Below are 57,671 nucleotides of genomic sequence, written 5' to 3'. Positions count from 1 at the left end.
TGATAAAGAGTTGCGCCAACAAAATTACCCCTTTGCTGCTTTAGGGAATGAAACGGCGAATACCTTAATTTTCCCTAATTTGTCTGCGGCGAATATCGCTTACAACTTGTTAAAGGAAGCCGCGGATATTGAATATGTGGGACCTATTTTATTAGGTTTGGCCAAACCTACCCACATCTTACAATTAGGAGCTTCCGTCAGGGAAATTGTGAATATGGTCGCCATCGCGGTCGTGGAAGCACAGTCAACGCGCTAGCACACTGAAAATCCTCGGCTTAATAGCCGGGGATTTTTTATTGCATCCAGTTTGTTCGTAAATCCAACTGTCCTTTGGATGGATTTGGTAGTGCTCGAATCGCTTGTCGACTAAGTTGTTGGATCACCGAGAAAGGTGCTTTTAGGTGGACCGTTTGAAAATTACCACTAGGTGTTTTTCGAGCAACATCCCAGGCCAACATATCTCCATTTTGTATGATTTGAAGTATTTTTTGTGCGTTTTTTGCGAAATTTTCAATGTCAGTTGGCAGCCCATTGACAGCAACTAATTCATCTTTTTCCTGCATGCCCAGTAGTTGACCTAATTCATTAATCGCCGACTTTGATTGAATGACAGCTCGTTTAGTTTCGGAATTAATTGACAGGCCTTGTACATCAAATCCCAGGGTTTTTACTTCCTCCTTTTGGTTTGAATCCCAGGTATAACCGATTTGTTGAAGCCATGTTTGAATAGGAAGGGCTTTGGTTCCTGCTACATAGGATTGAAAAAAGTTATCAAGCTCAGGTAAATGTGTGATTTGAATGATTTTATCAAAAAGCTCAGCGTCTTTAAATGACTTATTAGCGCCATATTCTTTTGATAAAGCCTGTAGTAGTAATTGATTGTTCCATTTGCCTTGGCTCAATCTACGAAGGGTTATGTCTAAACCAAAACCAATTAATGCTCCTTTTTGGTACACATTCGCATATTGATCTTTGTATTTGCCTAAGACTTGTTTACTCATTGAAGTAAAGGAGACATCCTGTTTGTATTGCATCTCATCGGTTTCTTTCTTCTCTTGAATGGTGCGGAAAAACGAATCGGCATCTATTAACTTCCCTTTCAATTGCATGTGATGTGCAGCGTATTCGGTTAGACCCTCATACAGCCAAAGATGTTCTGACATTTTCGGATCATTGAAATCGAAATTGCCGATTTCTTCCGAATGCACGGAGAGTGGGGTCACTATATGGAAAAATTCATGTGCACATACATCGCGTATGGTCTGTCCTAGGTCCTCAATATTTCCTTCAGGCAAGTAGTAAAAGGAAGAAAGCGTATGCTCAAGTGCCCCGTAACTTCCGCCTTTTAAGTTGTCCGAAAGAACAATGAGGAATGCATACCGCTTAACGGGTAATTTTCCACCTAAATAGTTTCTTTGAGCGATAAGCAAGGGACGAATGTTTTCAGCAACTTCTTCAGCGGTGATTTTTTCATTAGGCGAATAGACAGAAATCAAGATATCTGTTTCTGGAAATTGAATACTGGCTGTATCGGCAGGACTGTAAAGAATAGGGGCATCCACTAAACTTTGGTAGTTGGCACTTGTAAATACATCCCGGTTACCTTTTCCTGTGTTAACTAATGAAGTTGCTCCAAATAAATGCTTCGGTCTTTCGATCGTTAATTGAACTGAATTTTTTTCTTGTCCGGCTACATACCCTAAAAAACCGTGCACATTGAATGCAAATGTGGTATCTTTTTGAATATTGGTGCCCGCAGGTTCGAAAATATATTCCCCTTTAATCTCAGGGCTATCCCAAGTATCGTTTACTTCATATTCAATACGGTCTAATCGGCCGACCTGGTCTATTTGATACTGGTTGATGTTTTTTTGCTTGACTGGAAGCATTTGTCCATCCTTGGCAATGGCTTTAAAGCTTTGAATATAACGCCCAAAATCATAGTTGGCATACGTTCCTGGCACTTGTTTGGGGAAAGAGAAAACAATGCTATTTTCGGTTTGTTTCGGTAAAATTACCTTCACCTTAACCCGATCTTGTCGTATATTATTTAAATCGACATGATAATGGAATCCTTGCCCAAAACAAGTTGTACATACTAGGAAAAACAGGCTAATTTTTATAATTAATCGCATCTTTAGGGTCTATTTTTTGAATTAATTGTGTAGGTATATAAATCATCAGGCTTACCAAAAGCATGGTTCCCAGGTTTACTAAAAGCCATGTAAGGACATCCCATTGAATGGGTACTGAAGACATGTAATAATTTTCAGGATCTAATGGAATGATTTGATAAAAATCTTGTACCCAACAAAATCCTGCAGCAAGGAGATTGGCCAGAATTAATCCTCTCAACAAAATGAAGAATCCATTCCACCAAAATATCTGCCTAATTTGACTTTGGTTACAACCTAATGAACTTAATAAGCCGATCATCGGTACGCGTTCCATGATAAGAACCCATAAGGTGGCGATCAAGTTGAAGCATGCGACCAGCATTAATAAACTGATGAATATGATGATATTTCGGTCAAGCATTTTCATCCAGTCATAGAGTTCGGGATATAATTCTTCACTCGTTTCTAATTTCCATTCATGAGGAAGGGTTTTTAGGAGTTGGTTGGGGTCAACGGCAGATTTCAAATGGATTTCATAGGTTCCAATGGAATCAGCTGTCCACCGACTCATTTTTTGTACCCAGTTACGATCGGCTAACACCATCAGTTTATCCATTTCCTCTAAACCCGTTTCATAGATACCGCTTACTTTGACTTTCCGAGGCCGTTCAGGTTGGCTTAAAAAATACAAAATTAAGGATTGATTCAGTTTGACTTTTAGTTGTTTTGATAAGCTTTTACTAATAATGATATCTTGCGAATTTTTAAGTTGGGAAGATCCTTCACGCATGTTTTCTGCCATTTGTTTGGCTGGCATATCGTCGCCGATTCCCTTAATTACGACTCCAGACATATTTTCTTTGCCTACTACAATGGCAGGTTTCTGCACATGTGCTTGAATATGGTCAATACTGGGATGCTGGCTCATGCGTTTTTCCCAAGCAATATTTCTAGCCATGGGTGATTCTGCCAGCGAGTGATTTTCTGAAATTTGGCTGATACGTATATCCCCTGAAAAACTCAGCATTTTACTTAAAATTGCCTGTTTAAAGCCGAATAAGATGGCAAAAGAAATTAAAATAATACCGGTTCCCATAGCAATTGTACCTATCCCAACGTAGGTTACCGTCTTAGAAAAAGAGGTCTCATTCGTACTGCGTATTCGCTTGGCAATAAATAATGGGAAATTCACCGGTTTCTTATTTCTAAATTTTATCGGATATTTGGTTAGTATAAACCAACGCGCAAAGAAAATGGGATTGCTTCGAAACTACAAACTTATCCTTGGATTGTTTTTCGGCCTAAGCCAAATCGCTTATAGCCAAATCATGCCAGGTGCTTATCACACGGATCAATATCTGCGTTTATTGAAGGGAAAGCATGTTGCCTTGGTAGTTAACCACACGTCGGTAATTGGCAAAACGCATTTGGCAGATAGTTTATTAGCCTTAGGAATTCAGGTAAAGCGCATTTTTGCACCCGAACATGGCTTTAGAGGTACAGCAGATGCCGGTGCTCATATCGATAATGAAGTGGATTCTAAGACGGGTTTGCCTTTGGTGTCTTTGTATGGCAAGCATAAGAAACCTACGCCAGAGGATTTTAAGGGGATAGATGTCGTGATTTTTGATATTCAAGATGTAGGTGCGCGCTTTTACACCTTTAGTTCAACCTTGTTATATGTCCAAGAAGCTTGTGCTGAGAATAAAGTAAAATTGCTTGTTTTCGATCGTCCAAATCCGAATGGCCACTACGTTGATGGGCCCGTTTTAGATCCAAGTCGCTTTGCATCTTTTGTGGGTCTAACCGCAATTCCTGTTGTCCATGGATTAACAATGGGCGAATATGCGAAGATGTTGAATGGGGAAGGCTGGTTGGCAAATCGGGTTATTTGTGATTTGCAAGTCATACCAGTTTCGAATTATACGCACAAGAGCACATACCAAGTACCTATTGCCCCATCACCTAATTTGCCCAATGATCAATCAATCGGTTTATATCCATCCATTTGTTTACTCGAACCTACCATTGTGAGTGTAGGACGTGGAACACAAACCCAATTTCAGGTGGTAGGTACGCCTAATTCAGCTGCTGGAAGTTATACATTCACGCCTGTACCTACTCCAGGTGCCATGGATCCACCTTTAAAGGGTCAATTGTGTTATGGTCTGGACTTACGCTCGGTCGATACGCGTTCCTTGGGATTTAGTTTACGTTTCCTCATGGAGATGTTTACAAAGACGGGAGGAAAAGAGTCTTTCTTCACTTCGCCTTCATTTTTTGATAAGTTGGCCGGAACTGATGGAATTCGTTTGGGTTTATTAGCAGGTAAATCGGAGACAGAAATACGAGCATCTTGGGAGCCAGCCCTGCGTACGTATAAAGAAATGCGGAAGCGTTACTTAATTTATCAGGATTAGTTTTCGGTTTTTACTCAGAAATTGCGACCTTTGCCGTTTATTTTTAAGTAAAAACAGACATGGCGGAAAAGATTCTTATTCTTGATTTCGGTTCTCAGGTAACGCAACTCATTGCGCGCCGAATTCGTGAGGCACAGGTTTATTGTGAAATCCATCCTTTTAATCACATTCCTACCATCGACGAGTCGGTGAAAGGAATTATATTATCGGGAAGTCCTTGTTCTGTTCGTGAGGAAGATTCTCCGCGTGTTGATTTAAGCCTGTTTGGTAACTTACCTATTTTAGGTATTTGCTATGGGGCACAATTGTTGGCCCATCAGGGCGGAGGCTCTGTTCAAAATTCGGGACATCGCGAATACGGACGTGCGCACATGACAAGTGTAAAGGACAGTCCTTTATTGAAAGGTTTATCGGCGACCGGTCAAGTGTGGATGTCTCATGGAGATACCATCATGGAATTGCCGGCGGAATATGAATTAATAGGATCAACCGAGACGGTTCGTGTGGCAGCTTTTGCGCATGTATCAAAACCGATTTTTGGGATTCAATTTCATCCGGAAGTTACTCACTCAACCGAGGGGAGTATTTTGATTCAAAACTTTGTGTTGGGCATTTGTGGCTGCGCGCCTACGTGGACATCGGATTCATTTGTTGACCGTACGGTAGCTGAATTGAAGGCTAAAATTGGCTCGGATAAAGTGGTTCTGGGTTTATCCGGTGGGGTTGATAGTTCTGTGGCTGCGGTTTTATTGCATCAAGCGATTGGAAAGAATCTATACTGTATTTTCGTTGATAATGGATTGTTGCGTAAAGATGAATTTGAGCAAGTATTAGCGTCATATCATACGTTGGGGTTGAATGTAAAAGGGGTGAATTCCAAACAACGATTTTATGATGCCTTAAAAGGATTATCTGATCCGGAGTTGAAGCGTAAGGCGATAGGGAAGACATTTATTGAGGTTTTTGATGAGGAGGCGCATTTGATTGAAGGTGTTTCTTGGTTAGGCCAAGGGACCATTTATCCGGATAAGATTGAATCGGTTTCTTTGAAAGGGCCCAGTGCAACCATTAAGTCGCACCACAATGTGGGAGGATTACCCGATTTCATGAAGTTGAAGATTGTAGAACCTTTAGATGCTTTATTTAAGGATGAGGTTCGTTTGGTAGGAAAAACATTAGGTATTCCAAAAGATATTTTGGGTCGGCACCCATTCCCAGGTCCGGGATTAGGTATCCGAATTTTGGGTGATATCACGCCGGAGAAGGTAGCTATTTTGCAAAAAGTAGATGCCATTTTCATCAATGGATTGAAATCTGAGGGACTTTACGATGATGTTTGGCAAGCAGGAGCGATTTTGTTGCCAGTACAGTCGGTAGGTGTCATGGGCGACGAGCGTACGTATGAGCAAGTAGTTGCATTACGTGCAGTGACGAGTGTGGATGGTATGACGGCCGACTGGTGTCATTTGCCTTATCCATTTTTGGGGCGTATTTCGAATGAAATTATTAATCAGGTCAAAGGTGTCAACCGTGTGGTGTATGATATTTCGTCTAAACCACCTGCCACGATTGAGTGGGAATAAAACTAAACGATAGACGCCTAACGTCTAATCGCCGCATTTCATGCGTCTCAAACTTTGGCAATCCAGTAAGGTTTGCCAAAGAAAAAACACGCCAAGGTCCAACTTCTAACGTCTAACGTCTTACGTCTAAAGTCTAATCGCCGCATTTCATGCGTCTCAAACTTTGGCAATCCAGTAAGGTTTGCCAAAGAAAAAACACACCAAGGTCCAAGGTCCAACGTCTAACGTCCAACGTCTTACGTCTAAAGTCTAATCGCCGCATTTCATGCGTCTCAAACTTTGGCAATCCAGTAAGGTTTGCCAAAGAAAAAACACGCCAAGGTCCAAGGTCCAAGGTCCAACGTCTAACGTCCAACGTCTAACGTCTAACGACTATTTTACCATCAAACTTGCCAAATACACCACAGTTTCGGTTGCCTTGTGCATATCTTGAACAGAAACCCATTCTTGTTTGCTGTGGAATGCATGTTCACCTGCAAAAATGTTAGGGCAGGGAAGGCCCATAAAAGTTAATCGAGATCCATCAGTTCCTCCTCTTATCGATCGTTTTTCTGGATTAAGACCGGCTAATCGCATAGCTTCCATGGCTAAATCCATGCAGTGAGGGTAATGTTGTAGGACCTCATACATGTTTCGGTATTGCTCTTTTTGTTCGAAACGAATCGTTGATTTGGGATATTTTAATAGAACGGAATGAGCAATTTGCTTTATCATATCACCGTATTCTTTTAACTTTTGGGAATCAAAATCCCGTAAAATAAAATCAATCTGAGCTTCCTCTACATGACCAGAAATGTCGGTGGGGTGGATAAAGCCCTGTTTTTCTTCAGTTGTTTCGGGGCTGCAGGTATCTTGGGGTAAATGGGCGATAATTTCGGCTGCAATTTTAATGGCGCTTTCCATGCGCCCTTTCGCAAAACCAGGATGCTGCGATACGCCTTTAATGAAAATATGGAAACTATCGGCTGAGAAGGTTTCATTTTCTAGGTGTCCGCGTTTTTCACCGTCCAACGTATAGCCAAATTGGGCATCGATTTTCGACAAGTTAATATGATCTGTGCCACGCCCTATTTCTTCGTCGGGTGTAAATATGATGGTGATAGGTCCATGAGGAACTTCAGGATGCTTTGTCCAAAAAGTGACAGCATCCATGATTTCTGCAATGCCAGCTTTATTATCAGCACCCAATAAGGTCAATCCACTGGCACTAATGATGTCATTCCCCATTTGCTCAGATAGATCGGGATGCTCAGAAAGGCGAATTATTACCTTGGGATCGTCAGGTAATAGGAGATCTTGGCCTTGATAGTTATGATGAATGATGGGTTTTACATTTTCGCCGGAACAATCAGGCGAGGTATCCATGTGCGAGCAGAAAAATATTCCAGGAATAGCCTGCTCCACATTGCTGGGCAAGTGCGCATATACATAGCCAAATTCATCCATTTCAGCATTTTGAATTCCCAACGCTTGCAATTCATGAACCAAAATTTTAGCTAAGTTTTTCTGTTTTGATGTAGATGGACAATGTAAAGAAAGGGGGTCTGATTGTGTATCAATTTGGACGTATTGAAGAAATCGATCTTGTGAACTAAATGAGTAACTTTTGAATAATTCAGAGATAAGAGCCATAAATCCAATATTTTTTGAAATATGCGAAGAAAAAATTGTGTTAAATAAATTTATTTTAATAGGATTAATAAAGGTAAGCAACCTTTCAAAATATCGTATTATCTTAGGGGCTTGAATTTGGAGCACAGCATTAATCTGTCTCTTTATTACCTGACCTTATACAAAATATTTATTAAGCTTATGTCTCAAAATGCAGTAATCAATGTGGATGGTAAGAGTTTTGAACTACCTACTTTAGAAGGAACAGAACATGAAAAAGCCATCGATATCGCCAAGTTACGTGATTTGACAGGTTATGTTACCTACGATCCGGGTTATAAAAATACAGGAGCCACAAAAAGTGCAATTACTTTTTTAGATGGTGAAGAAGGAATTTTAAGGCATTGTGGGTATAGTATAGAGGAGTTGGCCGACAAGGCGAGTTTCTTAGAAGTTGCCTACCTTTTATTACATGGTGAATTACCTTCGCAGGCTCAATTAGATGCTTTTGAGGCGGCAGTTCAAAAATATACGGTTGCGAATCAAGCTTTGTTGAACATTGCACACGTTATTCCTACCTCAACGCACCCAATGAGTGAATTGTCTGCTTTAGTAGGTTTAATGGAGGGACAGTATTCAACGGATCAGAAAGAAGATAACATCTTACGTTTGTTGGCTGCTTTGCCCATTTTTGCCGCTTGGAATTACAAGAAAAGCATTGGGGAAGGAATTGTAGCTCCTGATCAGACGTTGGATTATTGCTCCAACTTCTTGAAAATGATGTTTGCAAAACCCGGTGAGGCGTATGAGGTAAATTCCATTGTTTCAAAAGCGTTGAATAAGTTATTAATCTTACATGCAGACCATGAGCAAAACTGCTCCACGTCTACCGTTCGTTTGATTGGGTCATCTCATGCTAACTTGTTTTCAAGTATCTCTGGTGGAATTATGGCCTTGTTTGGTCCCTTACACGGAGGTGCAAACCAAGCGGTTATCGAGATGTTGGAAGAGATTAAGCAAGCCGGTGGTGATACCGCGAAGTTTATTGCCATGGCGAAGGACAAAAATTCGGGGTTCCGCCTAATGGGTTTCGGTCACCGCGTTTATAAAAACTTTGATCCTCGCGCCCGCATCATTAAAAAAGCGGCAGATGATGTATTGACAGCATTGGGTGTCCAAGATCCAATTTTGAAAATTGCCCAAGAGTTGGAAGCAGCAGCTTTAAGTGATGAGTATTTCGTTGCACGTAAATTATATCCAAACGTAGATTTTTATTCGGGTATTATTTACCGCGCTTTGGGTATTCCTACCAACATGTTTACGATTCTTTTCGCAATTGGTCGTCTTCCTGGTTGGATTGCCCAACATCAAGAAATGATGACAAATAAAGAGCCTATTGGTCGTCCTCGTCAAATTTATGTAGGTGCTACCCCACGTGCATTTGTTGACATTAACAAGCGTTAATCGGTATTTATCTAGATTTAAAAAGGCCCTCTAAATGAGGGCCTTTTTGTTTTAAAGGTAATTGAGGTTACTTTTGCCATCGATGAAGCTTATACTATACGGATCTTTTTTTCTTTTCTTCGGAAGTACAATTCTGAAGGCACAAACACAAACGGGTAAGGCAACGTATTACCATATGCGTTTTTGGGGAAGGAAAACAACTTCAGGCGAGCCATATCATCCTTATGTTTTTTCAGCGGCACATCGTACCCTTCCGTTTGGTACCTGGGTTGAAGTTGAGTTGCCTAAAACAGGTAAGAAAACGCTTGTACGCATTAATGACAGAGGGCCATTTATACGGGGTGGACTCATCGATTTATCCCTTGTTGCTGCTGAAGCATTAGGCTTAGTTCCCATGGGTGTTTCTAGCGTAATCGTACGTCCTTTGACTAATGATGAATTGACTGATTCAGTTAAAATTGCCTTTTTCAAGCGGGATTCTTTGGCCAAAGTAGAACATCCAACACCTTATGGAGCCAAGTCTCCCCAAAAGAAAAAGCGTAAGAAACGTTAATGTAAATAAATTTCGATGCGTCGATTTTGTTTTCTTTCTGCCGGCGTAGGGTTTTTGATTTTGGGCATTGTATTGCCAAAACCCACAGTTTTTATTCGTTGGGCATCCACATTCATTCGCATCAACGCCAATTTAATGCTGAGCGCGCGTTTTTCAGATAGGATAAAATTATTTTCAATAGTTCCCACTTCATCGGTATGCCCTTGAATTTCAACAGTCATTTTAGGGTGTTGTGCGAGGTATTCTCCTAATTGCTTTAAGCTCAAAGGAATTTGTTCCAATTGCCACGCATTGGTTTCAAATTCAATATCATCAAAGTTTAACTTTTCAAACAGAACAATAGGCTTTGGGTCTTCAAAGGTCGAGTCAGGGATAAATACACGTACAATCCCCAAGTCCTGATTGGGCTTACCTAATTTTCTAGAAATGTAATAATATTCTTCTTTTTCACTGGGGCTTATACCTGCATCATGATAGTCTGAGTTTATTGAGCCAATTGCTTTCGACGTTTTCCCTTTCCATGGATAGGGAATCTGATAAAAGTCTAATCCTCCCATGCCACCTTTTTTATTACTTGAAAACACGAATCGTTGCTTATTTTGTAATAAAAAGGGGCCTTGCTCATCTTCTGGGCTATTAATTTCTGAGCCTAAATTTACAGGAAAGCCCCATTGGTTAAATTCATCTTTACTGGATATCCATAAGTCACGTTTTCCTAATCCACCTGGTCTATCAGAGGCAAAAAATAGATGTTTCCCGTCCGAAGTTAGGTGCGGTTGACCTTCCCAATCATGACTATTTACTCGGAAACCTAAGTTTTTTGGCTTAGTCCAAGAACCCTCAATCCAATGTGTTTCGTATAAATCACATCCGCCAAATGAATTTGGATATTCACAACCAGAAAAAATCATATGCAATCCATCCTTTGAAAAGGTGGGAGTGCCTTCGTTATTTTCTTGATTTAATTCTGTAATGGGGATAGGGGATTCAAATTTTCCATCTGACCAATTAGCCATGTATATTTCTTCATCTGAATTCAGTTCTTTTCGAACAGTGAAATACAACTTTTGTTGATTTGGGAGAAACTGGGGAAAATACTGCGTACGGAATTCGTTGATACCAGGGTCGATGGATTGTACAGTAATTGAATCGATAGGCTCAAATAAAGTCACGAAAGGGATGAGCCAGGCTATCATATCGCTATGGTATTTGTAAAAACTTGTGTGTTTGAACTGAGATCTGCCAAGATGGATTAGCTTTCACGAAATCGACAATTAATGGATTCATGCTAGCTTGTTTCGACCATTCAGGTTGTAGGTAGCGATATGCGTTTGGGTTGATTTTATCGACCCAATCATTAGCCCATTCTACATCAGAAGCGTGGTAAATGACAACTTTTAACTCATCAACGTGGGGTAAAATACGGGTATTAGGTTCTTTGAATTTTTTGGGTGAAAAACAAATCCAATCCCAAGAACCGGTAAATTCTTCACATACCCCTGAAGTTTCAATGTGTGTCCGGAAACCGGCTTCTTGAAAGGATTCTGTTAAGGCATGTAAATCATGCATAAGTGGTTCTCCGCCCGTAATGACGACGATTCTTCCTGGATAGGTTAATGCTTCAGCTAATAAAGTATCTACTGATTTCACAGGATGCGTATCCACTGGCCACGATTCTTTGACATCACACCAGTGACAACCCACGTCACAACCACCTAAACGAATAAAATAAGCTGCATGTCCCTGATACTTCCCTTCGCCTTGAATCGTGTAAAAAGATTCCATGACGGGATATTCAAAATCGCCTCTTTTTAAAACTGATTTTATATCTTTGGTCTTTAATTGCATGTTCGCCTAAATTCAGCGTAAAAATACGGGTTGAATTGTAATTTAACTAATTAGGATTCGTTCTTACTCATTGAGTGAATTCTTTTTTTTGTTTCATGATACAAAGATCTTTTTCTCGAACCTTTATTTCGCTTTTCTTGGGGGGATTTATTGCCCTTGGATTAAGTGGATGCTGGTCGGCACGTTGTCCGCGTGAAACATGTCGTGTCCGTGTGGAGCATCGGCATGGTGAAAAATATTTTCGACCACATGAAGCATTTTCTTGGATGTGGACACCACGTTATAAACATGTTCGTTCTGTTTCATATGCCGAGTTGGCCAATAAAACGTCGAAACCTAAACGAATTTGGAATCGAATTTTTAAACCGACACCAAAAGTTTCAGCTCAAAAGCCTCGATAAATATGCCAAAAATTCATCTGGCCGCCGGGGTTTTAAATCAAACCCCATTAGATTGGGAAGGTAATTACCAGCGGATAAAGGCTGCCATTCAAGTGGCGCAGGGTGCTGGGGCTAATCTCCTATGTTTGCCTGAAATGTGTTTGACTGGCTATGGTTGTGAAGATCAATTCTTTTCACCATTTACCCAACAAAAGGCTCAGGAATACCTAGAAAAATTACTTGTTTATTCCGCAGATATCGTATTGTTGGTCGGTTTACCCTACCGTTTTGAATCAAATCTATACAATGTTATTGGCGTACTGTATAAGGGGAAAGTACAGGCATACATTCCTAAACAATATTTAGCCAATGAGGGCTTGCATTATGAGGCACGCTGGTTTACCGCATGGCCAGCAGGTAAAAGAACATCTGTCGATGGAATTCCTTTTGGGGACTATCGCTTGGGAATAGGTGAAATAAGTTTTGGAATTGAAATTTGTCAAGACGCCTGGGAAGGGGATAATCGACCTGCACATGCCTTAGCAAAAAGAGGGGTTTCATTTATTTGTAACCCTACGGCCTCACATTTTTCCTTTGCTAAGTCGAAGGTTCGTAAAAAATTAGCTTTAGAAGGGGCAAAAATTATTCAGGGTGGCTATGTTTTTGCCAACTTACTTGGCAATGAATCTGGACGGACGATATTTGATGGAGATGCTTACTTGGTTCAAAATGGTCAAACTTTAGCACAAACTTCGCGTTTTTCATTTCAGGATTCTCAGGTCATTGCGCATACGTTTGATGTACGTGAGTTTACCAATCCTGCTGATGATTTAATTCATATGGGGCCATTTATCTGCCCAAAATCGCAAAATATTTCTTCAGAAGTGCCTTCTTGGGAAGCGGATAAGTATAGTAAGGATGAAGAATTTGCTCGTTCCATAGCTTTGGGTTTATGGGATTATTTACGTAAATCTCATTCCAATGGATTTGTTATTTCATTATCTGGTGGAGCTGATTCGTCAGCCATTGCATCATTATGCGCTACAGCCGTTCATTTAGCGGCTTTAGAATTAGGTTGGTCAGGCATTCAAAGTCGTTTGGCCTATATTCCATGGATCTCTTCGTGTTTGAATGAAAAGGAATTTATTGGAAAATTGATCACTACGCTTTATCAAGGCACGGTTAATTCTTCGGAGGAAACGAGAAAATCTGCTGCTGAATTAGCGGGTTGTATCGGAAGTGCGCACCATGAAATTGAGATTGATTCCTTGGTTCAAGGTTATCAAGCATTAATAGAAAAAACGATTCAGCGACCCTTAACTTGGGCGGAAGACGATATTACCTTGCAGAATGTTCAAGCGCGTGTTCGTGCTCCGAGTGCTTGGATGCTTGCCAACATTAAAAATGCCTTATTGTTAGCTACCAGTAATCGTTCTGAGGCCAGCGTAGGTTATGCAACGATGGATGGAGATACTTCGGGTTCGATATCGCCTATTGCCGGAATCGATAAAACCTATTTACGTTCTTGGTTGAAATGGATGGAGAAAATAGGCTTAGATGGTTCTTGGCGAATTTCTGGACTTTCTTATGTTAACCGCTTGGAGCCTAGTGCAGAGTTGCGTCCTTTAGATACTAAACAAGTAGACGAAGAAGATTTGATGCCTTATTCAATTTTAAATTCCTTGGAGCGCTGGTCATTTTATGAGCATCAAAGTCCTGCGGCTTGTTTTGAATCCTTGAAAAATGGGTATGGATCTTTGTTTTCTGAAAAGCAGCTAAATGGATTTATTCATCGGTTTTTCAGTTTATGGGCACGGAATCAATGGAAGCGGGAACGTTATGCACCAGGATTCCATGTTGATGATTACAGTTTAGACCCCAAATCGTGGTTACGATTCCCGATTTTATCTGCTGGATTAGAAAAAGATTTACCACAATAAACGTATATGCATTTAGTTGTAGACATCGGTAACACAGATATCGTCTGTGGTTTTTATACCTCAGAGGGGTGGCAAGTACATTTACGCACTCCCACGCATCAGCCTTGGACAGCGATTCGATTAGAACATTGGATTCAAAAGGAATTAACAGAAAAAGGTTTTGAAAACATTGTGGTTGAATCGGTATTAATTAGCTCTGTGGTCCCGCCTGTTTTGATTCAAATTCAAAAAGGTTTGGAACATTGGGTTGGCTTTCCAGTAAAAATCATGGGCCCTGATTTATACAAGTCATTGCCTATACAAGTACTTAGTCCTGATGAGATTGGGGCTGATTTGGTCGCTAATTCAGTATATGCTCATCACCATTATTCCTCCGATGTGTTAATTGTTGATTTTGGTACTGCATTAACGTTTACTTTGGTAGACCAAAGTGGAAAAATGCAAGGTGTTTCTATTGCTCCGGGCTTAAAAACAGCGGTTAAATCTTTGTTTTCGCAGACCGCCCAATTACCCGAAGTACCTCTTGAAATGCCCGAATCCGCTTTGGGATTTGATACCGTTTCAGCCATTCAATCTGGGATATTATGGGGTTATGTGGGAATGGTTAAGGAAATGATCGCCCGTGTTAATGCAGAACGGAACGCGCAGGTTAAAGTTATCGCAACGGGTGGCTTGTCGTCAATTTTAACGCCATTGGAGCAATATTTTGACGAGGTAAATAAATTGATAACGCTGGAAGGCTTACGGATAATTGCTCAATTATAGAATGAATACCCCGAAAGATCTTGGTTTTTATTTCCCAGCTGAATGGGAAAAACATGAATCCACTTGGATTACTTTTCCCCACAATGATCACTCATGGCAAGGAGATAAGTTGGCCGACATGTACCCTGAATATTTTGCTTTAATTAAAGCTATCTCAACGGGCGAGCTTGTGAATATTCAAGTACATAATGATTCATTAGCCGAATTTATAAGAACTCAATTACCAATTTATGAAATAGATGCCAATCAAATACGTCTACATATTCAACCTACGAATGATGCTTGGTGTCGTGATCATGGACCAGCTATTTTGGTGAATGCGAAAAGTAAGGATCGGATGATTGTGGATTGGGGATATAATGCTTGGGGAGGGAAATATCCGCCATTTGATTCGGATAATGAATCTCCATCTCGCCTTGCGGAAATACTGGGTTTACCCAAAATGACACCAGGGATTATAATGGAAGGGGGGTCCGTGGACTTCAATGGGGCAGGAACCGTATTAACAAGTCGCTCTTGTTTATTAAATCCGAATCGGAATCCTCATTTATCTCAGAAGGAAATCGAACAATATTTATGTGATTTTTATGGTGTAGAGCAGGTTTTGTGGGTTTCAGATGGGATTGTGGGGGATGATACGGATGGCCATATTGACGATACCGTTCGATTTGTAAATGAGGATACCGTTATCGCGATGATAGAGCCTGATCAAAATGATGATAATCATGCCGTTTTGGCTCGGAATTTAGACGAATTAAGAGCAATGCGTTTACTTAATGGAAATGCATTGAACATAATTGAGATTCCTATGCCTGCTGCCGTTGTAATTGATGATTTCCGAGCGCCGGGTTCTTATGCCAATTTTTACATTTGCAATGCGGGTGTTCTGGTACCTATTTTTGATTGTCTACAAGATGCATATGCATTGAAAACGCTAGCGCAATTTTTTCCAGATAGGCCCGTTATAGGACTTTCTGCAAAGAAAATTATTTGGGGACAGGGAAGTTTTCACTGTTTAACCCAACAAGAACCAGCCGCTAGAAATGTATAAACTCACTTATTTTTTTATCCTCGTGTCCATGTTAGCTTGTCGGCGAACAGTGGTGCCCCAAGTGGATGTTCAAAAAAATGCGTTAGTAAAAACTGAAAAACCCAGGGATATATCCGTGCAGTTAAAAGCAATTAAGGCTACGGACATACAAGAAAATATAAGTTTTCAGGATGAACTTTGGATTGAATATAATGTGGTCGCTATTCAATCTGGCAAAATTATTCGACTTGAGACGGCATCACGTTTTTTGGGTGGCATTAAACAAGGGGCAAAAATTAATTTGGATTCGATTCCTCCTTTGAAAATTTCGTTGAATCCCGGCGAGCAGGTAGGCATTCAGGTTTCTCTTTGGGAATTAGATGACTATACGAAAGACCAACATTTATTGCATCAAGTAAATCGTTGGGGCGGAATGCTTCAAGTTCCCTTGATGATTCTTGATTGGAGTGCTTTAACAAATCCTGTTTCTTGGTTTATGTGGGGAACTCGAATTGGGAGCGTAGGTTTAGCTTATTGGGCTAAACAAGATGGCCGGGATTTATTAGGCGTTTCAGAATTGCAGTGGGATTGGTCAGTTTTACCCAAAGGACAAGTTACCCGATTTAAACGCGGAAATTGGAAAGGAGGGAAGCAAGGTTTGAATGCTTTCCAGTATTCCTATTCCTATGAGATTCATGTAAATGAATAAATAATTTGGCCGGTAAATTGCAGGTTTTTGTGTAATTTTGTCGACTTATGTGTATGAGAATTAGAAAATGTATAGGCATGATTCCATTTAAGTGTACGCTTTGGTTTTTATGTTTGATTTCCTTTACCATGTGGGGGCAACAGGCAGCGCCTATACAATTGGGAAACAAGAAAATACCCTTAACTGTTTTTGAAAAGGATTATCGTCGATTGCTGGAAAGTGATAGTATTAAGTCTGGCAACAAACAGAAATTCTTATCAGATTACATTGATTATCAATTAAAAATTTTAGCTGCAGAAGATGCTAAAATTCCGGAATCACCAGCTTTTATTGAAGAATATCAAAGTTTTCGCAAGGAATTAGCCAGTCCCTACTTGGTTGATGCCGAGAAATCTGAAGCTTTAGTCAAGCAAGCTTATGAACGGCAGAAAATCGAAAAGCAACTAGCGCATATCTTGGTAAAATTACCGGTCACGCCCACAGTAGGAGATACGCTTATTGCTTATCAAAAAATTGATAATATTCGTAAGAAGATTTTAGCAGGAGAGCCATTTGAAGATTTGGCAAAGAAATATTCTGAAGATGAAATTTCGGCCCCCAAAGGTGGAAATATTGGTTACTATACAAGCTTACAGTCACAATATTCTTTTGAAAATGCTTTTTATGGTATTGATAAAGGCCAAATTTCAGGAATTGTACGTACATCAACGGGCTATCATCTAATTAAAATTTTGGATGTTCGTCCTAATCAAGGTAAAATTCGCCTGGCTCATATATTGGTCTCTGTACCTGTGAATGCACCTGCGAATTTACAGGTTGATGCAAAAAACCGGATTGATCAAGTTCAAAAATATTTAGAGAAGGGGGAGGAATCTTTTGATTTGATTTGTAAAAATTATTCTGAAGATCCTTATTCTAAAGCCCGAGGAGGTGAATTACGTCGTTGGTATTTTTCGTCTGATCTATCTGAAGAATTACAAAATAAACTTTTTTCTATTCAACGATTGGGGGATTATACGGAACCTATTCGGACCAATTTAGGTTGGCAAATTTTCAAACTATTAGATAAAAAACCATTACTGAGTTACGATGAAATGGCTGAGTTTTTACGTCAAAAAGTAGTAACAGATCCAGAGCGTAGTGCTATTATTCGTAATTCATTTATGAGACGAGTGAAGGAAGAGAATAAGGTGTCTATTGATTCAGCGGCTGAGAAAATCGCCATAGAAAGATTTTCACTCGATCGTACAGGCGATGAATTTTATTTAAAAATGCCATTATTAAAGGTCTTAGAGAAGACATGGACGATTCAGGAGTTCTATCAGTTTGTTATTGACCAACAAAAGAAGAAATTAAAGTCTTTGGGATATTTACCATCTATTTCTATGAGTTCATGGCTTGAGCAGTTTGCTGATTTGCATTCACTCGAGCAGGAAGAGAAGAATTTGGAGAATAAATACCCTGCATTTAGGGATCAAATGCAAGAATTTTTTGAAGGTAATTTATATAGTAAGATTGTAGATCAAGAGATTTTTGAAAAGTCCTTGGATAGTTTGAGTCAACAAGCATATTATAAATCACATCAAGCTCAATTTACAATGCCATTGCGCGTAAAAGCTAAAATTATTGATGCTGATACGCCTAAGACCTTATCTGAGGCCTCAGAACTATTGTCGAAAGCTCCCTATCCGATGAATAAAAGATTGCCTGATGTGTCTTTTGCACTAGGTAAATCAGAATTGAATGATGCGGCGGTTAAGATTTCACAGGAGTTGTTCATGTTGATGGCCAAAAACCGGGACTATATTATTGAACTTGCTGGTTATCATGATGCCAGTGAGGCAGATTCAATGTCTGATTCTCGTGTAAATAAGCTAGTAAATTATTTGGTGAAAAAAGGCATTAGCTCTACCCGCATCAATGAAAAAGTGGAAGGTACCCTGAAACCTGTTTCTACCTCTGATAAGTCTAAGAACGCGCGTGTAGCCATTAAGTTTTATTCACAATCTATGGAAGATGTAATCAAGCGCTTTAATGCGATTAAACCGAAAAGTTTAATCGCCGAGGAAGGATATTATGTCAAAGGTCAAAATGCCTTATTAGATGGAATCGCTTGGGAGGTAGGGAAGCAAACGAAAGAGGTAAATGGCCGTCAAGTTTATATAGAAATCAGTCAATTGGAGCCTGAGCGTTTAAAGCGATTTGATGAGTCACGTAGTTCGGTTATTCGTGATTTACAGGTGCAATTGGAAAAAGATTGGTTATCTAATTTGAAACAGCGTTTTCCGGTAGTCTTACCAATGGAGGAGTTGAATCGTATTATGCAATAGAAAAATGAAATATATGAAATTGAAAGGGTATTTGTTGGGAATCGGGGTGTTTTTGGTTGGTTTGAATGCTCGTGCACAAGAGGCAGATAAACCTATTTTGATTGATAAAATTATTGCCAAAGTAGATAATAATTTTATTCTTAAATCTGAGGTGGAGCAACAATACAGTCAATATTTAACAAGCGGACAAGCCAATACCCCAAATCGATGTCAGATATTAGAAGGTTTGGTGGTTAATAAATTAATGCTGGCCAAAGCTGAAATAGATTCTGTTATCGTAGATGAAAAGCGAATTGATTTAGAATTGAGTTCGCGCATGGATCAAATGGAGGCGCAATATGGTTCTGCCAAGAATATTGTGGAAGCTTACGGTAAGTCGATCGTTAATTTGAAGGAGGATTTGCGCTTGTCTTTGAAGGAACAATTGACAGGCCGAAAAATGCAAGAGAAAATCACCAGTGATGTGAAAATTACCCCGAAAGAGGTTAAAGCGTTTTTTTCTCGTATACCAACGGACTCCTTACCTTATTTACCTTCTGAGGTCGAGGTAGGTCATATCGTTCGATTAGCAAAGCCTAATAAAACACAAAAATCGGAGTTGGTAAGTCGTTTGTTGGATTATCGCCGCAGGATTGAAAAAGGCGAGTCGTTTGAAGAATTAGCAAAATTGTATTCAGAGGATTTGGGAAGTGGAAAGCGCGGAGGAGATTTGGGATTTTCGAAACGTGGACAGATGGTTGCCCCTTTTGAGGCGGCTGCTTTGAAGTTAAAGCCCAATCAAATGTCTGATGTAGTTGAATCAGAGTTTGGATACCACTTAATTCAATTATTGGCTATTCGTGGTCAGGAATATCATGCACGCCATATTTTAATTCGACCTGATTATCAAAAATTGGATTTGACAGAGCCAACTAATTTTTTGGATAGCTTACGGATTATTGTCCAACGAGATTCTTTGTCGTTTGATAAGGCTGCCCGCGAGTATTCTGAAGATAAAATGACACAGGATGCCGGTGGATTATTGTTGGATATGGATTCACGTTCTACGCGCATGCCATTTGATGGAACCATGGAACCTGGTTTGTATTTCTCATTGGATTCGATGAGTGTTGGCACCATTTCTAGGCCAATTCCATACCGTACTGAAGATGGTCGTTCAGCAGTTCGTATTTTATATTTCAAGGCGAAACATCCTCCGCATTTTGCCAATTTGAAGGATGATTACCAAAAGATTGCCAACATTGCATTAACGCGAAAGAAGAATGATGCGATTGAATCATGGTTTATGAAAGCGAAGGAAGACGTTTTTATATTTATAGACGATGAATATAAGGGGTGTAATGTACTGAGTGGGAGCGTGATAGATAATTGATTGGACGTTAGACGTTGGACGTTGGACTCTTTTGTTAGTTGAATATTTCTGTAGAGACGCGATACTTCGCGTCTTTTTTTTGATTTTCATATTCAGAAAACAGCTTAATTCATTATACCGTTGAATGAAAAAAGACGCGATGTATCGCGTCTCTAATGTCTAAAGTCCAACGTCTAATGTCCAACGTCTAATGTCCAACGTCTAATGTCCAACGTCTAATGTCCAACGTCTAATGTCCAAAGTCCAACGTCTAATGTCCAACGTCTAACGTCCAACGTCTAATGCCCAACGTCCAACGTCTAACGTCTAATGTCCAATGTCTAACATCCAATGTCTAAACTGCCACTGGCGCCTTAATTCCTGGGTAAGGATCATATCCTTCCAAAGTAAAGTCTTCATACTTAAACTCGAATATATCTTTAACCTCAGGATTGATTTTCATGATAGGTAAGGCTCTGGGCGTTCTAGTCAATTGTAAATCAACTTGTTCCATATGGTTGCTGTATAAATGGGTGTCTCCCCCGGTCCATACAAAATCACCTACTCCTAATTCACAGACCTGAGCAATCATCATCGTTAATAGGGCATAAGAAGCAATATTGAATGGAACACCTAAGAATACATCTGCTGAGCGCTGGTATAACTGACAAGATAGCTTTCCATTTGCTACATAAAATTGAAAAAATGCGTGGCATGGCATCAAGGCCATTTTAGGTAAGTCGGCAACATTCCATGCACTCACAATAATTCTACGTGAATCTGGGTTTGTTTTCAAGGTGTGAACAGCATCCTTAATTTGGTCGATCACTACACCGTTGGGGCCTTCCCAACTACGCCATTGTTTACCGTATACAGGGCCTAGGTCACCATTCTCATCTGCCCACTCATCCCAAATGCGAACGCTATTTTCAGTTAAGTACCCAATGTTGGTTTCTCCTTTTAAGAACCACAAAAGCTCATGAATGATCGATTTTACGTGTACTTTCTTGGTGGTAACCAAAGGAAAACCTTCTTCTAAATTGAAGCGCATTTGGTAGCCAAAAACACTTGTTGTTCCCGTTCCTGTACGATCTGATTTGAATGTGCCGTTATCTTTAATATGCGTGAGTAAATCTAAATATGCTTGCATGTTAGGCTTTGAAGGTTTCCCCGTTTAATAGTAATGAATGTGTAATGTTTGAAGAGGGCTCTAATTGAGCTGTTGCTGAACAGTATTTGTCCATCGAAAGTTGGATGGCTTTAAGCGCCTTACTACCATCTATTTGACCCTTTAGTTCAAATTGTATATTGATGTTCCGGAAAGGAGTTTTTTCAGTACCTTCAATCTTCTCGCGATCACCTTGAACTCGAATTTGAAAGTCCTCGATTAGTTGTCTTTGTTTTTTAAGAATTAAAATCACGTCAATTGCCGTACATCCTCCCAAACCCATTAGTAAAAGTTCCATGGGCCGTGCACCTGCATTATGCCCTCCTATTCCTTCTGCCGCATCAATTTGCACGGGAATGGGAGAGGAGCCTAAAGCTTCAAAGTGAAAATCTTGATCTTTTCGATGTAATATAACTTCCATTTTATTTTAATTGAGACGATTTAATTTCTTTGGTCCATAAGGCTTCGCCTTTCACGTTAAAAATAGTGATTGTTATGGTACGGTCTTTTAAAGGTCCAGCTACTTCAATTTTCGAAAAAGCTCTTTCCTGTACCAGTGTGCCTTCTACCAAGGTTGCATTATAATCTTGTTTCACGGCATCCGCTTTACCTGCTGTCATCGGAGAAACTGTCAAATCATATAATGGGTAGGTACCTTCTCGTTCTAATTTATTTAAGTTGGTAATGTGTCGATCACCACTTAAAAATAGTACGCCAGGAATCTTACGATTCTTTATTTCTTTCAATAAGTAATTTCGCTCCCCCTCATAATTGGCCATATTTTCGAATATTTTAGCAGGACTAATTACTTGGCCACCATTAACGATGATTTTGAAACTAGCTTTGGATGATATTAACGCGTCCAATAACCAAGTCATTTGTTTTTGTCCCCAGTAGTCCTTATTGGGGTCATTTAATTCGTTGGGCGCTTTATTCCAACGGTCATCCATTAAAAAGAATTCCACATCAGCCCATTGAAATTTCCCAGTAATCCCTTCGTTTGGAAAAACATAGTTGGGATTTCCCCAATACATTTTAAACATTTCCAAAGAGGTATGTTTTAATGGAAAGGAACGATCGGCATCATTCGGGCCATAATCATGATCATCCCAAATTGCATAGTGATGAACGTTCGCTAAAAGAGGTTGTATCGATTTTACACTACGCGCATGGTCATTGCGGTAAATCATACCTGTTCTTGTGTAATCGGGCTCACGGTAGTAAAAATTATCACCTCCCCACAACATAAAATCGGGTTTTTTCGAATACATCGCTGCATAAGCCTCATCTGCCCCTCCGTAAGGTCTACCTGGTCGGTCCGATGTTTCATCATTAACATAATTACATGTTCCGAAAATAAAAGAAAATGCAGGAGGGTCTTTGCGATATTGCCAAAGTTCCTGAGTTTGGAATTCCAAAGGATAATCAAAAGCTATTTTTTTACCATTCACGACGACTTCGTATTCATACTTTTTACCCATGGTCACCTCATCTGCAATGATTCGAGCGATGTAAGCATGTGCTTTGGCGGTATGAACAGGATCTGTTTTGTGAATTATTTTGTCACCTTTTTCCCAGTATTGGATGCTTACGTCAGCTGGTTTTTCGGTTTGCACCCAAATCAATACCTCCTTCATGTCGGAATAGCCCAACATCGGTCCGCTTTTGATTTGTGCTTTGACCCAAAGTGGTGCTAGCAGTATAAAGGCAATAATTATGCTTTTCATGTTCGTTAGATTAGTATCTTTGTGGCTTATAATTTTTCCTATGGCATATTATTCAATTCAGAACATTCCTTTAACAGATTTGGCTAAAGAATTTGGTACACCTTTGTACGTATACGATGCTAACAAAATTAGGGAAAAAATCTCGGTTTTAAGAGCTGCATTTGAGGGAATTGATTTGACCATTAAATATGCTGTAAAGGCCAATACAAATCTATCCATATTGCGACTCATGCGGGCAAATGGAGTCGATATGGATGTAGTCTCTCCGCAGGAATTAGAAATGGGTTTAATTGCCGGCTACAAGGGTTCAAATATTACGTTTACACCTTCTGGAGTTCATTTTTCGGAAATAGAATATGCCGTTTCAAAAGGAACAATAGTTAACCTTGATAATTTGTCAGTCTTAGAGCAGTTTGGTTCAAGGTATGGTTCGTCTCAGCCTTGTTTGATTCGAATAAAGCCACATGTTTTTGGGGGTGGTAATGAGAAGATTATGACGGCGCATCCTGAATCAAAATTTGGTATTTCAATTCATCAAAAAGCGGAGATATTAGCAATTGTTGAGCGATATAATATGCAGGTAATCGGATTGCATCAACATACGGGTTCCGATATAAAAGATGGAAAAACCTTTGAACAAGCGGCTTCTGCTCTTTTTGATTTTGCCTATGACTTCAAAGATTTACAAATTATAGACTTAGGTGGTGGATTTAAGGTGCCATATTCACCAGAAGATCCGGGAGTGGATATGAAGGATGTTGGTCAAATTATGAGTAATGCCTTTCGTAACTTCTGCCAAAAATACGGTCGAGAATTGCGACTTTGGGTAGAGCCAGGTAAGTTTTTGGTAAGTGAGTCAGGTACTTTTTTGGCTGAAACAAATGTCGTAAAGCGCGATCCTGTAAAAACGTTTGTTGGCATAAACTCTGGTTTAAATCACTTGATTCGTCCGATGATGTATGGTTCTTATCACTATATTTTCAATGCCTCCAATCAAGATACCTCAAAAAAAGAAGCTTATCGCGTAACTGGATATATTTGCGAAACGGATACATTCTCGTTTGATTTGGATGGTAAGCAAAATGAACGTTTGTTAAATGAGGTTAAAGAGGGCGATATCATAGCTTTGGCAAATGCGGGAGCATATGGATTTACCATGGCTTCACATTATAATGCGCGTTTTCTGCCAGCTGAGGTGCTTGTTGATGGAGGCATCGCCCGAATAATTCGTAAGCGTGAGACGATGGAGGATTTGTTGAGAAATCAAGAAATATAAACAAGTAAAGACGCGAGGTATCGCGTCTCTACAATCCAATGTCTAACGTCCAACGTCTAACGTCCAAGGTCTAACGTCCAAGGTCTAACGTCCAACGTCTAACGTCCAAGGTCTAACGTCCAACGTCCAAGGTCTAACGTCCAACGTCTAACGTCCAACGTCTAACGTCCAAGGTCTAACGTCCAACGTCTAACGACTAACGTCTAACGTCTAATACAATACCCACGTATCCTTCGAACCGCCTCCCTGTGAGGAATTTACGACAAGTGAATCTTTACGGAGCGCCACCCGCGTTAATCCTCCTGGCATGACTTTTACTCCATCCCCATAAAGGATATAAGGACGTAAATCTACATGTCTTCCTTCCGCATGGTCACCGATCAAACAAGGAACACGGGATAATGAAATAGTCGGTTGAGCTATGTAATTTCGTGGATTCTTTACAATGTATGCTTTAAATTTTTCTTGTTCTTCTTTTGTAGATTTTGGGCCAATTAACATCCCATATCCACCAGCCTCATTCGCTTCTTTAACTACCAGTTTTTCAATGTTTTCCAACACATAGTTACGATCCTCCTCTTCCGAACAAATGTAGGTTTTTACATTTTGAATAATTGGATCTTCATTCAAATAGTACTTGATAATACGTGGCACGTAGGCGTAAATTACTTTATCATCCGCGACCCCAGTTCCCGGTGCATTCGCAATAGCGACCTTCCCATTTTTATATACCTCAAAAATACCAGGGATACCAATCATTGAATCCGGGTTAAAAACGGTCGGATCTAAAAAGGTGTCATCTATCCTACGGTAAATCACATCAACTATTTTGAATCCTTTTGTCGTTCGCATTTTGACATATCCCTCGTGTACAACCAAATCGCGCGCATCCACTAATTCAACGCCCATTTGCTGAGCCAAATAAGAATGCTCAAAATAGGCTGAATTGTAAATTCCAGGGGTTAAAACGACGACGGTAGGCTCCGGACGATCACTGATAAAGCGAAGCATTTCCAACAATTTATGCGGATAATCGGAAACAGATCTTATTTGGGTTTTAGCAACGACTTCTGGAAAAGTTTGTTTTAACAACTCCCGGTTTTCCATCATATAGGATACACCCGATGGGCAACGCAAATTATCTTCTAAAATCATGTACTCGCCATCCGAACCACGGATTAAATCAGTTCCCGTGATATGGATATATATGTTTTTAGCCGGTTTAATACCGATACATGGCCTTAGGAAGTCTTTGGATGACTCGATTACCTCCCTAGGAATAATCCCGTCTTTAATGATTTTTTGATCGGAATAAATATCATTTAGGAATAAATTCAAAGCTGTAATTCGCTGAATAAGTCCTTTTTCGATTTTTTCCCATTCTTTCGCCTCTACGATTCGAGGGATAATATCAACGGGCATGATACGTTCCGTCCCTTCATTTTCTGCATAAACATTGAATGTAATTCCCATGGCCATTAATGCCCGTTCAGCAGATTGTTGGCGCCTGGTAAATTCGACTTTTTTTAACTGCTCTACACGTTCTTTAAAATGCGTATAGCCTGGACGAACTTCACCTTTTTCGGTAAACATTTCGTCATAAAATCCGTCGGTTTCGTACTGGTCAAATGAGAAATTCATACGCTTAATTTAATTTGAAATGCTTGATATTGAAATAATTTAGCATATAAATGTGGTAATTGTTTATCTACTTTCCCCTAATTTTAAATCTTAGTCGGAAATTTCAGTTAATTACCAAAATTTTACAATTTTAACCGCATTTTTGGCTGTATTTTTGTTTTATGGTTTTACTGAATTTTCTATTTTTTCAAAGTCCTATTGGGCCTATTCGTGTTGAATATACGCTTCAAGGTCTTTCAAGCCTTCGGTTTGTCGAGATTTTGGGTGAAAGCCATACAGAAATTCCAGAAATTGAAAAGTTAATCCTGTCCGATTTAACAGGGTATTTTACGCAAAAGAATTATGTATGGAAATGTCCCATTGCCCCGTATTTAGGAACTGAATTCCAAGAAAAAGTATGGAATACTTTACTCGAAATCCCCTCAGGCGAAGCTTGGACATACCGAGAAATTGCTCAGCGAATAGGTCAACCCAAAGCTTCGCAAGCAGTAGGAAGTGCGAATAGTCAAAATCCCGTATTGCTTCGTATTCCATGCCATCGGGTGATTGGTTCTACCGGTGCAATGGTTGGATATGCAGGGGAATTATGGCGTAAAGAATGGTTGTTGACGTATGAAGGTTTTTCCGGCACAAACCAACAAATGAATTTATTTTAAGTATGGAGAATGAACAAATTGTTGATGCCCTAGAGCTCTTAGTCAAATTATGGGATGTGCATGGCATCAATGAATTTAAAAGTAAAAACCTCAGTTTTGCCGCACGGGGTCTAGATAAATACCCAGGAAGAATTGCAAATCTTGATTTAGATGCCTTGTATGCAATTCCAGGAGTGGGGAAGGTAGTCGTTCAAATCGTTCAGGATATTGCTCATACGGGGACTTGCGCCGATTTGGAAGCTATGATTGAACAAACGCCTCCCGGAATTCTGGATATTTTGAAAATCAAAGGATTAGGTCCCAAAAAAGTAGGTGTCATCTGGCGTGAATTGGGCATTAGCGAATTAGATCATTTGCTTGCCGCTTGTCATGCAAACCAACTCGAACAGCTAAAGGGTTTTGGAAAAGCGATTCAAGAGAATGTCTCAGCTTATATTTTATTTCTTAAAGAGAATCGGCGTAAATTGAGGTTGGATAAGGCGGAAAAGTTAAGTATGCATGTACTTGATTTGTTACGACCTGTATTCCCAGAACTTTATGTTGCGGGTGAGTTAAGTCGAAATTGTGAAGTAATTACCAGTCTAGTCTTTATCGCCCAAACTGCTGATATGTTCGGTGCACATGGATTGATCGAAGGTGTAGAAGGTATGCAAACGGACTACCAACAATCTTCTCCTTTTACGTGGAGAGGTCATTTGGAAGGTCATTTAATACCTATTGAAATTCATTTAGCTGAGCAAAGTCAGGCGACAGCGCTGCAATTCCAATTGGGTTCTAATCCTGAACATTTAGCACTTGTTAATTACTTTCAGCAAAAAAACATCGTCCAAATTGAAGAGGTGTATCGTTCTCAAAATCTTCCATTTATTGTGCCTGAAATGCGTGAAGGTTTCAAAGAATTTGAATGGTCGATCAAGCACCAACCAGCAGATCTAGTTCAATTAGCTGATTTAACGGGATGTTTACATAACCATTCAACTTACTCGGACGGCAAGAATAGTTTATTGGAAATGGCGGAAGCTTGTCGTGCCCTTGGTTTGACCTATTTTGGTATAGCCGACCACTCGCAATATGCTGCTTATGCGGGGGGATTGAAAGAAGAAGATGTTATTCGCCAGCATGCCGAAATAGATGCCTTGAATCAAACCTGGGATGATTTCCAAATCTTAAAAGGGATAGAAGCCGATATTTTACCCGATGGTAGTTTGGATTATAATGACCGAATTTTAGCATCTTTTGATTACATAGTTGCATCTGTGCATGCGCAGTTAGTGATGGATCAAGATCGTGCGATGGGCCGACTGATTAAAGCGATTGAAAATCCGTATACCAATATTTTAGGTCACCCAACGGGACGATTGTTGCTGACTCGTTCAGGATATCCGATCGATACAAATAAAATTTTAGATGCTTGTAAAGCGAATGGTGTTAGCATCGAGTTAAATGCAAGTCCTTACCGATTGGACTTGGATTGGCGACATATTTATGAGGCTATGGAAAAAGGAGTTTATGTATCCATAAATCCTGATGCCCACAAAATTGAAGGATTAAAGGATATGGAATATGGCGTTCGTGTAGGCAGAAAGGGGGGATTGTTGAAATCTTTGACCCTTAATGCACTACCACTGAACGAACTGAAAGCTTTCTTTTCGAAAACTTAGAAGTTGGGTTTTAAAAGGTATTTTGAATAGAATTCATCAATAATTCGTACCGCATCTGTGGGTGTATCGACGACTGAAAAATAGGCTAAATCTTCTTCATGAATATTACCATGCTGGACCATGGTTGTTTTCATCCAATCAAACAAACCTGACCAATATTCTGATCCTACCAAAACAACGGGGAATCGACCTATTTTATGGGTTTGAATTAGGGTTAAAGATTCGAACATCTCATCCAAAGTGCCGAAACCGCCGGGCATGATGATAAAGCCTTGTGAATATTTTACAAACATCACTTTTCGTACAAAGAAGAAATCAAAATTAATATTCTTATCGTGATCAATGTATGGATTCGGTGTTTGTTCAAATGGCAATTCGATATTTAATCCCACAGAACGTCCTTGTTCACTTTTTGCTCCTTTATTTCCAGCTTCCATAATGCCAGGTCCACCTCCTGTGATAACCCCATACCCATGACGTACAAGCTTTGCTGCAATTTCTTCTGCAATCTGGTAATATTTGTCGTCAGGTTTGGTTCTTGCAGAACCAAAAATGCTAACGCAAGGGCCTATTTTAGATAGTTTATCAATTCCCTCCACAAATTCACTCATGATTTTAAAAATCCGCCAAGATTCTTCGGATTTTATTTGTGACCAAGTCTTATCTCCAAATACTTTCTTAATTCGGTCCTCATCTTCTCTCCATTGATCTGTCATAATATATCTGTTTGAACATTGGCAAATGTAGTTGATAACAGCGTACCTTTGTAAAAAATAACACAGCATTTTTTATGACATTAGCAAAATCTTTCGCCGTAGGGGGCGATCACGCAGGATTTGATTACAAAAATCAATTAATTGATTATTTAAAAATACAAGGTTTTGCCGTGAAGGATTGTGGTACTTTTTCTGCAGATTCGGTAGATTACCCTGATTTTGCGCATCCGGTTGCCGAGTCTGTTGAAAATGGTGAGTCTGGTTTTGGTTTATTACTTTGTGGTAGCGCGAATGGGGTTGCGATTACTGCTAATAAACATCAAGGTATCCGTGCTGGATTAGCATGGAACGTGGATGTAGCTAAATTAGTTCGCCAACACAATGATGCTAATGTTTTATGCTTGCCTGTTCGATTTATCTCATTAGAAGAAGCCAAAATTTGTTTACAAGCATTTATTGATACTCCTTTTGAAGGAGGTCGTCACGCTGGCAGAGTAGGTAAAATAGCCTGCTGCTAGTCTACGCGCTTGTATAGTTTATTTTCCGCTGGGGTATACCGCTGTTTGAGATAGGGTAGATAGTATTGAACTAATTTAAATTTACCGGTTGGGTCATAAATATATGTTGGCGGATCCTGCGTCATATATTGATCCAATAATACAATGGTTTTGTATTGGTCTAATTCATCAAACAACGATTTTGACATCTCCCAATTAACAAAGGGGCCTGCCATGGTATTGTATCGATAGGCCTCAATTTGTGGGCCAAGAATCATAAGTTTTTCATTGCGAATAGCTACTTCACTTTTCTTTAGTCGTTTATGAATTTGTGATTTCCAATCAAATTGTACTGAGAAATAGGTCATTCCAAGTAGTAACCACAACATCACTTCCCGAATCCAATATTTATTTAATAGGAAAAAGCTATTTAAGCTAAAATAGGCAAGTGCAGGTAAGAAAAAAAGCAAATTATTACTTGCCGTAGCTGGTAGGGTAAACGTGGCAAAAATACCAGTAAAAATCCAAATCAAGTTGGTTTGCTGTGCTTTTTGACCGGTAGATTTAATTTTAGGATTCTCAATCACTTTCCAAAATCCAACGATGGCAAACCCCATGGCTGGAATATAGGCCCATGCAATTTCCTGTAATTCTTCCCAAACTGGCGCATGAAATTCTATAGCAGAATTTTGAAAAACTTGAATAAGGTAAGGAAAATTTCCATGGTAGGTATACACCAACCCCGTTATGATGTTTACTATTAAGAAGCCAACCATAACCAATAGCAATTGGCGAATGTTGATACCTGAATAAAAGACCAAACTTAAAATTCCCCAAAAAATGAATAGGAAATAACTTGGATAGCATAACCCTGCAGCACCAATGAAAAGTCCGATTAAAAAAACGCGGTCATCCACATTTAGTGTACTTTGCTGCTTAACAACTTCTCGCCATGCCAGTAACAAAAAAGTCACACCCAACAAAGCCGCAGATGGAATAGCAAACTCCAATGAAAAATGGAAAAACAAGGAGTATATGAAAAATGGAAGATTGCCTAATGGGGGCATTAATTCATACCGCTGTATGGTTTGCTGGAATATAAATGCTTGGAAAATAATTAAGCCACTCGCCCAGTAGGCATTCATATATACCGGAAAGCTAAAAAAATCCAATAATTGAAAAAAGCCAGCAGCAAATGGGCCGGCATTATCACGAACATCTTGATACATTCGAAAGCCTTCGTTCAGCTTTTGCCCGATTAATTGATTTTTCAATTCCCAATAAAATGGCTCAATATCTGCTTGGATAAACAAGAATGTAGAAATTCCCCATATCACCAACATGAATATTAGTGGAATAGATGCGTTTGAACGGAGAAATTGAAACATAATTGAATTTTGAATTCGCTAAATTACGGTGATTCCAATTATTATTGTGAAATTTGTGAGATTTTTGAGAAGAAAAGCATCGGAGAAATTATGGAAAGTAAACGTCAACAAAAGTTTGGGAGACAAATTCAGAAGGATTTAAGTGAAATCTTTCAAAAAGAGTTTAAGGAATTGTTTGGTCGGGCGATGGTGACGGTTACTGATGTAAAAGTTAGCCCTGATTTATCTGTTGCACGCGTCTACCTCAGTTTCTTATTAGCCGACGATGTAACGAACATCATGGATTTATTAGCTGAAAAAAATAAAGCTATTCGTAATGCCTTAGCAAATCGGATTCGTAAACAGGCAAGAATTATTCCACATTTAGGCTTTTATTTGGATGATACAGCTGCTTATGCTGCAAAGATTGAAGCTTTATTCGAAGGGTTAGTTATTCCTCCCTCGGACGGTATCCCATCAGAAGAATTATAATTAGCGTTTCCCGTGAATCTATCCTTATTTATTGCAAAAAGGTATTTTTTTTCAAAAAGTAAGGCGAGTTTTATCTCCCTCATCTCGCGCATTTCCATGATTAGTGTGGGCGTCGAAGTGATGGCGCTCATTCTGATACTTTCGGTGTTCAACGGATTAGAAAGTTTTCAAAAAGGTTTATTCAAAACCTTTGATCCCGATTTGCGTATTATGTCCTCTGAACAGCAAGCTTTTCAGTTGACAAATCAACAATTAAATGAAATTCGAGCTATTTCTGGTATCCAATTTGTTAACCCTGTCTTAGAAGATCAAGGCCTTTTGCGTTTCAATCAAAAGCAATTAGTCGTTCGATTCAAAGGAGTTGATTCAACGTTTCTAGCGGCTAATCGACTGAAAAATCAAGTGGTGGAAGGTGATTACTATCTTGGGGATTCCACGAATGCATTCGCTATGGTTGGGATTGGCGTATTTTTAGGCATGGGCATGAGTTTTGAAAATACCGTAGAGCCTATCCAAGCTTGGTATCCAGATCATAACCGTTTACGCCGATTTGCCCTTTCTGAAAATACCATCCGAAGTCAAGTATTTTTTCCTTCTGCAGTATTAGAAGTGGAGCAAAACTTTGACAATCAAACCGTGATTGTTCCTTTAACTTGGATGGAAGGTTTGATGGACAGGCCTGGCCTCCGTTCCGCTTACGAAATTATATTGGATGCGAAGGCCAATGATGTGAAAGTTAAGGGTCAATTAACTCAATTATTAGGTAAAGATTTTGTGATACAAACGCGCGATGAACAACATGCCTTACTGTTGAAAGCCATTAAAATTGAAAAGCTCTTCGTATTCCTGATTATGGCTTTTGTAATGGGAATTGCTTCTTTCACGCTTTTCTATTCGTTATCTCTTCTCGTAATTGAAAAACGAAAAGATCTTCGTTCCCTTATGGCTTTAGGAATTAAACCGGGTCAATTGCTCCGAAGTTTCCTTTATTTAGGTCTTTTAATCAGCTTTTCTGGTGCTTTAGTTGGTATGTTTTTGGGATTTAGTTTGGCATGGGCCCAACAGCAATTTGGGATTGTTTCCTTGGGAATTCCCAATGCATTAATTGATGCTTATCCAATTCAAATGGATCCCATGGATTTTGTATGGACCGGTTTAGCCGTCGTTATAATCACTTTTATTGCCTCAATTTTCCCTGCTCGCAAAGCAGTCCAATTAACTTTTGATATTAAGTAGTTGGGTTGAATTCTCCTTCCCACTTCGAAACGACACAAGTGGCTACGCCATTGCCAGCTACCGATGTAACCGTTCTACCCATATCTAAAAATGGATCAACACCAAGTAATAAGGCAATCCCTTCCGCTGGTAAGTTAAACATTGTCAATGTTCCCGCGATAATAACCAAAGAAGCCCTTGGAACGCCGGCTATACCTTTGGATGTAATCATTAAGGTTAACAACATGGTAATTTGTTGTTCCATACTTAAATGAACCCCATATGCTTGAGCAATAAAGCCTGTTGCAAAAGTCATATACAACATGGAGCCATCCAAATTGAAACTATATCCTAATGGCAAAACAAATCCCACGATTCGCCGACTACAACCAAATTTTTCTAAAGCAGCAATTGTTTGTGGAAAAGATGCTTCTGAACTGGCCGTAGAGAATGAAATTAACAAGGCTTCTTTCAGTTCCTTAAGTAGTTTCCAATAATTTATTCCGTTTACTGCTGCGATAATCCAAAGAATGACCGTTGTAAAGAACAACAATCCGCCCATGAAACAAATCATTAAGTAACCATAGCTAATTAATATGCTTAACCCTTTGTTGGCTACAACTGTCGTCATTGCAGCAAATACGGCATAGGGCGCAACCTCCATGACATAGTTGACCATTTTAAACACGACTTCGGCTAAGTTTTCGATTACATGAATTAAACGTTTCCCTGTTTCGCCTATAGAACCTAAAGCAACTCCAAAAAATAGCGAAAAAATAACAATTTGAAGGATTTCGTTTTCTGCTAAAGCCTTGAAAAAACTATCTGGAAATATGTGTAGAATAAATTCTTCTAAACTTTTGGTTTTACTTGCATCAATTCCCGTTTCTGTACCTGCACTTGGTTTAGGCCAACTCTGCAAACTTCCGGGTTGGGTTACATTGACTACCACCAATCCCGTTACCAATGATAGAATAGTTGCAAAATAAAAGTACCCGATGGTTTTTATCCCAATGCGTCCAACCGCCTTAAAATCACCTAATTTTGCGATGCCTACCACTAAAGTACAGAAGACTAATGGGCCAACAATCATTTTGATCAAGCGCAAGAAAATTTTTGAAATTACTTGAACTTTGCTGGCAATATCATGGCTAGCCTCCGGTGAAAGCGTGATAAATAGGAACTCACCTAACACAAGTCCAAGGATGAATCCGATAATGATTTTATGGGTTAAACTTAGTTTCATAAGGTTTTAGGTTGATGTAAAAGCTTTTTATAAAGCGGAATGCGGTAAGCAATCATTCCCCAAATAAAGGGAAATAATAGCCAATCTAAAAGTTTGTAGTCTGTTTGAAATTGAATTTTATCAATTATGACACTCTTTGATGGATTTATGTACTCAATTCTGTGCTCATGTCGCCATTGTTTAATTCCGAATGGAACCCGAGTACCCTCATCCACAAAAATGTGCGACGTTGAATCTGCCATATAAGATGTAATTACAGATTTCCATTGAGTTTTGTAGATGATAAAATCAAGTTCAATGATTACCTCATCATGGGCCTGGCATCCATCAAATCGGATGATACGGGCAATGGGAAAGGGTGGAGCAAGTTTCGCTAATAAGCGCTCATCAAAAACACTCCATACATGCGACATGGAGGCCGAAACCCGACAAGAAACGATGAAATTTGGCATTAAAAATGTGCCAAAATTTGAATAAAAAATCCGACAATGGCCTTAAAGCCTAATACAATGTATTGGCTCCAACTCGCTGGATTGGATTCTGAATTACGTTCTTCGTCCTGAGCAGATTCGTTTTTTGCTTCAGATGCTTGGTATAAGTTGGCCGGTTTTTGTTGGCGTTGTACCGAATCTGCCTGAACTGTTTTACTCTTAGGATGCAAAACAGAATATTCTACTAAGCCAAAATTGCTAAACAAGAGAGGTGCACAATATATAAACAGAATAAAACTTACTTTCTTCATTACCTTAATTGACTTTTTTCTTTGCTTCCTCAAATTTTTGAGCTTGTTGGATTATGGCTTCTTCATTCGCCTTTTGATCCAACTTATTCTGTTCTTGATTTGCAAGAATTTGTTCTTTTTCGATTTTGGCTTCTTCTAATTTTTTAACCAATAATTCGGTTTGGCGCTTATTTGAATCTAATTCTCGGACTAAGCGCTCCGCCGCTTTTTGATTTTTTGTTTTAGCAGAAATTAACTCATTTAAAGCCTTTTCCTCCGTACGTACGTTTTCCTCTAAGTTGATAATTTTAACAAATTGTTCTAACCAATCACTTGCATCCCGATAGTTTTCATGTCCATTTTGTATGTAGGTATCCGGGCCAGTTGCTATTGAAACAAACAATTTAGTTTTGTTTTTTTCTTCACTTATTTTCGATAAAAGCGTTAGTGTTCCATTTGAAATATCTGAGATTTTGGCTTGATATACATTGATTGTTCCTCCACGGCCTGCTTCTGCCTTCCCAAATTTCTTTAAGTAGTTTTTCCAAGACTCAACGACGTATTTTTCATCTGAATTGATATAGGTATAGAAACCCTCTTTTTTTGCTTTTTCAATTTCGTCCATACCAGTAAACACCTGACCAAATACGGGAGCTAATGAAATAGTAAATACAAAAGCGAAAATGAAACTTTTCATAGATCGATTATTTGTTGAATGCAATGGGCAAAGTTAAATCTTTAAGTACATTTTTTGCACAAGAGGAGCTCATTTTTTTCTTCTTTATTCAGAATGGCAAAAAGCGTGAGTTCTCCTCCATCTTTTAACTTCAGTTTTTTTCGTAACGCATCAGGTTTCAACGGAAAGTTCTTTGTGCTGATATTTATGCGTAAGTCAACAAGATGCGGAAGTAACCATGCGCGTTGCACCGACCCCGAATTTATGCATTCAAACCGCCTGCCTGGGAAATTGCTGAGTAACTCATTTGATGAATAAAGGTGTGTGTGTTGTCCTAACTGCCATAGGTTATCTCTTTGCAAGAGTTTAAAAAACCCAGCTTTCAAAATAGCAGGATGGGCCTCATATACATATTTGCCTACTTTATTTAGGTGCATCATGGCTTGTTTCTCCGCGGATAAGGTACCACTGAAAATCGACGGACTAGAAAATGCTAATTCAATGACGTCAATGAGCGGATCTAAACTTGACTGATTGGTTTTGATAAAGAGTAGTTCTTTTACTTCATTTTGATAGGCTATTACATATACTTTTTCCACGCCACCTAATTCTTGTATTGCCCTTTGTATATCCAATACAGGACTGGTTTTGATTAATATGTGGCTGTTTTCAGTATATGTTAAAATATCCAATACATTTGGTTGACAATCTTTGAATAAAATCACTTTATTCCCTTGCTCGTCTCGACGAGCTGGGTCCACATAAATCCAATCATAACTCGAATTCAATTGCGCTAATCCGTTACCTATTTTGTGCGTTACGTTTTTTAGACCTAGTATGGAATGATTGTATTGCGCCTGTTGAGCCAGTTCTTCCTGTTGTTCCACATAGGTGACCTCCTCACATGTTTGAGCAAAGGCCCACGCATCTACGCCCATACCACCCGTAATATCAATAAGTTTACCCTTGACCAACTCAGCTTTGAATCGTGCTGTCGCTTCTGAAGAAGCCTGTTCTAAGGAAATTTTTTGAGGGAAAAATACTTCTTTATTACTTGTCCAACGCGGCATTTTAGCTGCCAACTTCTGCCTGGCTTGTATCTGCCCAGCGAGTTTTTTGATGTCTAGATTAGGATATTTTTTGGCCGAAAGTGCTAACCTACTCGCTTCTTGCTGTACGTGTTCTTGAATAAATTTTATTTCATCAGGTTGAAGCATGTAACAAAAATAGAATGTTTATTGTAAATTTAGTTGTATAAATATATTCTTATGTCGATTTATCAAGTAACTGTTAATAAGAAAAAACATCGCGTAGATGTGGATTCAGATACCCCATTACTTTGGGTCATTCGTGATGTGATCAGATTTACAGGTACAAAATTTGGTTGTGGGATGGGTCTTTGTGGCGCTTGCACCGTTTTATTGAATGGTAATCCGGTTCGTTCTTGTTCAACGCCTATTTCTACTATAAAGTCAACTGATAAAATAACGACTATAGAAGGACTTTCTGAAAAGGCATCTCACCCGGTTCAAGAAGCATGGATTGAAGCACAGGTTCCGCAATGCGGCTATTGTCAGTCAGGTCAAATATTAGCCGCTTCTGCTTTGCTCGCATCGAATACGAATCCCTCCGACGAAGATATCGATAATGCCATGGCCGGTAATATTTGTCGGTGTGGTACCTATCCTCGGATGCGACAAGCCATTCATGCCGCAGCAAAAAAGATTCAAAACGCTAAAAAATCCTAAGCTATGAAAACGCAAACATCCCGTCGTGATTTTTTACGCATCAGTTCACAATCCGCATTCATCTTAGCTTTGGGTTTTTCTTCGAAAGGGGAGGCTCATGCCACTTTACAGAAATTTACGACTACCGCTGCCGGTATCGAAATAAACCCGTATATCATCATCAATGAGTCCGGTAAAGTAACAATATTTAACCCTCGACCTGATATGGGACAAGGGACCTATCAAGCACTCCCGATGTTGATAGCTGAGGAATTGGATATTCAATTAGATCAAGTAGAAATCCAAATGACGGACGGTTCAGATCGTTTTGGTTCCCAACTTTCTGGCGGTTCATCTTCCGTTCGGACGAGATGGATTCCCATGCGTACCGCTGGAGCTGCAGTTCGTGAAATGTTGGTAAAAGCAGCGGCTAATCGTTGGAAAGTTGATCCGAGCCTATGTGCCACACATAATGGCATGGTAATCAATAATCAAACGAAAGCTCAGTTAAGCTATGGGGAACTTGTTGCTGATGCCTCTCAACTACCTGTTCCGCAAAAACCAAAATTAAAGCCCTTTACGGAGTTTAATCAAATCGGAAAGCCATCTAAAAGACCTGATGTGCCTTCAAAGGTTGACGGTACAGCGATTTTTGGTATGGATGTACAATTGCCTGGTATGTTATATGCGAGTATAATACATGCGCCTAACATTTACGGAAAGGTATCAAGCTTCCAAGCAGACAAGGCTATGGCGGTGAATGGAGTTCGATTTGTGTTAAAAACGGAGCGTGTATTTTACCATGGCCCATTTGTTGATAATCGCGGTTATGATCAAAAATTACGTGCAAAGTCGGAAGCCGTAGCTGTTGTGGCTGAATCGTATTGGTCTGCGGTGAAAGCGACAAAAGAAGTTCAAATTGAATGGAATTCGCTCGGTTTTGGAGAGACGTCGACGGAACAATATTTTAATCAGGCGAAGTCGGCAGCGATGCTAGCGGGTAATGAATACAAAGAAGATAAAGTTGGTGACTTTGCTAAAGCTTTGCAGCTTTCTGATTATAAGATTCAAGGAACTTACCAAACGCCTTTTATGTCACATGCCCCCATGGAGCCATGTAATGCTACGGTTTATGTACAGGGTGATAAGGTAGAAGTTTGGGCACCCGTTCAAGGACCTGATGGCTTGGTCAATGATTTAGCTACTTATTTAGGCGTGAAACGCGAAAATATAAAAGTTAATGTTACCTTCTTGGGCGGTGCTTTTGGTAGAAAAGCCGTTTTTGATTTTGTCATGGAAGCGGCTAATATATCGCGTCAGGTGAATGCGCCTGTTAAAGTTATTTGGACACGAGAAGATGATATTCAGCAAGGTCCATATCGTCCGGGTATGATTTCAGCTATGCAAGGCGGATTAGATAAAGATGGAAATATAGTAGCTTTTGAACATCGGTTAAATGGAGCATCCATCATGGCCTCTGTTTTCAAAGCGGATATGCGAAGTAATCCTGATCCTTGGGCAGGAGAGGGGATCAGTGTTGCGGATAGTCCTTATGCTTTCCCAGCAAGAAGAAATTCATTTTCTTGGGTAGATCCTCAAATGCCTGTTTTGTGGTGGAGATCTGTTTATGCATCTACCAACGTATTTGCGCAAGAATCCTTCATTGATGAATTGGCCTCTGAAGGTGAAAAAGACCCATTGGCATTACGTTTACACCTATTGCGTGATTCGCCACGTTTTATAGCAGTGCTAACTAAATTAGCGGAGATTTCGGATTATGCTGCTAAACGAAAGCAAGGAAAGGCTATCGGTATTGCTATCGCTAAATCGTTCGGAAGTATTGTAGCACATGCATTTGAAGTTGAGAAGCAAGGTGCCGGTGTTAAAATCAAGCAAGTTTATTCAGTTATTGACTGCGGGTTCCCTTTAAACAGTGATAACATAAAAGCTCAAGTGGAGAGTAATTTGGTATATGGGCTTTCTGCCACTATTTTAAATCAGATTACACGCTCACATGGGAAGACTGATCAGAGTAATTTTCATGATTATGCGGTATTACGTCAGGGTGAAGTGCCTCCAGCAACGGTATATGTCATGGAAAGCGAAGAGGAACCAGGTGGCGTAGGAGAACCAGGCCTTCCACCAATAGCACCTGCTTTGTGTAATGCTATTTTCCTTGCAACAGGTAAAAGAATTAGAACCTTACCTTTTGATTTAAATTCAATTTAAATGGAAGGATTAATTCTAGCTGCCGGGGCCTCGTCTCGTTTAGGTGAAGCAAAACAATTATTGGTTTATCAGGGTCAAAGCCTTTTGGAGCGATCTATACGTTTGGCATTCTCTGTTTGCCAAGAGGTTTTGGTTTGCCTAGGGGCTGAAGTAGATCAATCCGTCCGAATAATTGAAAATCTACAGAAAGAGTTTCCCGGCTTGAACTTTGTTCAAGTTGAAAATTGGGAAAAAGGGATGGGAGAGTCGCTTGCTGTAGGACTTAAATCGGTCGATATTTCTCGAGATGTATTGGTTCTATTATGTGACCTTCCTTTTCTGACAACTTCACATCTGAAGAACTTAACTTCCTTGGCGAATCCCGATCGAGCAATTGTTGCTTCATTTCAAGGAGTAAATTCACCTCCCGTATTGATACCAAAAGCCTTGCGACCATTGTTTAATCATTGGAGTGGCGACCAAGGATTAGGTAAGTTTTGGCGTCAAAATCCCATGCTTTGTGAAATTGTTCACTTCTCAGATAAATTCAGGGATGTGGATATTCCAGAGGATCGAAAGTATTGGGGGATATGAGAATTAGACGCTAGACGTCAGCCATTTGACTTTAGACTGTAGAGACGCGATACTTCGCGTCTTTTTTCTTTGTTAAATCTTTTAGGATTGCCAAAGTTTGAGGCGTTTTCACGCCGATTCAACGTCCAGCGTCTAACATACGCGAGGTATCGCGTCTCTAAATTATCCAGTTGTGGCGTCTTTTTTCTTTGGCAAACCTTTTAGGATTGCCAAAGTTTGAGGCGTTTTCACGCCGATTCAACTTCCAGCGTCTAACGTCCAGCGTCTAAAAGACGCGAGGTATCGCGTCTGCACAAAATCCAATGAACGCATGTCTACTAAATAAGATTTTTACCACATATTTTTTCGCTACCCTACTCGAAATTTATTACCTTTGTCGCTTCTTGCGTCGATGCAACAACATTTATCAATTAACATATTAGCGTGGAATCTAACGAAAGCCTACCAACCGTAGAAACAGCCAAGAAATTGGGTTTATTACCAGAAGAATACGATCGTATTCAGGAAATATTAGGTCGTAAGCCGAATTTTACGGAGTTATCCATTTTCTCTGTCATGTGGTCAGAACATTGTAGTTACAAAAACTCCATTGTTTGGTTAAAGACCTTACCGAAAGATTCTCCCCGAATGTTGGCGAAAGCCGGTGAAGAAAATGCGGGTCTTGTTGACCTAGGTGATGGCTTAGGCTGTGCTTTCAAAATAGAATCCCATAATCACCCTTCCGCTTTAGAACCATATCAAGGTGCGGCCACGGGTGTGGGTGGTATCAACCGTGATATTTTCACGATGGGTGCACGTCCCATTGCCCAGTTGAATTCGTTGCGTTTTGGTAACATCGATTTGGCAAAAACCAAATGGTTGGTGAAAGGTGTTGTGAAAGGAATTGGAGACTATGGGAATGCGTTTGGTATCCCAACGGTCGGTGGAGAAGTTCAGTTTGACGATTGTTATAATGTTAATCCACTTGTAAATGCCTTTTCGGCAGGTATTTTAAAGGTTGGTACCCAAGCTTCTGCTATTTCATACGGTGTGGGCAATGGGGTATTTATCGTAGGTTCTGCGACGGGTAAGGATGGAATTGGTGGGGCTAGTTTTGCTTCGGAGGATATTACTTCCAAATCATCAGAAAAATTGCCTGCTGTTCAGGTAGGTGATCCTTTTCAAGAGAAATTATTATTAGAGGCTACCTTAGAGATTATCGAAGCAGGTTGCGTGATCGGTATTCAGGATATGGGGGCAGCAGGTATTATCTGTTCAACATCTGAAATGTCGGCCAAAGGAGAGCATGGAATGATCATCGATCTTTCTAAAGTACCTACGCGCCAAGCGAATATGAAGCCTTTTGAGATTCTATTATCGGAGTCGCAAGAGCGTATGTTGATTGTCGTTGAAAAAGGACGTGAAGGCGAAGCGAAAAAGATTTTTGATAAGTGGGATTTGAATTGTGAGCAAATTGGTACCGTAACGGATACCAAACGTTTGGAATTCTACCAAGATGGTGTGCTCGTAGCGGATGTTCCTGCAGATGATTTGGTTTTGGGTGGAGGCGCTCCAGTTTATCACCGCGAATACAAGGAGCCTGCTTACTTCCAAGAATTCAAGAAATTTGACATTAATAAAGTACAAGATATTCCCGCGGCAGAATTGCCAAAGGCTTTGGATTTTTTAATGAATCACCCGAACATCGTTTCGAAGAAGTGGGTAGCTGAGCAATATGATTCATCGATCGGTCGGGCGAATCGCAATACCAATGCTCCTTCGGATGCAGGTGTAGTAAAGGTACATGGTTCTGATAAGTCTATAGTGATTACCGTGGATTGTAACTCTCGCTATGTAAATGCCGATCCTGAAGAAGGTTGTGCGATGGCCGTTGCGGAGGCGGCACGTAACATTGTTTGCTCGGGCGGTTTGCCTGTGGCGATTACCAACTGCCTGAATTTTGGTAATCCGTACGTACCAGAAGTTTACTGGCAATTTGTGGGTGCGATCAAAGGAATGAAGAAGGCGTGTGAGGCATTCGAAACGCCGGTAACAGGTGGTAACGTAAGTTTCTATAATCAATCATCGGATGAAGGTCCGGTGTTCCCTACGCCAACCATCGGAATGTTAGGTATTTTGGAGAAACCTGAGAATAAAATGACCTTGGATTTCAAAGCAGAAGGAGATTTGGTATACTTGGTAGGGGAGTCTGTGAATGACATCGCGTCGTCTGAGTTTTTATACTCATATCGCAAGGTAAAGGCGTCTCCGGCGCCACATTTTGATTTGCCTACGGAACAATTGGTTCAAAAAGGTATCTCCCAATTAATTGAAGCAAAATTAATCCAATCCGCACATGATGTGTCAGATGGTGGTGTGTTAGTGACCTTAGCTGAATCAGCGTTCCCACGTGGATTAGGATTTGATGTGAAGTCAGATGCAGGTATTCGTCAGGATGCGATGTGGTTTGGGGAAGCGCAATCGCGAGTAATTGTATCAGTTTCACCTGCGAAAAAAGCTGCTTTTGAGGCACATTTAGCCGGTTTAGCTATTAAATCTTCGCAATTGGGTACAGTAAAAGGTACTGATATGGTGGTAGATAGCCAAGTGGTAAGTTCATTAGCGAAGGCTTCTGGTTCTTATTTCACAGCTTTAGAAACCGCTTTAACAAAATAATTTCAAGATGAGCCGCTATGCACTGCAATTCGCTTATGATGGCGGCTCGTTTCATGGATATCAGATCCAACCGAATGCCCATAGTGTGCAGGCGGAATTAGAGGAAAATTTAAGTCTTTTATTGGGGGAATTAATTTCCATCACAGGAAGTGGTCGGACGGATACGGGTGTACATGCAGCGCATCAAATCGCTCATTTTGATACCACCATGCCTATCGACAGTAATCTTATTTACCGTTTGAATCGGATGCTTTCGCATGCTTTAACTGCGCAAGCTATTTTTGCGGTAGCTGATGATTTTCATGCGCGTTTTGATGCGACTTCACGTACTTATGAATACCGGATTACGCGTCATAAAGATCCTTTTTTACGTGATTTTGCGTATTGGTATGAGGCGGATTTAGATGTTGCCGCCATGAATGAGGCGGCTAAATTGCTTTTGAGTCATACTGATTTTCAATGTTTTTCAAAAGTCAAAACAGAGGTAACGACCTTTGATTGTACCATTATGCGGGCTTTTTGGGAAGTGCAGGGGGATAATTTGATATTTACCATTGAAGGGAATCGGTTCTTACGCGGCATGGTTAGAGCGATTGTGGGAACACTTTTGGAAATAGGGATGGGTAAATGGACAGCTGAAAATCTAAAGCAAATTTTGGAATCGAAAAGCCGACAAGAAGCAGGTAGGTCAGTACCTGCACACGGCTTACATCTCGTAAATGTTGCTTATCCAGAAGCTAGTTTTGGCGCCAGATGCTCAGGATGACATCCATTAAGCTGGCAGCCGATTTAATCTGAATGCTCTTTGGTTTGTAATTCAAACCTTTCAAATTGTATTTCGAAATCCAGATTTCTTTGAAACCCAATTTTTCTGCTTCAGCGATTCGTTGGTCTATGCGGGTCACCGAACGTAATTCGCCCCCTAAACCCACCTCTGCCGCAAAGCATTTGGAAGAGTCGATGATTTTATCTTCATACGAAGAAACGACCGATAGGCATGTAGCCAAATCAAGTGCTGGATCGTCTACCCGAATTCCTCCGGTTATATTTAAAAACACATCTTGCGAACTTAATTTATAGCCACCTCGTTTTTCGATGACGGCTAAGAGCATGTTTAAGCGTTTCCCGTCATAGCCATTAGCTGTTCTTTGTGCCGTTCCGTAAGAAGTTGTGGATACTAAAGACTGTATTTCAACTAGCAAGGGACGATTCCCTTCCATTAAAGTTCCTATCGCAACACCAGATGCAGGTTCATCTCGTTGAGAAAGTAAGATTTCGGAAGGATTAGTTACGGCGCGGAGACCAGAGCCTAACATTTCATAAATCCCTAATTCAGATGTACTACCAAAACGGTTCTTAGTGGTACGAAGAATGCGGTAAATCATGTGTCGGTCCCCTTCAAATTGAAGGACGGTATCCACTAAGTGTTCAAGCACTTTAGGACCGGCGATGGATCCTTCTTTGGTGATATGGCCAACTAAAAATATTGGAGTATTGGATTCTTTGGCGAAACGCATGAGCTCTAAGGCACATTCTCTAATTTGAGAAACGGAACCAGGGCCTGATTCGATTTGGTCAGAGAATAGTGTCTGAATAGAATCTACGATGATTAATTCAGGTTCTAAGTCTACCAAATGTTTGAAAATCGCTTGGGTGTTCGTTTCCGTTAAGATATATAAGCTATCTGATTTCTTTTCTAGTCGGTCAGCGCGTAATTTAATTTGTTGTTCCGATTCCTCCCCAGTCACGTAGAGAACTTTGGTATCGGATAAGGAAAGAGCAACTTGTAATAGGAGTGTAGATTTTCCAATACCCGGTTCACCGCCGATTAAAACGAGACTTCCGGGAACAATTCCTCCACCAAGAACCCGACTGAATTCTGAATCGTTACAAGCAATTTTGGGCAGGCTTTCGAAGTCGACGTCTTGTAATAATTTGGGTTGTGGTTTACTTCGAGCCTGTGAAGGGGTCTTCCAAACCTCGGCAGGGTGGGAGCTAATTTCAACTAATTCTTCAACAAAGGTGTTCCATTCATTACAAGAGGGACATTTGCCCAACCATTTGGGTGCTTGGTGACCACAGGATTGACAGAAAAAGGAAGTTTTAGCTTTAGCCACAGGTAAATTTAATTAGGCTTCAAAAATACGCTTTTCGTTGGTTTTTTCTTTTTTTTCGGTTTAAAAAGGATAATTTTACTATTTCATTGACAAATCTATACTGAAATATGATCAAGCTTTTTCGTTTTGCCTTAATTCTAGTCACATTGAGTTTATGTGCAACAAGTTTGTCTGCTCAAGGCTTAACCCCAGTTCGTATGGTTACTGGTAATTTTTTTCGCCTGGGTATTAAGGGTGGAGTTAATTTAACAGAACTCAAAACCGAGGGTTTAACCTACCGGGGCATAGGATATGTTGTTGATGAAAATTTGAAAGGTAAGACAGGGTATGTTGGTGGAATTTACATGCGCTTGGGGCGTAAAGTTTTTGTTCAGCCTGAGTTTTTGGTTTCCTACAAAAACGGTTCAATTAATCTTCCCAAATCGGTCAGTACCGGTAGCCTACAACTGGATATTAATTATTCAAGTATCGATTTGCCAATTATGTTGGGTTATCGCTTAGGGCCATTGCATGTAATGGCTGGTCCCGTTGCATCTTACAGCATTGCTTCGAGTGGATCTATCGCGCAGGCGATTCGAGAAAAATTTCCTACAGTAAAGGATGCGGTTTCGCAAGCTTACTTCTCATATACGGCCGGAGGTGGGATAGATTTACTGGGATTTACGCTTGATATACGCTATGAAGGTAATATTACAGATTTGTCAAGAACAATTCCAATTCCGGAAGGGGTTAATTTTTCTCAGAAAGCGTCCTTGTGGCAAGTAACTTTGGGTAAGAAAATTTTATAATTTTTTATGAACGAGCAGATACAAGCGATTCAAGAAGAAGTAGAATCATTTTTAATTAGCAATGAGGCTGAATTAGAGCAGTTTAGAATAGCTTTTGTAGGCAGAAAAGGTCGTTTGGCAGCATTGTTTGATGGCTTGAAAGATGTTCCAGCGGAGAGTCGTCGGGAAGTGGGACAAGCATTAAATGCGCTAAAAAATTTAGCAGAAGGAAAATTTGCCTTAGCTCAGGAATCTTTTGCTGGTGGGGACTCGTCGGTAAATGTACCAGATGATTTAACCATTACGGACCCAATCAATCAGGGGTCCATGCATCCTTTAACGATTGTTCGTGCTCGTATTTTAGAGATTTTTAACCGCATGGGTTTTTCGGTATCAGATGGTCCTGAGATTGAAACTGATTTTTATAATTTTACGGCGTTAAATTTTCCTCCGAATCATCCGGCGCGCGAAATGCAGGATACTTTTTTCATTGAAAAAGGCAAGGGTGAGATTCAAGATGATGTGCTTTTACGTACGCATACCTCAAATGTTCAAGTTCGTTTGATGCAATACCAAAAACCACCTATTCGTTCCATCATGCCGGGTCGTGTTTTTCGCAACGAAGCTATTTCAGCACGTGCGCATTGTTTATTTCATCAAGTTGAAGGCTTGTATGTGGATGAAGATGTAAGTTTCAAGGATTTGAAAGATAGTTTATATCATTTTGCAAAAGAGATGTTTGGGAAAGATACGAAAGTTCGATTTCGACCATCTTATTTCCCTTTTACAGAGCCGAGTGCTGAAATGGATATCACCTGTTTATTGTGTAAAGGCGAGGGCTGTAATGTTTGTAAGCAAGCGGGTTGGGTAGAGATTGGAGGGGCTGGCATGGTAGATCCGCAAGTTTTAGAAAATGTAGGAATTGATTCCAAAAAGTATTCTGGATTTGCCTTTGGTATGGGAATTGAGCGTATAACCATGCTCAAATACCAGATTAAAGACCTCCGTTTGTTTACGGAAAACGACGTACGTTTTTTACGCCAATTTAATTAACAATTATTAACCTGACAGATTGATTTCAATCTATTTTCTTTGAGTTTTAATTTCAAATTATGCAGAATTTTCAACGCAATAATAACCTAGTTGGTTGGATTGTTTTTCTTATTTCATTAGTGACTTATACGCTAACTGTCGAGCCTACCGCTTCTTTTTGGGATTGTGGTGAGTTTATCGCGTGTGCCTATAAGTTGCAGGTTCCTCACCCGCCTGGTGCACCACTTTTCTTATTGATAGGGCGGATGTTCTCATTTCTTGCCTTAGGCGATGTTACTAGGGTTGCTTTTTGGATTAACATGATGTCCGTAGTTTCCAGTGCATTTACCATTTTATTTATGCATTGGACTATTGTGATGATCGGTCGGAAGGTGATAAAAAAACCATTTTCTGCGCTTTCAAATTCTGAGGGTAGTATTTTACTTCTTTCTGGTGCTGTTGGCTCCTTGGTTTACGCGTTTTCGGATTCTTTCTGGTTCTCAGCTGTTGAGGCAGAAGTTTATGCCATGTCATCTTTCTTTACTGCTATTGTTGTGTGGGCTGCTTTCAAGTGGGAGTTAGTAGAGGATGAAGCTAAGGCTAATCGTTGGATTTTGTTTATTGCTTATTTAGTGGGTTTATCCATTGGAGTTCACTTATTAAACTTAGTTACGCTGCCGGCATTGGCTTTGTTGTGGTATTTTAAGAAAGAAGACAAGCCGACCTATAAAGGTGGTTTTGTAGCCGTTTTGGTAGGTTTATTTATTTTGGGCATTATTAATTCTGGAGTTATTCCGGGATTACCATCAGTAGCATTTTGGTTTGAATTGCAATTCGTGAATAACCTCGGAATGGGATATGGTTCAGGGGCGATTTTCTTCTTAATTTGTTTGTTGGCCGCGGTGATTTTTGGTATTCGCTATTCCTACACACATGGGAAATTATTGTTGAATATGGCTTTATTCTCCTTTGTCTTTTTGTTGATTGGGTATTCCACCTACACCGTGGCTTTGGTGCGTTCGGGTTACAATCCGCCGATTAATGAGAATGATCCAAGTAACATCTTAAACTTTTTAAAATACTTAAAACGTGAGCAATATGGTTCCCGTTCTTTGTTATACGGTCCCGTTTATACTGCGCAAGTAGAGGATTTTAAGCAAGGGGAAGATGTTTACAAGATGAAAGGTGACAAGTATGTAGTCTACACGAATAAGCCGGAGTATGTTTACCAGAAGGACCAACAAATGTTATTGCCGCGTGTTTGGAGTAATTCAGGTTCTCATATTCAAATGTATCAAGACATGTTGGGCATTCCGGCAGGTCAGAAGCCAAGTTTTGGAGACAATTTACGTTTCATGTTTACACACCAGTTGGGCAATATGTACACGCGTTATTTGCTTTGGAATTTTGTGGGACGGGAGAATGATTTAGAAGGAGCTTATGCGATTTCGAATCCATTTGAAGATACCTCTCAAATGCCCGATGTATTAAAGAACAACAAGGCTCGAAATAATTACTATTATTTGCCTATAATTTTGGTCTTATTAGGTTTTTATCTGCTTTATCGTAAAAATGAGAAAGACTTTTTGGTAACCATAATGATGTTTGTCTTGTCGGGTGTTGCATTGGCTGTGTATTTAAATTCACCACCGGCAGAGCCGCGCGAGCGCGATTACATTTATGTGGGTTCTTTTTATTTCTTAGCTATTTGGGCAGGATTAGGTGTTATGCAGTTGGCAGAGTGGCTGACGAAATTGATTAAATCTCCACAAGTTCGTTGGGGATTATTGGTGGTATTAAGTTTTTCTGCCCCTGCTATTTTGGCCCAACAAAACTGGGATGATCATGATCGCAGTGGCCGTTATCACCAAATTGACTTTGCTAAAAACTTATTGAATTCATGTGCACCTAATGCAATTTTATTTACCGGTGGTGATAATGATACATTCCCATTGTGGTATGTTCAGGAGGTAGAGGGTTTCCGGACGGATGTTCGGGTGTGTAACCTTTCTTTATTGGGGACGGACTGGTATATAGATCAAATGAAGCGTAAGACTTACGAATCGGAGGCGCTTCCGATAAGTTTGACTAAAGATCAGTTTTTGGAAGGGGTGAATGATCAAATCATGTACAATGAGAGTGATAAAATTAAAGCAATGCCTTTACCTGCTTATTTGGATTTATTACATCGGGATGATCCATCGATTCAAGCTCAAACACAGAGTGGTGAAATGATTAATACTTTCCCATCTGATTCGTTGTATATACCTATAAATATTGCGCAAATAGCTTCTTCAAAATGGTTTCCTAAGGAGTTTGTTGGTTTCTTGTCGGGTCAATTAGGCTGGAAATTACCAGCGAAAAATATTTTCAAAGGGGAATTAATTCAATTGGAAATTATTTCAAATAATGCGATGAATGGATGGAAGAGGCCTATATATTTTGCGTCAACCTTGCCAGGTGATCAATATTTGGGCTTGAAAGAGAGTATGCAATTAGAGGGATATGCGTTTCGTTTGATGCCATTTAAGATTCCGGGAGCGAAAGACGGTTTTGTCAATTCAAAAATCATGGCGGATAATATGTTGAACAAAATGTATTGGCGTGGATTAAATGATGAGAAGATTTATTACCATGGTGATTTTTACATGGGAATTCCAAGTGTGACTTTACGCTTGAATTCGTATCGGTTGGCAGATCAATTAATTCGAGAAGGGGATACTAAGTTGGCAATGAAGGTATTGAATCATGTGGAGACTGTAATGCCCGATAAGGTTATACCTTATGATCAATTTTCTGCGAATATGGTTAGTTTATACTTAGAGCTGGGGGATACTTCAAAGGCTTTGGCTATAGCTAAAACGATGATGGATCGTAACGATAAAGTTTTGGACTATTATTTATCGGGAGGCCTGCGTTCGCATGATCGAGATATTCAAATTGCCTATTATGAGATGAATATTATTTCAGCTTCTTTGACAGAGTCTGGCATTCCATCAAGCAAATACGAGGCAATTGTGTCCAAGTTTACCAAGTGGAAAGAGCGGCTCAATTAATATGTTGAATGACTTTTAATTTGGAAACAGATTGGAATCGTAAGAATCCAATCTGTTTTTTTTGTTAGTCTTTTCCATTATTAAGGAATGAAAAATTATTTAACGGTCATTTTACTACTTTACTAATTTAGTTTCTTTACAATCAAATAGATTAAATGTATTAATTTTGTAGTTAGTTTCTTTTTTATTTCTCAAAATCAATCTTCAGATTATGAAATATAGGTTAATTGGTATTGTCATTTTTTCTTTTCTGCAATTATTCACGTCTTGTTATTTATTTAACTTTAAAGATAAGTACGAATTGATTCCGGTAAAGAGTGATTCTAAATGGGGTTATATAAATAAAAAAGGCAATTATATTATTAACCCACAATTTGCTGAAGCTAATTTGTTTTATGATGATTTGGCTTTAGTTAAGGAAGATGGTCCGGACGGGAAATATGGATTTATCAATAAAGAGGGCCAATTTATCATCAAACCCACGTATAAGTTTGCTACTTCATTCAGTGAAGGTTTAGCATGGGTAACCTCTACACTTTCTCATCCTCAGTTGATAAATACAAAAGGAGAAGTCATTACTGAATTAAAATCAGCTACTTACGTTTATACTTTTAACGAAGGCTTAGCGGCATTTTCTAATGATAAGAACTTATATGGTTTTGTAAATAAATCGGGAGAGGTGGTTATAACGCCTCAATTTCATAGCGTAGGCTATTTTTCTCAAGGTCTTTGTGCAGTATCGAATGAAAAAGGCGATGTTGGGTTTATTGATAAAACGGGGAAGCTCGTAATGAATTATCAATTTGGGGGTTCAGTACTTTTGGAATCATTTACCTTTCATGAAGATTTATGCGTGGTTTTGGGTAAAAATGATAAATATGGCGTCATTAACAAGGAAGGCGAATTTGTCATTAATCCTCAATATGAGTATTTAAATGATAATTGTAATGGCATGTTCGGATTTCGTATGGAGAACAAATTGGGTTGGATTGATAAGACAGGCAAAATTTTGATTAATCCACAATTTGAAGATTTTTCACAGTTTGTATATAATGGTTTAGCGCCAATCCTTTCTGGAAAAACGTATGGATACATTGATAAGGAAGGCAGTTTTAAAATCAATCCTCAATTTGAAATGGCCTACGCATTTATCGGTAAAATTGCGGCGGTAAGGTCAGGAGAAAAATTTGGTTTCATTGATGGTGAAGGGAAGTTTGTCATAAACCCGCAATTCGATGATGTTCATATTGATGTTATGTTTCCATCAAAGCGACCAATGAATATGGGGGTGCCAACAGACTACCTTGATACAGGTAAATTAATTGATTTTTTAAAACCAGATGGGAATGGAGGATTTAATGGAGACACATTCAGTTCATCGTTAAATGATTTGATTATCTCGTATAAATTAGATCGCGAGAATATTAATTTGTATTCTAATCAATTACCAATTATCACAGGATTAGTTCTGAGTAAAAATTTTACGGTTGATTATTATGCTGATTTTTTAAAGATGGGGGAATATAAAGAAATCATTGAAGGCTGGTATACGTCTCAGAAATACATACCACTTTACAATGAGAAACCTTGGTTATACCAAGTCGTTATCCAGTTGAAAGGAGATGCTATCGGTCGTGCGGAGTCTGTGATGTCATTAGTATCTGCAAAGTATAGCGGGACTTTGAATCCCAAAAGTTCTGAAAATAACAAGGTCTATGAGCTCGATAAAAATACCTTATTGTTAATTCGTAAGCTAGATTACGAGAAAATTCTCGTTGCTGTAATTAAGAAAAAACACTTGAAGATGGATTTATTTGCCTATCAAGAAAGTAGCAGTTCATCTTCAAATTATGATCGCTATGCATCTTCTGATACAGCGGCAGTAGCTGATGATTATGCGGAAGTCGATACGGCTTCGGCATATTAATACGTTAATTGATTAATTATGAAAAAGTATTTATTGATTTTAGTAACTTTTTTGATTCCATATCTCACGTTTGGTCAGAGTTATTGCTTCGAAGATTTCCAATTGCTCAAGATGCATCGGAGTACAGTTTCTGAGATTTCTAGTTTTTTGATAAATGAAGAATGGGAAGTTACAACTTCTGCTACCGAAGTAGATGTTCAGTATTTTGGTTACCCCATTGATTACAAGATGATAACTTGGGGAAAGAACACGGATAATAGTATATTTTTATTTTTTAAACCGGGCTTCAAGAATATTGTCATTGTCAATGGGAATAAAGATTGCTTTAATTATTTGTTTAGTCGTCTTTCTTCCAACCGCGGTTTGGTATTTCAATCAGAACAAGTGGATAATTTCTTAATTCAGCGAGTGAAAATTAATCCACTAACTACGATTGAATTCCGCCAATTAGTTAATAAAAGCAATGTTGAATTTGATGGGGGGGTGAATGATTACTCAATACTGATTTATGAGAAGTTGGTACTGGATAAAGAGGTAGCCAAAGCAAAAAAGAAGTATGTAGAGATGGAGCGCCAAAAAATTGATTTTGCAGATGAAATCGAAAAGGATTTTGCAAGAGTAAATGCATTCATAGTTGCGCGACAGTATAATTCTGCTAACGACTTACTGGGCATTATTGACGCTAAAAATAAACGCAGTTCGGATAATATAAATCCCAATCGGATAAGCATAGAAGCCAAAGTTCAATCAACGAAAATGGACATTTTTATTGCAGAAGTGGATGGGATTCTTGAAAAGAAAGATTACCAAGCTGCCAGAGATCGCATTTCTACTTATTTAATAACACATAGAGATGATGATAATGGTACATTAATGGAAAAATTGGAAGCGATTAAATCGCTTCAAATAGAGTTTGAGTTATCTAAATTGAGTGCTCAAGCAAGGGATTTGGAAGCGAAAGGAGATTACCAAGCAGCTTTATTAATTTTTAAGCAAATCGTTCAAGATTATGGTGAATCAAGTGGCGTAACTTCGAAAATCACCGAATTGAATTCAAAAATCACGGCTCAAAAGTTGACTTCTCTTCGTCAAATTGTTGGCATCGCTGAAAAAAATAATGATTTCAATTCTGCATTAAAGGCGCAGCAAGAAATTTTCTCATTAGTGCCAAACAATGCAGTTGAGAGTAAGAAATATTCCGATTTAAGGGAGCTTGCAGCTGTATTTGAAACAAGAAAGTACTATGTGTATAATTACAAGGAAACCAATCCTTCTGAAGTAGCTGATTATACCAATAAACTTTCTAATAGCTTAACATCTATTGTAAATGCCAAAAGTTCAGGAGACATCGCATTTAAAATGCAAATGAGCTTTGATACACTGGGGTCCAATTTTTCTAATTTGAATTACAAGCGTGTTTCAAACAGAGACTTTGTGAAAACATTGACAAATGATGCCTCTTTGCTTTCGTTACAACCGTCAAAAATTAATCGATTTTATGTTTCATCAAATTATGAAAAGTCGGTAGATATTAATTGGAATACACGCCAACTGACTTTTGATAAATATAGTTCAATCGCATTAAATGAATCCGAATTCAAGGGGGATGAAGTTGCGGCAAATTTTGTCAATAAGAACGCGCTTTATGGAAAGTATGTATTTTCTGTAAAGGATGTTACAATTGATAATGAGCTAAATTCTTATTATACCTTATCTCGATTTGGTGGTGCAAGAGGTCCTATGAATGCATTCCTTTCTTTGGTTATTCCCGGTTTAGGTACGCTGAGAACATCTTATGGTGAGAAAGGTTGGAATCGCCTAACCTGGTTTATTTTGACGAGTGCATTATCATATGGCGCTAAAGTTTATTCGGATTCTGAATATCAGAATTATTTGAATGCTACCAATAAAACGGATAGTGATATGTATTATGAATCTGCAAATAACTTTAACTATGCCTCGATTGGATTTGCTTCGATTTCAGCTTCTATTTATGTAGGAGACTTCTTGTCGGCATTTGTCAATGGCGTTAAAAATGTCAACAGAGGTAGTAATTTCCGTAAGAAGGTTAGGGATTTCCCTATTTCGCTGAATCGATTGAAAATACAGTTGTAATTAACTAGCCTAGACCATTCGCAATCCTAACTATTTAATTCCTATGTCCAAAGCTTTTATTCGTTTTATTGTAGCACTTATAAGTATTACCACTATAGCATTTTCTAGCTTTGCCAAAAAAAGCGTTCCTATTGATTTTAAGGAATTAATCAGCTCAAAAACGCCCATATTTACCAAGCCTCAAATAATTCGGGAGATTAATGCTTCTAATAACGAAATTGAATCTATTTTTTACAATGGAATAGTTTTTTTGGGCCAAAATGATAGAAAACATCCCGTTGTTCGTTCAAAAAAAATGCAGCTTTTTCCTTTGGAAATGCTTTCAGAAGATATCGTTTATTGTGTTAATCGAATTAGGCAAAATGGATATGAAGAAGATGAGTATTATTTACTTGATGTAAAAGCTGTTTCAAAATACGATGAGATTTCCTTAATGCCAGCAGAGTTTAGCCTATCAAGTGCTGAATTCCTATCCTTGTTCTCAAACTTTAATTCCATATCGTTAAGTCAATTGAATTGTTTTTTTTCTGATTTGTTAAATGAGTCTTCTGCAAACTATACCTGGAGTGATGAATTTCAAAAACAGGATTTTATTCAAAATAAAATCAACCAGCTAAGTCAAAATAAGTATCAAACGATTAATCAAAAAAAAGACTATTATGTGACACTTCGTGGCACTTTGGGTGCCTATGATTTTCAATCCAATAGTTTTCCTTTACGCGTTTTGTATTTGAGTGATTTTTCTCAAACGATGGTAAATTTGCCTTTCAATGTGTCTATCGATTTTGGTGATGATCGGGATGAAATTGCTAGTGGATATTTTGGTTCACCCACTGAGCGGTATAAAACATGGAAGGAATTTAGGCAATTAGATAATGTAGGTACTATTACGTATAAAATTGATCCTAGTATAGCTAGAGGTCTCGTTAGTAGATTAAATGGTGATCGCGAAGTTAATTTGAAGTTGGTATTGAAGAGTAGTATATCAGAAAGTAAACAAAGTTTAAACTGTTCGAGCGGATATAGCTCCTCCAATAGAATTAACTTTCAAATTCAGTCCATGAATGTTTTTCCTGCTATTACAGACGATAGTCCTGTGTCTTCCGAACCTGAAATATCACCTGAACTAGGGGCATTATTAAATGATGATTTGGCAGCAATTGGCTCAAATGTTTCTGGGAGTAATCAATCATTAACGAATTCGAATGAAGTCTTTACTTCCGTTGAACAACCAGCCGAATTTCCTGGAGGACCTCGCGCTTTTGGTGCTTTTTTGCAGAGAAATCTTCGTTATCCTGCTGCGGCCCAGCGTGCTAATGTAGGAGGTAAGGTATATGTTCAATTTGTTGTGAATACAGATGGTACTATTGAGGATCTTGAAGTATTAAAATCGGTAGGATTTGGTTGTGATGAAGAAGCAATGCGTATAATTAAGGCGGTACCAAGATGGACACCAGGTAAGCAATCAGGTCGCATTGTTCGCTCTCGATTTACCCAGCCTATTACTTTTGTTTTGTCTGAATAGATAAACACTAATCATTTCGCGATACCTCGCGTCTAATTGACTTGGATGTTTTTGAAAGTGTTAATCCCGTGTTCAGAATTAAACATGGCAAAAGGGCAAAAAAAAGACGCGAAGTATCGCGTCTCTACAATCAAAAGTCCAACTTCCAACGTCTAAGAAAACATATCTCGCACCTTGTGGAAGAATCCTTTTTCCGATTTCCCAGGTTGAGGAGCGAAGTTGGCAGAGTCGCGCAGTTTTTCCAATAATTCGCGCTCTTCTTTATTGACCTCTTTCGGTGTCCAAATATTTACATGAACTAATTGGTCGCCTACCGAATAGCCGTTCAATTCCTTGATCCCTTTGCCTTTTAAGCGCAAGATTTTACCACTCTGAGTTCCTGCTTCTAAACTGATTTTTGCTTTTCCTCCGATGGTTGGAACCTCTACCGAAGTACCTAAAGCCGCATCTACAAAGCTAACGTACAAATCGTAGATAACGTTGTTTCCATCTCGGTGTAATACTTCGTGTGCCTCTTCTTCAATCACGATCAATAAATCACCTGCCACGCCACCGCGTGGAGGTACGTTTCCTTTGCCTGACATGGAAAGTTGCATATCGTTCGAAACACCTGCTGGGATTTTGATGGGAATGATTTCTTCTTCCAATATACGCCCTTCTCCAAAACATGCGTCGCATTTAGCACCTACGCTTTTTCCTTCACCTGAACAAGTAGGGCAGGTGGACGATGTTACCATTTGGCCTAGCATGGTTTGCTGAACACGTTTTACTTGGCCAGAACCTTGACAAGTACCGCAAGTCTTTAAATCGGTTCCGTTTTTAGAACCATTTCCAGAGCATGTCTTACACGCTACATGACGTTTAACCTTGATTTTCTTTTCTACACCGTTAGCAATCTCCTCTAGGTTTAATTTCAATTTGATGCGCAAATCGGTACCCTTCCGTTGACGACGCCCTCCTCGGCCACCACCACCAAAGAAATTACCAAAAGGGCTATCATCCCCTCCACCAAATATATCGCCGAACTGCGAGAAAATATCCTCCATGTTCATGCCTTGGCCTCCAAAACCACCCCCGGCAGCTCCACCCATACCTGCATGACCGAAACGATCATACTGGGCCTTCTTTTGTCCATTGCTTAATACTTCGTAGGCTTCGGCAGCTTCTTTGAATTTTTCTTCGGATTCTTTGTCATCCGGGTTTTTATCGGGATGGTACTTTACAGCAAGTTTCCGATAAGCTTTCTTGATTTCCTCTTCGCTTGCCGACTTTGATACGCCTAGTACCTCGTAATAATCTCTTTTTTGAGCCATTTTTGTTTAATTTCCTACCACCACTTTTGCAAAGCGAATGACTTTATCGTGTAACGTATATCCTTTTTCAAGCACATCTAGTACTTTTCCTTTTTCTTCTTCTGAAGGTGCCGGGTATTGTGTAATGCAATCGTGGAAATCAGCATTGAATACTTCACCTTTTGCAGGAAGTTCTTTTAAGCCCTTGCTTTGAAGCGTCGTTACGATTCCTTTGAATATCAATTGAATCCCCTCTGATATTTCACCTTCTGGGGCGTTAGCTAACGCACGTTCGTAATTATCAATACTCGGCAATAAATCCGTAATTAATCCGGCTGCCGCAGTTTGTAATAATTCAATGCGTTCTTTTGCTTTATTTTTTCTGAAGTTTTCGAAATCTGCATAGAGTAGCAGGTATTTCTTTTTCATTTCTTCCAACTCATCTGTTGCCGCCTGCTCATCCGTTATTGTTTCCTCACTTTGTGCTTCCACAACAACATCTTGCTGGTTTTCATCTGCTAGCGGCTGTTTATTCTCTTTCTTTTTCATAAGGCAAAATTAATACGATTTTGGCTTTACAAATCATAGACCAAAAAGTATTTTCTGACAGTTTGGCATAAATTCAAGCACCTTCGTAATTTTATGGCACATGAATCAGACAGCTTACTCCAACGCTCAAGTCATTAAACGTTTAGCTCAGCAGCACGGCTTCGCTTTTTGTGGCATTTCAAAGGCCGATTTTTTAGAGTCTGAAGCACCTAAATTAGAGAAATGGCTGAACGAAGCTATGCATGGTGAAATGTCCTATATGGCTAATCATTTCGATAAGCGTTTAGACCCCAGATTGTTAGTTGATGGGGCCCAAACCGTTGTCTCGCTGGTTTATAATTACTTTCCCGCTGCAGATTTTCATCCATTGGCTGATTCTTTCAAGGTTTCCAAATATGCTTTTGGTGAAGATTATCACCGTGTTATTAAAGATAAGATGCAATTGCTCTGGGATGATCTGCAAAATGAAGTAGGGGAGATATCTGGAAGAATGTTTGTTGACTCCGCTCCCGTGCTTGAAAAAGCCTGGGCAAGGCAGTCGGGAATCGGTTGGGTCGGTAAAAATGCCAACCTTATTATTCCTAAGCAGGGTAGTTTTTATTTCATTGCAGAATTAATCCTTGATTTGCCTGCAATGCCTGATGGACCCATCAAAGATTTTTGTGGGACTTGTACGCGTTGTATTGATGCCTGTCCAACCGAGGCCATTACGCCTTATGTCGTAGATGGTTCCAAGTGTATATCCTATTTTACCATAGAATTAAAAGAAAATCTGCCGATTGAATTGAATAAGGGGTTTGAGGATTGGATTTTTGGCTGTGATATTTGTCAAGATGTGTGTCCCTGGAATCGACATTCAAAAGCGCATTCAGATCCTCGTTTTGAACCCAAGCATGAGTTGCTTGGATTAACAAAGGCCGACTGGGAAGATATGTCGGAGGTGTTAT

At 39.4% G+C, this 57,671-nt stretch carries 49 protein-coding genes (1 of these 49 running past the window's edge); 30 read left to right on the top strand and 19 right to left on the bottom strand.

Annotated features, from left to right (window positions below; translation table 11 throughout):
• Positions 1 to 256, top strand: the end of a protein-coding gene (locus tag ACIQZ2_RS05290) for an NADP-dependent malic enzyme (protein WP_395767805.1). Its footprint begins 2,021 nt before the window's first position; only the last 256 of its 2,277 coding nucleotides appear in the window; the start codon falls outside the window, past its left edge; its stop codon occupies positions 254 to 256.
• A gap of 37 nt (positions 257 to 293) precedes the next feature.
• On the opposite strand, the gene ACIQZ2_RS05285 is transcribed toward ACIQZ2_RS05290, so the two are convergent.
• Together ACIQZ2_RS05285 and ACIQZ2_RS05280 are read right to left on the bottom strand one after the other, a co-directional pair.
• Complete coding sequence (locus ACIQZ2_RS05285) at positions 294 to 2,135, bottom strand: peptidase M61 (protein ID WP_395767804.1); 1,842 nt, start codon at positions 2,133 to 2,135, stop codon at positions 294 to 296.
• On the bottom strand, positions 2,113 to 3,309 hold the full coding sequence (locus tag ACIQZ2_RS05280; protein ID WP_395767803.1) for an ABC transporter permease: 1,197 nt from the start codon (positions 3,307 to 3,309) through the stop codon (positions 2,113 to 2,115). The genes ACIQZ2_RS05285 and ACIQZ2_RS05280 overlap by 23 nt, the downstream gene beginning before the upstream one ends.
• Positions 3,310 to 3,370: 61 nt before the next feature.
• On the opposite strand from ACIQZ2_RS05280, the gene ACIQZ2_RS05275 reads away from it, so the two are divergent.
• Complete coding sequence (locus ACIQZ2_RS05275; protein ID WP_395767802.1) at positions 3,371 to 4,537, top strand: exo-beta-N-acetylmuramidase NamZ domain-containing protein; 1,167 nt, start codon at positions 3,371 to 3,373, stop codon at positions 4,535 to 4,537.
• A gap of 59 nt (positions 4,538 to 4,596) precedes the next feature.
• Positions 4,597 to 6,120, top strand: a complete 1,524-nt coding sequence (gene guaA / locus ACIQZ2_RS05270) for a glutamine-hydrolyzing GMP synthase (protein ID WP_395767801.1) — start codon at positions 4,597 to 4,599, stop codon at positions 6,118 to 6,120.
• 372 nt (positions 6,121 to 6,492) lie between these two features.
• On the opposite strand, the gene pepT is transcribed toward guaA, so the two are convergent.
• A complete protein-coding gene (gene pepT, locus ACIQZ2_RS05265) occupies positions 6,493 to 7,752 on the bottom strand; it encodes a peptidase T (protein ID WP_395767800.1) in 1,260 nt (419 codons plus the stop codon).
• Positions 7,753 to 7,932: 180 nt separating this feature from the next.
• On the opposite strand from pepT, the gene ACIQZ2_RS05260 reads away from it, so the two are divergent.
• Together ACIQZ2_RS05260 and ACIQZ2_RS05255 are read left to right on the top strand one after the other, a co-directional pair.
• The gene (locus ACIQZ2_RS05260; protein WP_395767799.1) at positions 7,933 to 9,195 is read left to right on the top strand and encodes a citrate synthase; all 1,263 of its coding nucleotides are present in this window, start codon (positions 7,933 to 7,935) and stop codon (positions 9,193 to 9,195) included.
• An 82-nt stretch (positions 9,196 to 9,277) separates the two neighbouring features.
• Positions 9,278 to 9,748 carry a septal ring lytic transglycosylase RlpA family protein gene (locus ACIQZ2_RS05255; protein ID WP_395767798.1) on the top strand — a complete coding sequence of 157 codons (471 nt, stop codon included), beginning with the start codon at positions 9,278 to 9,280 and terminating at the stop codon, positions 9,746 to 9,748.
• Here the strand turns inward: ACIQZ2_RS05255 and ACIQZ2_RS05250 are convergent.
• Together ACIQZ2_RS05250 and ACIQZ2_RS05245 are read right to left on the bottom strand one after the other, a co-directional pair.
• Positions 9,745 to 10,944, bottom strand: a complete 1,200-nt coding sequence (locus ACIQZ2_RS05250; RefSeq protein WP_395767797.1) for an OmpA family protein — start codon at positions 10,942 to 10,944, stop codon at positions 9,745 to 9,747. The two genes, ACIQZ2_RS05255 and ACIQZ2_RS05250, sit on opposite strands and share 4 nt — an antisense overlap.
• Before the next feature lie 4 nt (positions 10,945 to 10,948).
• On the bottom strand, positions 10,949 to 11,596 hold the full coding sequence (locus tag ACIQZ2_RS05245; RefSeq protein ID WP_395767796.1) for a 7-carboxy-7-deazaguanine synthase QueE: 648 nt from the start codon (positions 11,594 to 11,596) through the stop codon (positions 10,949 to 10,951).
• A 95-nt stretch (positions 11,597 to 11,691) separates the two neighbouring features.
• Here ACIQZ2_RS05245 and ACIQZ2_RS05240 point away from each other — a divergent pair, with 95 nt between their 5' ends.
• The 7 genes from ACIQZ2_RS05240 to ACIQZ2_RS05210 are packed head-to-tail and all read left to right on the top strand — an operon-like array spanning position 11,692 to position 20,122.
• Positions 11,692 to 11,997 (top strand): hypothetical protein, encoded by a 306-nt coding sequence (locus ACIQZ2_RS05240; RefSeq protein WP_395767795.1) that lies wholly within the window; start codon positions 11,692 to 11,694, stop codon positions 11,995 to 11,997.
• A 2-nt stretch (positions 11,998 to 11,999) separates the two neighbouring features.
• Positions 12,000 to 13,916 carry an NAD(+) synthase gene (gene nadE, locus ACIQZ2_RS05235; RefSeq protein WP_395767794.1) on the top strand — a complete coding sequence of 639 codons (1,917 nt, stop codon included), beginning with the start codon at positions 12,000 to 12,002 and terminating at the stop codon, positions 13,914 to 13,916.
• Between the two features lie 6 nt (positions 13,917 to 13,922).
• Positions 13,923 to 14,681, top strand: a complete 759-nt coding sequence (locus ACIQZ2_RS05230; RefSeq protein WP_395767793.1) for a type III pantothenate kinase — start codon at positions 13,923 to 13,925, stop codon at positions 14,679 to 14,681.
• A gap of 1 nt (position 14,682) precedes the next feature.
• A complete protein-coding gene (locus ACIQZ2_RS05225) occupies positions 14,683 to 15,732 on the top strand; it encodes an agmatine/peptidylarginine deiminase (RefSeq protein WP_395767792.1) in 1,050 nt (349 codons plus the stop codon).
• The gene (locus ACIQZ2_RS05220; protein WP_395767791.1) at positions 15,725 to 16,420 is read left to right on the top strand and encodes a hypothetical protein; all 696 of its coding nucleotides are present in this window, start codon (positions 15,725 to 15,727) and stop codon (positions 16,418 to 16,420) included. The genes ACIQZ2_RS05225 and ACIQZ2_RS05220 overlap by 8 nt, the downstream gene beginning before the upstream one ends.
• Before the next feature lie 53 nt (positions 16,421 to 16,473).
• Positions 16,474 to 18,750 carry a peptidylprolyl isomerase gene (locus ACIQZ2_RS05215; protein ID WP_395767790.1) on the top strand — a complete coding sequence of 759 codons (2,277 nt, stop codon included), beginning with the start codon at positions 16,474 to 16,476 and terminating at the stop codon, positions 18,748 to 18,750.
• A 4-nt stretch (positions 18,751 to 18,754) separates the two neighbouring features.
• A complete protein-coding gene (locus ACIQZ2_RS05210; RefSeq protein ID WP_395767789.1) occupies positions 18,755 to 20,122 on the top strand; it encodes a peptidylprolyl isomerase in 1,368 nt (455 codons plus the stop codon).
• Positions 20,123 to 20,456: 334 nt separating this feature from the next.
• Here ACIQZ2_RS05210 and ACIQZ2_RS05205 read toward each other — a convergent pair whose 3' ends face one another.
• Genes ACIQZ2_RS05205 through ACIQZ2_RS05195 form a run of 3 tightly spaced genes read right to left on the bottom strand, consistent with a single transcriptional unit; the run spans position 20,457 to position 22,996 of the window.
• A complete protein-coding gene (locus ACIQZ2_RS05205) occupies positions 20,457 to 21,251 on the bottom strand; it encodes a thymidylate synthase (protein ID WP_395767788.1) in 795 nt (264 codons plus the stop codon).
• Between the two features lies 1 nt (position 21,252).
• On the bottom strand, positions 21,253 to 21,690 hold the full coding sequence (locus ACIQZ2_RS05200; RefSeq protein ID WP_395767787.1) for an OsmC family protein: 438 nt from the start codon (positions 21,688 to 21,690) through the stop codon (positions 21,253 to 21,255).
• Position 21,691: 1 nt separating this feature from the next.
• Positions 21,692 to 22,996 carry an alkaline phosphatase D family protein gene (locus ACIQZ2_RS05195; RefSeq protein ID WP_395767786.1) on the bottom strand — a complete coding sequence of 435 codons (1,305 nt, stop codon included), beginning with the start codon at positions 22,994 to 22,996 and terminating at the stop codon, positions 21,692 to 21,694.
• A gap of 40 nt (positions 22,997 to 23,036) precedes the next feature.
• On the opposite strand from ACIQZ2_RS05195, the gene lysA reads away from it, so the two are divergent.
• A complete protein-coding gene (lysA, locus tag ACIQZ2_RS05190; RefSeq protein ID WP_395767785.1) occupies positions 23,037 to 24,272 on the top strand; it encodes a diaminopimelate decarboxylase in 1,236 nt (411 codons plus the stop codon).
• A gap of 210 nt (positions 24,273 to 24,482) precedes the next feature.
• Here the strand turns inward: lysA and ACIQZ2_RS05185 are convergent, their stop codons facing one another.
• On the bottom strand, positions 24,483 to 25,913 hold the full coding sequence (locus ACIQZ2_RS05185; protein WP_395767784.1) for a circularly permuted type 2 ATP-grasp protein: 1,431 nt from the start codon (positions 25,911 to 25,913) through the stop codon (positions 24,483 to 24,485).
• A gap of 161 nt (positions 25,914 to 26,074) precedes the next feature.
• Here ACIQZ2_RS05185 and ACIQZ2_RS05180 point away from each other — a divergent pair, with 161 nt between their 5' ends.
• Together ACIQZ2_RS05180 and ACIQZ2_RS05175 are read left to right on the top strand one after the other, a co-directional pair.
• On the top strand, positions 26,075 to 26,569 hold the full coding sequence (locus ACIQZ2_RS05180; RefSeq protein WP_395767783.1) for a methylated-DNA--[protein]-cysteine S-methyltransferase: 495 nt from the start codon (positions 26,075 to 26,077) through the stop codon (positions 26,567 to 26,569).
• 2 nt (positions 26,570 to 26,571) lie between these two features.
• Positions 26,572 to 28,230 (top strand): PHP domain-containing protein, encoded by a 1,659-nt coding sequence (locus ACIQZ2_RS05175; RefSeq protein ID WP_395767782.1) that lies wholly within the window; start codon positions 26,572 to 26,574, stop codon positions 28,228 to 28,230.
• On the opposite strand, the gene ACIQZ2_RS05170 is transcribed toward ACIQZ2_RS05175, so the two are convergent.
• Positions 28,227 to 28,946, bottom strand: a complete 720-nt coding sequence (locus ACIQZ2_RS05170) for a TIGR00730 family Rossman fold protein (protein ID WP_395767781.1) — start codon at positions 28,944 to 28,946, stop codon at positions 28,227 to 28,229. The two genes, ACIQZ2_RS05175 and ACIQZ2_RS05170, sit on opposite strands and share 4 nt — an antisense overlap.
• Positions 28,947 to 29,020: 74 nt before the next feature.
• On the opposite strand from ACIQZ2_RS05170, the gene rpiB reads away from it, so the two are divergent.
• Positions 29,021 to 29,464: a ribose 5-phosphate isomerase B gene (gene rpiB, locus ACIQZ2_RS05165; RefSeq protein WP_395767780.1), complete on the top strand. Its 444-nt coding sequence runs from the start codon at positions 29,021 to 29,023 to the stop codon at positions 29,462 to 29,464.
• Here the strand turns inward: rpiB and ACIQZ2_RS05160 are convergent.
• On the bottom strand, positions 29,461 to 30,831 hold the full coding sequence (locus ACIQZ2_RS05160) for a DUF6427 family protein (RefSeq protein ID WP_395767779.1): 1,371 nt from the start codon (positions 30,829 to 30,831) through the stop codon (positions 29,461 to 29,463). The two genes, rpiB and ACIQZ2_RS05160, sit on opposite strands and share 4 nt — an antisense overlap.
• A 90-nt stretch (positions 30,832 to 30,921) precedes the next feature.
• Here ACIQZ2_RS05160 and rbfA point away from each other — a divergent pair, with 90 nt between their 5' ends.
• Both rbfA and ACIQZ2_RS05150 read left to right on the top strand, forming a co-directional pair.
• Entirely contained in the window at positions 30,922 to 31,302 is a 381-nt protein-coding gene (rbfA, locus tag ACIQZ2_RS05155) for a 30S ribosome-binding factor RbfA (RefSeq protein ID WP_395767778.1), read from the top strand.
• A gap of 12 nt (positions 31,303 to 31,314) precedes the next feature.
• Positions 31,315 to 32,538, top strand: a complete 1,224-nt coding sequence (locus ACIQZ2_RS05150; RefSeq protein ID WP_395767777.1) for an ABC transporter permease — start codon at positions 31,315 to 31,317, stop codon at positions 32,536 to 32,538.
• Here the strand turns inward: ACIQZ2_RS05150 and ACIQZ2_RS05145 are convergent.
• The 5 genes from ACIQZ2_RS05145 to ACIQZ2_RS05125 are packed head-to-tail and all read right to left on the bottom strand — an operon-like array spanning position 32,531 to position 36,377.
• Positions 32,531 to 33,763, bottom strand: coding sequence for a dicarboxylate/amino acid:cation symporter (locus ACIQZ2_RS05145; RefSeq protein ID WP_395767776.1), 1,233 nt, complete (start codon positions 33,761 to 33,763; stop codon positions 32,531 to 32,533). The genes ACIQZ2_RS05150 and ACIQZ2_RS05145 overlap by 8 nt on opposite strands.
• Positions 33,760 to 34,215 carry a hypothetical protein gene (locus ACIQZ2_RS05140; RefSeq protein WP_395767775.1) on the bottom strand — a complete coding sequence of 152 codons (456 nt, stop codon included), beginning with the start codon at positions 34,213 to 34,215 and terminating at the stop codon, positions 33,760 to 33,762. The genes ACIQZ2_RS05145 and ACIQZ2_RS05140 overlap by 4 nt, the downstream gene beginning before the upstream one ends.
• Positions 34,215 to 34,505, bottom strand: coding sequence for a hypothetical protein (locus ACIQZ2_RS05135; RefSeq protein WP_395767774.1), 291 nt, complete (start codon positions 34,503 to 34,505; stop codon positions 34,215 to 34,217). Before ACIQZ2_RS05135 ends, ACIQZ2_RS05140 begins: the two co-directional genes overlap by 1 nt.
• A gap of 4 nt (positions 34,506 to 34,509) precedes the next feature.
• The gene (locus tag ACIQZ2_RS05130) at positions 34,510 to 35,181 is read right to left on the bottom strand and encodes a hypothetical protein (RefSeq protein ID WP_395767773.1); all 672 of its coding nucleotides are present in this window, start codon (positions 35,179 to 35,181) and stop codon (positions 34,510 to 34,512) included.
• Positions 35,182 to 35,222: 41 nt separating this feature from the next.
• On the bottom strand, positions 35,223 to 36,377 hold the full coding sequence (locus ACIQZ2_RS05125; protein ID WP_395767772.1) for an SAM-dependent methyltransferase: 1,155 nt from the start codon (positions 36,375 to 36,377) through the stop codon (positions 35,223 to 35,225).
• A gap of 51 nt (positions 36,378 to 36,428) precedes the next feature.
• Here ACIQZ2_RS05125 and ACIQZ2_RS05120 point away from each other — a divergent pair, with 51 nt between their 5' ends.
• From ACIQZ2_RS05120 to truA, 5 genes are all read left to right on the top strand, one after another.
• Positions 36,429 to 36,908, top strand: coding sequence for a (2Fe-2S)-binding protein (locus ACIQZ2_RS05120; protein WP_395767771.1), 480 nt, complete (start codon positions 36,429 to 36,431; stop codon positions 36,906 to 36,908).
• A 3-nt stretch (positions 36,909 to 36,911) separates the two neighbouring features.
• Positions 36,912 to 39,116 carry a molybdopterin cofactor-binding domain-containing protein gene (locus tag ACIQZ2_RS05115; protein ID WP_395767770.1) on the top strand — a complete coding sequence of 735 codons (2,205 nt, stop codon included), beginning with the start codon at positions 36,912 to 36,914 and terminating at the stop codon, positions 39,114 to 39,116.
• Positions 39,117 to 39,689, top strand: a complete 573-nt coding sequence (locus ACIQZ2_RS05110; protein WP_395767769.1) for an NTP transferase domain-containing protein — start codon at positions 39,117 to 39,119, stop codon at positions 39,687 to 39,689.
• 423 nt (positions 39,690 to 40,112) lie between these two features.
• Complete coding sequence (gene purL, locus ACIQZ2_RS05105; protein ID WP_395767768.1) at positions 40,113 to 42,344, top strand: phosphoribosylformylglycinamidine synthase subunit PurL; 2,232 nt, start codon at positions 40,113 to 40,115, stop codon at positions 42,342 to 42,344.
• A 7-nt stretch (positions 42,345 to 42,351) separates the two neighbouring features.
• The gene (gene truA / locus ACIQZ2_RS05100) at positions 42,352 to 43,110 is read left to right on the top strand and encodes a tRNA pseudouridine(38-40) synthase TruA (RefSeq protein ID WP_395767767.1); all 759 of its coding nucleotides are present in this window, start codon (positions 42,352 to 42,354) and stop codon (positions 43,108 to 43,110) included.
• On the opposite strand, the gene radA is transcribed toward truA, so the two are convergent.
• A complete protein-coding gene (gene radA / locus ACIQZ2_RS05095) occupies positions 43,082 to 44,461 on the bottom strand; it encodes a DNA repair protein RadA (protein ID WP_395767766.1) in 1,380 nt (459 codons plus the stop codon). The two genes, truA and radA, sit on opposite strands and share 29 nt — an antisense overlap.
• Positions 44,462 to 44,568: 107 nt before the next feature.
• On the opposite strand from radA, the gene ACIQZ2_RS05090 reads away from it, so the two are divergent.
• The 6 genes from ACIQZ2_RS05090 (at position 44,569) to ACIQZ2_RS05065 (ending at position 54,883) form a co-directional block, all read left to right on the top strand.
• Positions 44,569 to 45,249, top strand: coding sequence for a porin family protein (locus tag ACIQZ2_RS05090; protein ID WP_395767765.1), 681 nt, complete (start codon positions 44,569 to 44,571; stop codon positions 45,247 to 45,249).
• Positions 45,250 to 45,255: 6 nt separating this feature from the next.
• Positions 45,256 to 46,281, top strand: coding sequence for a phenylalanine--tRNA ligase subunit alpha (pheS, locus tag ACIQZ2_RS05085; protein WP_395767764.1), 1,026 nt, complete (start codon positions 45,256 to 45,258; stop codon positions 46,279 to 46,281).
• A gap of 59 nt (positions 46,282 to 46,340) precedes the next feature.
• Positions 46,341 to 49,316, top strand: a complete 2,976-nt coding sequence (locus tag ACIQZ2_RS05080; RefSeq protein ID WP_395767763.1) for a protein O-mannosyl-transferase family — start codon at positions 46,341 to 46,343, stop codon at positions 49,314 to 49,316.
• Positions 49,317 to 49,527: 211 nt separating this feature from the next.
• Positions 49,528 to 51,243, top strand: a complete 1,716-nt coding sequence (locus ACIQZ2_RS05075) for a WG repeat-containing protein (protein WP_395767762.1) — start codon at positions 49,528 to 49,530, stop codon at positions 51,241 to 51,243.
• An 18-nt stretch (positions 51,244 to 51,261) separates the two neighbouring features.
• Positions 51,262 to 53,358 carry a hypothetical protein gene (locus ACIQZ2_RS05070; protein ID WP_395767761.1) on the top strand — a complete coding sequence of 699 codons (2,097 nt, stop codon included), beginning with the start codon at positions 51,262 to 51,264 and terminating at the stop codon, positions 53,356 to 53,358.
• Positions 53,359 to 53,401: 43 nt separating this feature from the next.
• The gene (locus ACIQZ2_RS05065; protein ID WP_395767760.1) at positions 53,402 to 54,883 is read left to right on the top strand and encodes an energy transducer TonB; all 1,482 of its coding nucleotides are present in this window, start codon (positions 53,402 to 53,404) and stop codon (positions 54,881 to 54,883) included.
• 152 nt (positions 54,884 to 55,035) lie between these two features.
• Here the strand turns inward: ACIQZ2_RS05065 and dnaJ are convergent, their stop codons facing one another.
• A complete protein-coding gene (gene dnaJ / locus ACIQZ2_RS05060) occupies positions 55,036 to 56,196 on the bottom strand; it encodes a molecular chaperone DnaJ (RefSeq protein WP_395767759.1) in 1,161 nt (386 codons plus the stop codon).
• 6 nt (positions 56,197 to 56,202) lie between these two features.
• On the bottom strand, positions 56,203 to 56,724 hold the full coding sequence (locus tag ACIQZ2_RS05055; RefSeq protein WP_395767758.1) for a nucleotide exchange factor GrpE: 522 nt from the start codon (positions 56,722 to 56,724) through the stop codon (positions 56,203 to 56,205).
• Positions 56,725 to 56,824: 100 nt separating this feature from the next.
• Here ACIQZ2_RS05055 and queG point away from each other — a divergent pair.
• Positions 56,825 to 57,671, top strand: an 847-nt coding sequence (queG, locus tag ACIQZ2_RS05050) for a tRNA epoxyqueuosine(34) reductase QueG (RefSeq protein WP_395767757.1), incomplete at its 3' end; no start/stop codon positions are given.

Source organism: Aquirufa sp., assembly GCF_044342065.1.
Taxonomy (GTDB): domain Bacteria; phylum Bacteroidota; class Bacteroidia; order Cytophagales; family Spirosomataceae; genus Aquirufa.
The sequence above is the reverse complement of the archived record's forward strand: the minus strand, read 5'-3'. Positions and strand labels throughout refer to the sequence as shown.

Excerpts from the sequence above, each read along its gene's own strand:
- ACIQZ2_RS05075 (WP_395767762.1), top strand. The coding sequence starts at position 49,528 with ATGAAATATAGGTTAATTGGTATTGTCATTTTTTCTTTTCTGCAATTA.
- ACIQZ2_RS05130 (WP_395767773.1), bottom strand. The coding sequence starts at position 35,181 with ATGAAAAGTTTCATTTTCGCTTTTGTATTTACTATTTCATTAGCTCCC.
- ACIQZ2_RS05245 (WP_395767796.1), bottom strand. The coding sequence starts at position 11,596 with ATGCAATTAAAGACCAAAGATATAAAATCAGTTTTAAAAAGAGGCGAT.
- rpiB (WP_395767780.1), top strand. The coding sequence starts at position 29,021 with ATGACATTAGCAAAATCTTTCGCCGTAGGGGGCGATCACGCAGGATTT.
- ACIQZ2_RS05180 (WP_395767783.1), top strand. The coding sequence starts at position 26,075 with ATGGTTTTACTGAATTTTCTATTTTTTCAAAGTCCTATTGGGCCTATT.
- ACIQZ2_RS05135 (WP_395767774.1), bottom strand. The coding sequence starts at position 34,505 with ATGAAGAAAGTAAGTTTTATTCTGTTTATATATTGTGCACCTCTCTTG.
- ACIQZ2_RS05220 (WP_395767791.1), top strand. The coding sequence starts at position 15,725 with ATGTATAAACTCACTTATTTTTTTATCCTCGTGTCCATGTTAGCTTGT.
- ACIQZ2_RS05110 (WP_395767769.1), top strand. The coding sequence starts at position 39,117 with ATGGAAGGATTAATTCTAGCTGCCGGGGCCTCGTCTCGTTTAGGTGAA.
- ACIQZ2_RS05250 (WP_395767797.1), bottom strand. The coding sequence starts at position 10,944 with ATGATAGCCTGGCTCATCCCTTTCGTGACTTTATTTGAGCCTATCGAT.
- ACIQZ2_RS05210 (WP_395767789.1), top strand. The coding sequence starts at position 18,755 with ATGAAATATATGAAATTGAAAGGGTATTTGTTGGGAATCGGGGTGTTT.
- ACIQZ2_RS05140 (WP_395767775.1), bottom strand. The coding sequence starts at position 34,215 with ATGCCAAATTTCATCGTTTCTTGTCGGGTTTCGGCCTCCATGTCGCAT.
- nadE (WP_395767794.1), top strand. The coding sequence starts at position 12,000 with ATGCCAAAAATTCATCTGGCCGCCGGGGTTTTAAATCAAACCCCATTA.
- ACIQZ2_RS05120 (WP_395767771.1), top strand. The coding sequence starts at position 36,429 with ATGTCGATTTATCAAGTAACTGTTAATAAGAAAAAACATCGCGTAGAT.
- lysA (WP_395767785.1), top strand. The coding sequence starts at position 23,037 with ATGGCATATTATTCAATTCAGAACATTCCTTTAACAGATTTGGCTAAA.
- ACIQZ2_RS05215 (WP_395767790.1), top strand. The coding sequence starts at position 16,474 with ATGAGAATTAGAAAATGTATAGGCATGATTCCATTTAAGTGTACGCTT.
- ACIQZ2_RS05275 (WP_395767802.1), top strand. The coding sequence starts at position 3,371 with ATGGGATTGCTTCGAAACTACAAACTTATCCTTGGATTGTTTTTCGGC.
- ACIQZ2_RS05145 (WP_395767776.1), bottom strand. The coding sequence starts at position 33,763 with ATGAAACTAAGTTTAACCCATAAAATCATTATCGGATTCATCCTTGGA.
- ACIQZ2_RS05195 (WP_395767786.1), bottom strand. The coding sequence starts at position 22,996 with ATGAAAAGCATAATTATTGCCTTTATACTGCTAGCACCACTTTGGGTC.
- ACIQZ2_RS05055 (WP_395767758.1), bottom strand. The coding sequence starts at position 56,724 with ATGAAAAAGAAAGAGAATAAACAGCCGCTAGCAGATGAAAACCAGCAA.
- pheS (WP_395767764.1), top strand. The coding sequence starts at position 45,256 with ATGAACGAGCAGATACAAGCGATTCAAGAAGAAGTAGAATCATTTTTA.
- ACIQZ2_RS05115 (WP_395767770.1), top strand. The coding sequence starts at position 36,912 with ATGAAAACGCAAACATCCCGTCGTGATTTTTTACGCATCAGTTCACAA.
- dnaJ (WP_395767759.1), bottom strand. The coding sequence starts at position 56,196 with ATGGCTCAAAAAAGAGATTATTACGAGGTACTAGGCGTATCAAAGTCG.
- guaA (WP_395767801.1), top strand. The coding sequence starts at position 4,597 with ATGGCGGAAAAGATTCTTATTCTTGATTTCGGTTCTCAGGTAACGCAA.
- ACIQZ2_RS05080 (WP_395767763.1), top strand. The coding sequence starts at position 46,341 with ATGCAGAATTTTCAACGCAATAATAACCTAGTTGGTTGGATTGTTTTT.
- truA (WP_395767767.1), top strand. The coding sequence starts at position 42,352 with ATGAGCCGCTATGCACTGCAATTCGCTTATGATGGCGGCTCGTTTCAT.
- ACIQZ2_RS05090 (WP_395767765.1), top strand. The coding sequence starts at position 44,569 with ATGATCAAGCTTTTTCGTTTTGCCTTAATTCTAGTCACATTGAGTTTA.
- ACIQZ2_RS05170 (WP_395767781.1), bottom strand. The coding sequence starts at position 28,946 with ATGACAGATCAATGGAGAGAAGATGAGGACCGAATTAAGAAAGTATTT.
- ACIQZ2_RS05175 (WP_395767782.1), top strand. The coding sequence starts at position 26,572 with ATGGAGAATGAACAAATTGTTGATGCCCTAGAGCTCTTAGTCAAATTA.
- ACIQZ2_RS05240 (WP_395767795.1), top strand. The coding sequence starts at position 11,692 with ATGATACAAAGATCTTTTTCTCGAACCTTTATTTCGCTTTTCTTGGGG.
- ACIQZ2_RS05070 (WP_395767761.1), top strand. The coding sequence starts at position 51,262 with ATGAAAAAGTATTTATTGATTTTAGTAACTTTTTTGATTCCATATCTC.
- ACIQZ2_RS05260 (WP_395767799.1), top strand. The coding sequence starts at position 7,933 with ATGTCTCAAAATGCAGTAATCAATGTGGATGGTAAGAGTTTTGAACTA.
- ACIQZ2_RS05125 (WP_395767772.1), bottom strand. The coding sequence starts at position 36,377 with ATGCTTCAACCTGATGAAATAAAATTTATTCAAGAACACGTACAGCAA.
- ACIQZ2_RS05255 (WP_395767798.1), top strand. The coding sequence starts at position 9,278 with ATGAAGCTTATACTATACGGATCTTTTTTTCTTTTCTTCGGAAGTACA.
- ACIQZ2_RS05225 (WP_395767792.1), top strand. The coding sequence starts at position 14,683 with ATGAATACCCCGAAAGATCTTGGTTTTTATTTCCCAGCTGAATGGGAA.
- ACIQZ2_RS05230 (WP_395767793.1), top strand. The coding sequence starts at position 13,923 with ATGCATTTAGTTGTAGACATCGGTAACACAGATATCGTCTGTGGTTTT.
- pepT (WP_395767800.1), bottom strand. The coding sequence starts at position 7,752 with ATGGCTCTTATCTCTGAATTATTCAAAAGTTACTCATTTAGTTCACAA.
- ACIQZ2_RS05065 (WP_395767760.1), top strand. The coding sequence starts at position 53,402 with ATGTCCAAAGCTTTTATTCGTTTTATTGTAGCACTTATAAGTATTACC.
- ACIQZ2_RS05285 (WP_395767804.1), bottom strand. The coding sequence starts at position 2,135 with ATGCGATTAATTATAAAAATTAGCCTGTTTTTCCTAGTATGTACAACT.
- ACIQZ2_RS05205 (WP_395767788.1), bottom strand. The coding sequence starts at position 21,251 with ATGCAAGCATATTTAGATTTACTCACGCATATTAAAGATAACGGCACA.
- rbfA (WP_395767778.1), top strand. The coding sequence starts at position 30,922 with ATGGAAAGTAAACGTCAACAAAAGTTTGGGAGACAAATTCAGAAGGAT.
- ACIQZ2_RS05200 (WP_395767787.1), bottom strand. The coding sequence starts at position 21,690 with ATGGAAGTTATATTACATCGAAAAGATCAAGATTTTCACTTTGAAGCT.
- ACIQZ2_RS05160 (WP_395767779.1), bottom strand. The coding sequence starts at position 30,831 with ATGTTTCAATTTCTCCGTTCAAACGCATCTATTCCACTAATATTCATG.
- ACIQZ2_RS05185 (WP_395767784.1), bottom strand. The coding sequence starts at position 25,913 with ATGAATTTCTCATTTGACCAGTACGAAACCGACGGATTTTATGACGAA.